At 72.5% G+C, this 55,404-nt stretch carries 55 protein-coding genes (1 of these 55 only partly in view); 31 read left to right on the forward strand and 24 right to left on the reverse strand.

The features are described from left to right. Positions 1-116: 116 nt before the first annotated feature. Positions 117-1,256 carry a PP2C family protein-serine/threonine phosphatase gene (locus ACFRU2_RS34170; RefSeq protein ID WP_382979793.1) on the forward strand — a complete coding sequence of 380 codons (1,140 nt, stop codon included), beginning with the start codon at positions 117-119 and terminating at the stop codon, positions 1,254-1,256. Positions 1,257-1,293: 37 nt separating this feature from the next. Here ACFRU2_RS34170 and ACFRU2_RS34175 read toward each other — a convergent pair whose 3' ends face one another. The 7 genes from ACFRU2_RS34175 to ACFRU2_RS34205 form a co-directional block, all read right to left on the reverse strand. Next, positions 1,294-2,862 carry a hypothetical protein gene (locus tag ACFRU2_RS34175; RefSeq protein ID WP_382979795.1) on the reverse strand — a complete coding sequence of 523 codons (1,569 nt, stop codon included), beginning with the start codon at positions 2,860-2,862 and terminating at the stop codon, positions 1,294-1,296. Positions 2,863-3,046: 184 nt separating this feature from the next. After that, the gene (locus ACFRU2_RS34180) at positions 3,047-3,241 is read right to left on the reverse strand and encodes a hypothetical protein (RefSeq protein ID WP_250740152.1); all 195 of its coding nucleotides are present in this window, start codon (positions 3,239-3,241) and stop codon (positions 3,047-3,049) included. 100 nt (positions 3,242-3,341) lie between these two features. Then, entirely contained in the window at positions 3,342-4,001 is a 660-nt protein-coding gene (locus ACFRU2_RS34185; protein WP_382979796.1) for an ABC transporter ATP-binding protein, read from the reverse strand. Continuing rightward, positions 3,994-4,890, reverse strand: a complete 897-nt coding sequence (locus ACFRU2_RS34190) for an ABC transporter ATP-binding protein (RefSeq protein ID WP_382979941.1) — start codon at positions 4,888-4,890, stop codon at positions 3,994-3,996. Before ACFRU2_RS34190 ends, ACFRU2_RS34185 begins: the two co-directional genes overlap by 8 nt. A gap of 97 nt (positions 4,891-4,987) precedes the next feature. After that, complete coding sequence (locus ACFRU2_RS34195; protein WP_382979798.1) at positions 4,988-5,902, reverse strand: ABC transporter permease; 915 nt, start codon at positions 5,900-5,902, stop codon at positions 4,988-4,990. Then, positions 5,895-6,860: an ABC transporter permease gene (locus ACFRU2_RS34200; protein ID WP_382979800.1), complete on the reverse strand. Its 966-nt coding sequence runs from the start codon at positions 6,858-6,860 to the stop codon at positions 5,895-5,897. The genes ACFRU2_RS34195 and ACFRU2_RS34200 overlap by 8 nt, the downstream gene beginning before the upstream one ends. A gap of 38 nt (positions 6,861-6,898) precedes the next feature. After that, positions 6,899-8,500 carry an ABC transporter substrate-binding protein gene (locus tag ACFRU2_RS34205; protein ID WP_382979801.1) on the reverse strand — a complete coding sequence of 534 codons (1,602 nt, stop codon included), beginning with the start codon at positions 8,498-8,500 and terminating at the stop codon, positions 6,899-6,901. Between the two features lie 219 nt (positions 8,501-8,719). On the opposite strand from ACFRU2_RS34205, the gene ACFRU2_RS34210 reads away from it, so the two are divergent. Together ACFRU2_RS34210 and ACFRU2_RS34215 are read left to right on the forward strand one after the other, a co-directional pair. Further along, positions 8,720-9,724 carry a fibronectin type III domain-containing protein gene (locus ACFRU2_RS34210; protein WP_382979803.1) on the forward strand — a complete coding sequence of 335 codons (1,005 nt, stop codon included), beginning with the start codon at positions 8,720-8,722 and terminating at the stop codon, positions 9,722-9,724. 167 nt (positions 9,725-9,891) lie between these two features. Continuing rightward, on the forward strand, positions 9,892-11,913 hold the full coding sequence (locus ACFRU2_RS34215; protein ID WP_382979805.1) for an ATP-binding protein: 2,022 nt from the start codon (positions 9,892-9,894) through the stop codon (positions 11,911-11,913). Positions 11,914-12,084: 171 nt separating this feature from the next. Here the strand turns inward: ACFRU2_RS34215 and ACFRU2_RS34220 are convergent, their stop codons facing one another. Next, on the reverse strand, positions 12,085-12,270 hold the full coding sequence (locus ACFRU2_RS34220) for a DUF5999 family protein (RefSeq protein WP_250740159.1): 186 nt from the start codon (positions 12,268-12,270) through the stop codon (positions 12,085-12,087). A gap of 155 nt (positions 12,271-12,425) precedes the next feature. Here ACFRU2_RS34220 and ACFRU2_RS34225 point away from each other — a divergent pair, with 155 nt between their 5' ends. Then, the gene (locus ACFRU2_RS34225) at positions 12,426-12,863 is read left to right on the forward strand and encodes an SRPBCC family protein (protein WP_382979807.1); all 438 of its coding nucleotides are present in this window, start codon (positions 12,426-12,428) and stop codon (positions 12,861-12,863) included. Positions 12,864-12,940: 77 nt separating this feature from the next. On the opposite strand, the gene ACFRU2_RS34230 is transcribed toward ACFRU2_RS34225, so the two are convergent. Further along, positions 12,941-14,170 (reverse strand): acyl-CoA dehydrogenase family protein, encoded by a 1,230-nt coding sequence (locus ACFRU2_RS34230; protein WP_382979809.1) that lies wholly within the window; start codon positions 14,168-14,170, stop codon positions 12,941-12,943. A gap of 196 nt (positions 14,171-14,366) precedes the next feature. Between ACFRU2_RS34230 and ACFRU2_RS34235 the strand changes: the two genes are divergently transcribed. After that, positions 14,367-15,011: a TetR family transcriptional regulator gene (locus ACFRU2_RS34235; RefSeq protein WP_382979810.1), complete on the forward strand. Its 645-nt coding sequence runs from the start codon at positions 14,367-14,369 to the stop codon at positions 15,009-15,011. Positions 15,012-15,228: 217 nt separating this feature from the next. Here the strand turns inward: ACFRU2_RS34235 and def are convergent, their stop codons facing one another. Continuing rightward, complete coding sequence (gene def / locus ACFRU2_RS34240; RefSeq protein ID WP_382979812.1) at positions 15,229-15,792, reverse strand: peptide deformylase; 564 nt, start codon at positions 15,790-15,792, stop codon at positions 15,229-15,231. A gap of 123 nt (positions 15,793-15,915) precedes the next feature. Here def and ACFRU2_RS34245 point away from each other — a divergent pair, with 123 nt between their 5' ends. From ACFRU2_RS34245 to ACFRU2_RS34270, 6 genes are all read left to right on the forward strand, one after another. Next, entirely contained in the window at positions 15,916-17,154 is a 1,239-nt protein-coding gene (locus ACFRU2_RS34245; RefSeq protein ID WP_382979814.1) for a MurT ligase domain-containing protein, read from the forward strand. A gap of 19 nt (positions 17,155-17,173) precedes the next feature. Then, positions 17,174-17,902: a type 1 glutamine amidotransferase gene (locus ACFRU2_RS34250; protein ID WP_250740166.1), complete on the forward strand. Its 729-nt coding sequence runs from the start codon at positions 17,174-17,176 to the stop codon at positions 17,900-17,902. A gap of 195 nt (positions 17,903-18,097) precedes the next feature. Then, the gene (locus ACFRU2_RS34255) at positions 18,098-19,126 is read left to right on the forward strand and encodes a 6-phosphofructokinase (protein ID WP_382979817.1); all 1,029 of its coding nucleotides are present in this window, start codon (positions 18,098-18,100) and stop codon (positions 19,124-19,126) included. A 116-nt stretch (positions 19,127-19,242) separates the two neighbouring features. After that, a complete protein-coding gene (locus ACFRU2_RS34260; RefSeq protein WP_382979942.1) occupies positions 19,243-20,187 on the forward strand; it encodes a cytochrome c oxidase assembly protein in 945 nt (314 codons plus the stop codon). 32 nt (positions 20,188-20,219) lie between these two features. Next, positions 20,220-20,378 carry a hypothetical protein gene (locus ACFRU2_RS34265; protein WP_250740168.1) on the forward strand — a complete coding sequence of 53 codons (159 nt, stop codon included), beginning with the start codon at positions 20,220-20,222 and terminating at the stop codon, positions 20,376-20,378. Between the two features lie 100 nt (positions 20,379-20,478). Continuing rightward, positions 20,479-21,189 (forward strand): lysophospholipid acyltransferase family protein, encoded by a 711-nt coding sequence (locus ACFRU2_RS34270; protein ID WP_382979819.1) that lies wholly within the window; start codon positions 20,479-20,481, stop codon positions 21,187-21,189. Between the two features lie 42 nt (positions 21,190-21,231). Here the strand turns inward: ACFRU2_RS34270 and ACFRU2_RS34275 are convergent, their stop codons facing one another. From ACFRU2_RS34275 to ACFRU2_RS34305, 7 genes are all read right to left on the reverse strand, one after another. Next, positions 21,232-22,920, reverse strand: a complete 1,689-nt coding sequence (locus ACFRU2_RS34275; RefSeq protein ID WP_382979820.1) for an alpha/beta hydrolase — start codon at positions 22,918-22,920, stop codon at positions 21,232-21,234. A 208-nt stretch (positions 22,921-23,128) separates the two neighbouring features. Continuing rightward, on the reverse strand, positions 23,129-23,932 hold the full coding sequence (locus ACFRU2_RS34280; protein WP_382979943.1) for an urease accessory protein UreD: 804 nt from the start codon (positions 23,930-23,932) through the stop codon (positions 23,129-23,131). A gap of 11 nt (positions 23,933-23,943) precedes the next feature. After that, a complete protein-coding gene (gene ureG, locus ACFRU2_RS34285; RefSeq protein WP_382979822.1) occupies positions 23,944-24,639 on the reverse strand; it encodes an urease accessory protein UreG in 696 nt (231 codons plus the stop codon). Between the two features lie 54 nt (positions 24,640-24,693). Next, positions 24,694-25,368, reverse strand: a complete 675-nt coding sequence (locus tag ACFRU2_RS34290; RefSeq protein WP_382979824.1) for an urease accessory protein UreF — start codon at positions 25,366-25,368, stop codon at positions 24,694-24,696. A 15-nt stretch (positions 25,369-25,383) separates the two neighbouring features. Next, positions 25,384-27,105, reverse strand: coding sequence for an urease subunit alpha (locus ACFRU2_RS34295; protein WP_382979826.1), 1,722 nt, complete (start codon positions 27,103-27,105; stop codon positions 25,384-25,386). Then, positions 27,098-27,409 (reverse strand): urease subunit beta, encoded by a 312-nt coding sequence (locus ACFRU2_RS34300; protein ID WP_382979828.1) that lies wholly within the window; start codon positions 27,407-27,409, stop codon positions 27,098-27,100. Before ACFRU2_RS34300 ends, ACFRU2_RS34295 begins: the two co-directional genes overlap by 8 nt. 14 nt (positions 27,410-27,423) lie before the next feature. Beyond that, a complete protein-coding gene (locus ACFRU2_RS34305; RefSeq protein ID WP_382979829.1) occupies positions 27,424-27,726 on the reverse strand; it encodes an urease subunit gamma in 303 nt (100 codons plus the stop codon). Between the two features lie 304 nt (positions 27,727-28,030). On the opposite strand from ACFRU2_RS34305, the gene ACFRU2_RS34310 reads away from it, so the two are divergent. Further along, complete coding sequence (locus ACFRU2_RS34310) at positions 28,031-28,420, forward strand: VOC family protein (protein WP_274547651.1); 390 nt, start codon at positions 28,031-28,033, stop codon at positions 28,418-28,420. Positions 28,421-28,439: 19 nt separating this feature from the next. Here the strand turns inward: ACFRU2_RS34310 and ACFRU2_RS34315 are convergent, their stop codons facing one another. Beyond that, a complete protein-coding gene (locus tag ACFRU2_RS34315; RefSeq protein WP_382979831.1) occupies positions 28,440-28,892 on the reverse strand; it encodes an ATP-binding protein in 453 nt (150 codons plus the stop codon). Positions 28,893-29,089: 197 nt separating this feature from the next. Between ACFRU2_RS34315 and ACFRU2_RS34320 the strand changes: the two genes are divergently transcribed. Together ACFRU2_RS34320 and ACFRU2_RS34325 are read left to right on the forward strand one after the other, a co-directional pair. Continuing rightward, on the forward strand, positions 29,090-29,977 hold the full coding sequence (locus ACFRU2_RS34320) for a helix-turn-helix transcriptional regulator (protein WP_250740178.1): 888 nt from the start codon (positions 29,090-29,092) through the stop codon (positions 29,975-29,977). A 13-nt stretch (positions 29,978-29,990) separates the two neighbouring features. Next, the gene (locus tag ACFRU2_RS34325; protein ID WP_250740179.1) at positions 29,991-30,212 is read left to right on the forward strand and encodes a DUF397 domain-containing protein; all 222 of its coding nucleotides are present in this window, start codon (positions 29,991-29,993) and stop codon (positions 30,210-30,212) included. A 6-nt stretch (positions 30,213-30,218) separates the two neighbouring features. Here the strand turns inward: ACFRU2_RS34325 and ACFRU2_RS34330 are convergent, their stop codons facing one another. Next, entirely contained in the window at positions 30,219-31,394 is a 1,176-nt protein-coding gene (locus tag ACFRU2_RS34330; protein ID WP_382979833.1) for an 8-amino-7-oxononanoate synthase, read from the reverse strand. 157 nt (positions 31,395-31,551) lie between these two features. Here ACFRU2_RS34330 and bioB point away from each other — a divergent pair, with 157 nt between their 5' ends. The 4 genes from bioB (at position 31,552) to ACFRU2_RS34350 (ending at position 35,784) form a co-directional block, all read left to right on the forward strand. After that, positions 31,552-32,784 (forward strand): biotin synthase BioB, encoded by a 1,233-nt coding sequence (gene bioB / locus ACFRU2_RS34335; protein ID WP_382979835.1) that lies wholly within the window; start codon positions 31,552-31,554, stop codon positions 32,782-32,784. Next, positions 32,777-34,114, forward strand: a complete 1,338-nt coding sequence (locus ACFRU2_RS34340) for an adenosylmethionine--8-amino-7-oxononanoate transaminase (RefSeq protein ID WP_382979837.1) — start codon at positions 32,777-32,779, stop codon at positions 34,112-34,114. The genes bioB and ACFRU2_RS34340 overlap by 8 nt, the downstream gene beginning before the upstream one ends. Before the next feature lies 1 nt (position 34,115). Then, positions 34,116-34,817: a dethiobiotin synthase gene (gene bioD / locus ACFRU2_RS34345; RefSeq protein ID WP_382979839.1), complete on the forward strand. Its 702-nt coding sequence runs from the start codon at positions 34,116-34,118 to the stop codon at positions 34,815-34,817. A gap of 100 nt (positions 34,818-34,917) precedes the next feature. Next, entirely contained in the window at positions 34,918-35,784 is an 867-nt protein-coding gene (locus tag ACFRU2_RS34350; protein ID WP_382979840.1) for a DMT family transporter, read from the forward strand. 49 nt (positions 35,785-35,833) lie between these two features. Here ACFRU2_RS34350 and ACFRU2_RS34355 read toward each other — a convergent pair whose 3' ends face one another. Continuing rightward, entirely contained in the window at positions 35,834-36,496 is a 663-nt protein-coding gene (locus tag ACFRU2_RS34355) for a hypothetical protein (protein ID WP_382979842.1), read from the reverse strand. Continuing rightward, positions 36,493-36,924, reverse strand: coding sequence for a GNAT family N-acetyltransferase (locus ACFRU2_RS34360; RefSeq protein ID WP_382979843.1), 432 nt, complete (start codon positions 36,922-36,924; stop codon positions 36,493-36,495). The genes ACFRU2_RS34355 and ACFRU2_RS34360 overlap by 4 nt, the downstream gene beginning before the upstream one ends. 345 nt (positions 36,925-37,269) lie before the next feature. On the opposite strand from ACFRU2_RS34360, the gene ACFRU2_RS34365 reads away from it, so the two are divergent. The 6 genes from ACFRU2_RS34365 (at position 37,270) to ACFRU2_RS34390 (ending at position 43,328) form a co-directional block, all read left to right on the forward strand. Next, on the forward strand, positions 37,270-38,610 hold the full coding sequence (locus ACFRU2_RS34365) for a hemolysin family protein (protein WP_382979844.1): 1,341 nt from the start codon (positions 37,270-37,272) through the stop codon (positions 38,608-38,610). Next, positions 38,607-39,626, forward strand: a complete 1,020-nt coding sequence (locus ACFRU2_RS34370) for a hemolysin family protein (RefSeq protein WP_382979845.1) — start codon at positions 38,607-38,609, stop codon at positions 39,624-39,626. The genes ACFRU2_RS34365 and ACFRU2_RS34370 overlap by 4 nt, the downstream gene beginning before the upstream one ends. Before the next feature lie 82 nt (positions 39,627-39,708). Continuing rightward, positions 39,709-40,500: an SGNH/GDSL hydrolase family protein gene (locus tag ACFRU2_RS34375; RefSeq protein WP_382979846.1), complete on the forward strand. Its 792-nt coding sequence runs from the start codon at positions 39,709-39,711 to the stop codon at positions 40,498-40,500. 142 nt (positions 40,501-40,642) lie between these two features. Further along, entirely contained in the window at positions 40,643-42,076 is a 1,434-nt protein-coding gene (gene purB / locus ACFRU2_RS34380; RefSeq protein ID WP_382979847.1) for an adenylosuccinate lyase, read from the forward strand. After that, a complete protein-coding gene (gene mug / locus ACFRU2_RS34385) occupies positions 42,073-42,633 on the forward strand; it encodes a G/U mismatch-specific DNA glycosylase (RefSeq protein ID WP_382979945.1) in 561 nt (186 codons plus the stop codon). Before purB ends, mug begins: the two co-directional genes overlap by 4 nt. 41 nt (positions 42,634-42,674) lie before the next feature. Then, positions 42,675-43,328 carry an HAD family hydrolase gene (locus ACFRU2_RS34390; protein WP_382979848.1) on the forward strand — a complete coding sequence of 218 codons (654 nt, stop codon included), beginning with the start codon at positions 42,675-42,677 and terminating at the stop codon, positions 43,326-43,328. Positions 43,329-43,366: 38 nt separating this feature from the next. On the opposite strand, the gene ACFRU2_RS34395 is transcribed toward ACFRU2_RS34390, so the two are convergent. Continuing rightward, complete coding sequence (locus ACFRU2_RS34395) at positions 43,367-44,116, reverse strand: ABC transporter permease subunit (RefSeq protein ID WP_382979849.1); 750 nt, start codon at positions 44,114-44,116, stop codon at positions 43,367-43,369. A gap of 26 nt (positions 44,117-44,142) precedes the next feature. Next, the gene (locus ACFRU2_RS34400) at positions 44,143-45,054 is read right to left on the reverse strand and encodes an ABC transporter ATP-binding protein (RefSeq protein ID WP_382979850.1); all 912 of its coding nucleotides are present in this window, start codon (positions 45,052-45,054) and stop codon (positions 44,143-44,145) included. A gap of 108 nt (positions 45,055-45,162) precedes the next feature. Here ACFRU2_RS34400 and ACFRU2_RS34405 point away from each other — a divergent pair, with 108 nt between their 5' ends. The 3 genes from ACFRU2_RS34405 to ACFRU2_RS34415 all read left to right on the forward strand — a co-directional run bounded on the left by ACFRU2_RS34405 (position 45,163) and on the right by ACFRU2_RS34415 (position 48,281). Beyond that, entirely contained in the window at positions 45,163-46,356 is a 1,194-nt protein-coding gene (locus tag ACFRU2_RS34405) for a sensor histidine kinase (protein WP_382979851.1), read from the forward strand. Positions 46,357-46,360: 4 nt separating this feature from the next. Next, positions 46,361-47,011 carry a response regulator transcription factor gene (locus ACFRU2_RS34410; protein ID WP_250740194.1) on the forward strand — a complete coding sequence of 217 codons (651 nt, stop codon included), beginning with the start codon at positions 46,361-46,363 and terminating at the stop codon, positions 47,009-47,011. A 112-nt stretch (positions 47,012-47,123) separates the two neighbouring features. Then, positions 47,124-48,281, forward strand: a complete 1,158-nt coding sequence (locus tag ACFRU2_RS34415; RefSeq protein WP_382979852.1) for an ROK family transcriptional regulator — start codon at positions 47,124-47,126, stop codon at positions 48,279-48,281. A 186-nt stretch (positions 48,282-48,467) separates the two neighbouring features. On the opposite strand, the gene ACFRU2_RS34420 is transcribed toward ACFRU2_RS34415, so the two are convergent. Next, complete coding sequence (locus ACFRU2_RS34420; RefSeq protein ID WP_382979854.1) at positions 48,468-49,229, reverse strand: GntR family transcriptional regulator; 762 nt, start codon at positions 49,227-49,229, stop codon at positions 48,468-48,470. 318 nt (positions 49,230-49,547) lie between these two features. Between ACFRU2_RS34420 and ACFRU2_RS34425 the strand changes: the two genes are divergently transcribed. The 4 genes from ACFRU2_RS34425 to ACFRU2_RS34440 form a co-directional block, all read left to right on the forward strand. Continuing rightward, a complete protein-coding gene (locus ACFRU2_RS34425; protein WP_382979855.1) occupies positions 49,548-50,387 on the forward strand; it encodes an alpha/beta fold hydrolase in 840 nt (279 codons plus the stop codon). 137 nt (positions 50,388-50,524) lie between these two features. Further along, positions 50,525-52,123, forward strand: coding sequence for an alkaline phosphatase D family protein (locus tag ACFRU2_RS34430; RefSeq protein WP_382979857.1), 1,599 nt, complete (start codon positions 50,525-50,527; stop codon positions 52,121-52,123). A 115-nt stretch (positions 52,124-52,238) separates the two neighbouring features. Continuing rightward, positions 52,239-53,693, forward strand: a complete 1,455-nt coding sequence (locus ACFRU2_RS34435) for a GNAT family N-acetyltransferase (RefSeq protein WP_382979859.1) — start codon at positions 52,239-52,241, stop codon at positions 53,691-53,693. 235 nt (positions 53,694-53,928) lie between these two features. Continuing rightward, a protein-coding gene (locus ACFRU2_RS34440; RefSeq protein ID WP_382979861.1) for a DUF885 domain-containing protein crosses the window boundary here: on the forward strand, positions 53,929-55,404 show its 5' portion. It continues 258 nt past the right edge of the window; only the first 1,476 of its 1,734 coding nucleotides appear in the window; its start codon is at positions 53,929-53,931; its stop codon lies off the right edge, out of view.

The raw sequence follows: 55,404 nt of genomic DNA on the forward strand, positions 1-55,404 counted from the left end.
CGCCAACCCCACGACCCCCCGCGCACCCCCCCGGAACCCCCCCGGTGGCCCCCCCCCCCCCCCCACCCCGGGGGGGGGCCCCCCCCCCCCGGCCGTGTGCGGTGTATGCAGGTGGCATGGCCCCCTCCCCGACGCACCCACCGACGCACCGACGCTCCAGCAGGTTCCGGGAATCGCGCGCGGTGCTGCTGGCGGTCCCCTTCGCGCTGATCGCCGCCGTCACGGTGGTCGACGTGCTGGCCCCGCCGGAGGTCCACCTGGGCCCCTTCCTGGTGGCCGCCCCGGCCCTCACCGCTTCCTTCGCCGGGCCGCGCACGACCGGGTTCGTCGGTGCCGTGGCGGTCCTCGCGCAGGTGTCGGTGGCGATCGCGCGGACCTCCCTGACGGACCTCAACCACTCGTTCCAGATCATCGCCCTCGTCCTGATCTCGGCCTTCGTCACCTTCTTCGCACACTTGCGCGAGGTGCACGAGCGGCAGCTCACCCAGCTGCGTTCCGTGGCGGTCGCGGCGCAGCAGGTGGTCCTACGACCGCTGCGCGACCGGATGGGCCCGCTGCGGATCGCCTCCGTGTACCTGTCGGCGGAGGCCGAGGCCCAGATCGGCGGGGACCTGTACGCGGCCGCCCGCACGGCCGACGGCACCCGGCTGATCATCGGCGACGTCCGCGGCAAGGGGCTGGAGGCGGTCGGAGAGGCCTCGGTGGTCCTCGGCGCCTTCCGGGCCGCCGCCCACCTGGAGGCCGACCTGCCGGGGCTGGTGGGCTATCTGGAGGCCGCCGTGGCCGCCGACCCGGACCGGGGCTCGGACGGCCCCGCGGGCCCCGGGCGGCCGGACGAGGGGTTCACCACCGCGGCCGTGCTCGACGTTCCCGACGGGGAGCCCTCGCTGCGGGTGGTCAGCTGCGGGCACCCGCCGCCGCTGCTGCTGCGCGGGGGCCGCGTCGTCCCCCTCCAGGTGGACCATCCGGCTCCGCCGCTGGGACTGTCCGAATTCGTGGACACCGGCTTCACCCCGCAGTCCTTCCCCTTCGAGCCCGGGGACGTGGTCCTGCTGTACACGGACGGCGTCATCGAGGCCCGTGACGCGTCGGGGGCCTTCTACCCCCTGCCGGAGCGGGCCGCCGACTGGCCCGGAGACGGCCCCGAAGCCCTCCTGCGCCACCTGTGCGCGGACCTGCTCGCCCACACTCCGAACGGCCTCCTGGGCGACGACGCGGCGATGGTGGCCATCGAGCGCGTCGGCCGGCTGCCCTGAGCGGGGACCCGTCCGGTGGACGGGCCCCCGCGGGGACTCAGCCGCCGTCGCGGACCGCGACGATGCCGTTGAAGACGCCGACGTAGGCCGTCCCGTCGGGGCCCAGCGTGATCGGGGCCCAGTTGTTGTCGTACAGCGGGCCGGTGCCCGTCAGCTGGCGCCAGCGGCGCTCACCGGTGCGGAAGTCGACGGCCGTGAGGTACCAGGCGTCGATCCCCCAGAAGTTCGGCTCCTTCTCGTAGAAGTAGAGCAGCCCGTTCGCGGTGGAGAGCTTGGGGACCACGGAGGGCGAGCGGATCGCGCTCTGCCAGACCGTGTCGCAGCCGCTGCCGTCGGCGCGGACGTCGATGCGGCTGACGCCCCCGACGACCGACTTGCCGAGGACCAGCGACGTGACGTTCTCGTAGCCGTAGTTGTTCTCGACGACGATGCTGTTGCCCCAGGTGATCAGGGAGTTGTCGGTGGTCGAGGCGCCCGATCCGAAGACCGGGACCTTGCACACCAGCCGCTGCCCTTCGGGCACGTCCAGGCCCCGCTTGAAGACCAGCACGTTCATCCGGTCGTCGGCGTTGTCGGTGATGGCGACGTAGCCGTTGCCGAAGAGGTCCGGGGTGGTGCCCGAGCCCTGGTTGACCGAGCCGGGCTTGGTTCCCGTTCCGCGGTCGTAGGTCTGGCGCCACTGCGCGACGGGGGTGCCGTCGGCGGAGGCGGTGAAGCTGTAGAGCGCGTGGTCGGTGACGATGGACACGCCGTCCTCGCCGACCGAGAAGGAGTTCTGGATCTCCTCGCCCGCCAGCCGGATCGAGCGGATCACCGAGGTCGCCGGGTCCACGGTGCCGACGCGGCCCTGCCGGGTGACCCACCAGATGCGGCCGTTCCAGTCGGGCATCACCGAGGTGACCGGGTCACAGGTGCCGGTGGGCCACAGGTTGGTCCAGTCGACGCAGTCGTGCGGGACCTGGCCGGTGAGGTCCCAGTCGTCGTCGACCTCGAACTTCCAGGATCCGTCCGGCTTCTGCACGTGAGAGAGCCTCAGGATGTGCTGGCGGGAGTCGGCCAGCACCGCCCGGTCCTGGTTGTCCAGGTAGAAGTAGGCGCCGCCCGAGGTGTCCTTGAAGATCTTCGAGAAGTCGAGCGAGGTGATCGCCTGGACCGTCGAAGAACGCTGCGGGAGCTGGTGCTCCGCGAGCGTGGCGAGCGTACGGGGCTCCAGCAGTTTGACCTTGAATCCGCCGAAGGTGCCGCACACCGTGACCAGCCGGCCGCCCGAGTCGAAGGTGGCGGTGGCGCATTCGCCGCCGAGGGCGGCGATCTTCTCGCTGGTCACCTTCGGGTTCTTGCCGAGCGGTCCCGACCAGGGCGAGGTGGCGCTGCCCGCCGCGTCGGAGTGCATGCCGCTGCGGCCGTTGGGTGCGAGGAAGGGGTGCTGCGGCGGTGCCTCGCCGGGCAGCGGCGCCGCCGCGGCCGGGGCGCCGTCGTAATGGCTGACCAGGCGGTGGCCCGGGGCCAGGGGTATCTCCTCGGCGGCTGCCGGCGAGACCCCGTACAACACCGCACATGCGGCCAGAGCGGGTGCCACGGCGCAGTTCAGCGCTCTTCGGAACATCCGGACTTCCTCCCTTGTCCTCGGCTTTATTGACATTGCGTATGACATCGCGCCGCGGCCAGACGCTAGATCGCACTGCCTGAGGAGTCCATGGAAGAGCCGGATGATTCACGAAGGCGCAACAGTTGATCAACTACCGGACGGACAGGGGCGGGTACCGGAGAAAAAGGGTTCCCGACGCACGTCAGGGCTTGAGGCCGCCGACCACGTTCGCCGTGGCCGAGACCCCGTTGTGGATGGTCTGCGCGAGGCTGCTGCTCGCGAGGTAGAAGCCGAGTAGGACGCAGACCAGCGCGTGCGACAGCTTGAGGCCGCCACCGCGCAGGAAGATCCACGCGAGGACGAGGAGCAGGACGAGGACGGAGAGGGAGATCACCATCGGAACACCTCCTTACGCGCCGCCATGGTGGCGCAGCGGGAGGGCCCTTCGGGCGAAACTCGTGTCCGCCAAACGGGTGTTGACGGTCCGTGACCGGCGCTCAGTCCTTGACGATCTCGTCCCAGTGGGCCGTTCGACCGCACCAGCGCCCGAGCAGCACGGCATCGTGCCCCACCGCCAGCAGCCCCGCGCCGGACTCCGCCCGGTACTCCTCCACTACGCCGACCAGCGCGGCGGTGGTCGACGCGTCGAGCATCGCGGTCATCTCGTCGCACACCAGCCAGCGCGGTCGCAGCACCAAGGCCCGTGCCACGCAGGCCCGTTGCAGCTGCCCGTCGCTGACCTCGTGGGGCCGCCGGCCGAGCAGGTCGGCGCCCAGGCCGACCCGGTCCGCCAACGCGGGCACGGTGGCGTCGATGTCGCCGCGCCGTCCGGTCGCCCGGAGCGGTTCGGCGACGAGCTCGCGCAGCGTCAGCCGGGGGTCCGCCGCCAGCCGGGGCTGCTGGAACACCATGCCGACCGAGGTGCGCAGGGCGCGCGGCGCGCGGTGCCGGAAGCCGGCCACGGCGCGGCCGTCGAAGGCCACGGTCCCCCGGTCGGGACGGTGCAGCAGTGCGGCCACCCTGGCCAGGGTGGACTTGCCGCAGCCGCTGGGACCGAGCAGTCCGAGGGAGGCGCCGGGGGCGAGGCTCAGGTGGGCTCCGCGGACGACGGGGGTACGGCGGTCGTAGCCGGCGGTGATGCCGGTGAGCTCAAGCATGGTGGCAGGCCACCCCTTCGGTGAACGGGGGCCGCTCGGCCCGGCAGCGGGAATCGGCGCGCGGACAGCGGGCGGCGAAGGCGCAGCCGGGCGGGAGCGCACCGAGTTCGGGCGGAACGCCCCGGACGGGGGTGAAGGCCCGCTCGGGGAGGGCGTCGAGGAGTCCGCGCGCGTAGGGGTGGCGGGGGCCCGGAGCGCCGAAGAAGGCTCCGGCGGGGGCCGTTTCCACGATGCGGCCCGCGTACATGACGGCCACGGTGTCGGCGATGCGGTGGGCGGCCGCGAGGTCGTGCGTGATCATCAGCAGCGCCCGGCCGGCCTCCCGGGTGTGGGCGCGCAGCTCGTCGACGGTGCGGTCGACGAGGTCCCGGTCGAGGCCGGTGGTCGGCTCGTCGGCGAGCAGCAGGGGTGCGTCGCCGATCAGCGCGAGTGCGGTGGCGGCGCGCTGGGCGAGCCCGCCGGAGAGTTCGTGGGGGTAGCGGTCGAGGTGGGTGGCGGGGAAGGCCGCGCGGTCGGCGGCCGCCTCCGCCGCTTCCCGCAGCCGCGCCCGTCCCCCTCCGGTCGGGGCCAGTTCGCGGACCGTTTCCTCCAGGTGGGAGCGGATGGTGCGGACCGGGGTGAGGTGCGCGGCGGGGCTCTGCGGGACCAGGGCGACGCGGCGGCCCCGTACGGTCCGGGCGAGGGTGCGCTCGTCGAGGGCGAGCAGGTCGGTCCCGTCGGCGAGCCGGGCCGCGCCGGCGGTCTCGGCGTTGCCGGGGAGCAGGCCGAGGAGGGCGGATGCGAGGACGGACTTGCCGCAGCCGCTCTCGCCGACGAGGGCGAGGCACTCGCCGGGGGCCAGGGCGAGCGTGGCGTCGCTGACGGCCGCGACGTACCGGCCGCCGCGCATGCGGAAGCGCACGGAGAGCCGGTCCAGGGCGAGCACGGGCCGGGCGGACTCCGGCTTCGGTTCCGAAGGGACGGGGGTCTTCACGGGCTGGGCTCCTTCACAGGCTGAGCTCCGAGCGGCGGCGGGGGTTGAGGCGCTCGCGCCAGGCGCCCGCGAGGCCGGCGATGGCCAGGGTCGGGACGATCAGGAGGAGCCCGGGGAAGAGCGTGGGCCACCAGTCGCCGGCGAGCAGCGAACCGCGGGCCGTCTGGACCAGATTGCCCAGGCTCGCCTGGTGCGCCGGCAGGCCGAGGCCCAGGAAGGACAGGGCCGACTCGTGCCACATGGCGTGCGGGACCATCAGCACGGCGGCGAGCCCGGCCTGCGGCAGGACTCCGGGCACGAGGTGGCGTACGGTCACCCGCCACCGCGAGGCGCCGCCCGAGACGGCCGCGTCCAGATAGGGCCGCGAGCGCAGCGAGAGCACCTCCGCGCGGACGATGCGGGCCGTGGACAGCCAGTGGGTCAGCGCCACGGAGACGACCACCGGCCACACCCCCGGCCGGAACATCGCCACGATGAAGATGCCGAGCAGCAGGTGCGGGATCGAGGACAGCGCGTCCACCACGCGCATGAGGCACCGGTCCGGCCACCCGCCGAGCGCGCCGGCGAGCGCGCCGACCGCCGTGCCGAGGACGGTGGCGACCAGCGCCGCCACCAGCCCGACGAGCAGCGAGACGCGCAGCCCGTACACGCAGCGCAGCAGCAGGTCGCGGCCCACGTCGTCGGTGCCGAAGGGATGGGCCCAGGAGGGCGGCAGCAGCTTTGCCGACAAGTCGACAGCTTGCTGGTCGAGTTGGACCAGCGGCGGCACGAGCAGCACCGCCAGCGCGATGAGGACGACGATCACCGCCGAGCTCCGCACCCGCAGGTTCCGGGTGGAGCTCCGGTCGCGGCCGTGGGAACGCCACAGCTGCGCTCCGGTCGCGTCGGTCGCGTCGGTCGCGTCGGTCACGTGAGCGGTATCAGCCATCGAAGCCCACCCTCGGGTCGGCCAGTCCGTAGAGCAGGTCGGACAGCAGGTTTCCGGCGAGCACGGCGGCCGTGGCCAGCACCGTCAGCGCGGCCAGCAGCGGGAAGTCCACCGAGGTCGCGGCCTGCACGGTGGCCGCGGCGATCCCGGGCCAGCTGAAGACGGTCTCCACCAGGAGCGCGCCGGTGATCAGCTCCGGCACCCGCGACCCGATCAGGGTCAGCATCGGGAGCATGCCCGAGCGCAGCCCGTGGCCGAGCAGCACCCGCCGCTCCCCCAGGCCCCGCGCGCGGGCGCCCCGTACGGGATCCTCCTCCAGCGCGTCGGCCACGCCCTGCCGGACGTACAGGAAGAACCAGGGCAGTTGGGAGATGCCGAGGACCAGCGCGGGCAGCACTAGGTGGCGGGCCACCTGCCCGGCGGTGACCACGTCGCTGCCCGCGTCGGTGAGGCCGCCGGACGGCAGCACGCCCAGGCGCACCGAGAAGAACCAGACGGCGAGCAGGCCCAGCCAGAAGGCCGGGGCCGCTTCGAGGGTGTACGCGAGCCCGGAGACGGCCCGGTCCAGGCGCCCGCCCTGCCGGCGTGCGGCCAGGACGCCGAGTCCGGTGCCCAGCAGGACGGCGAAGGCGAAGGCGCACACCGCGAGCAGCGCCGACCAGCCGAGCCGCTCGGCGATGACGTCGGAGACGGGCTGGCGCATCACGGCGGAGGTGCCGAGGTCGCCCGTCAGCGCCGAGGTGAGCCACTCCCACCAGCGCGCGAGGAGGGGCTGGTCCACCCCGAGGTTGACCCGCAGCTGGTCGAGTCCGGCCTGGGAGGCGGTGAGCCCGGCGGTGCCTGCGTAGGCCTTGACGGGGTCGAAGGGCGACAGCGCGGCAACCGCGAACACCCCGAAGGTCACGACGAGCAACACCGGCCCGGCGAACAGGGTCCGCCGCCCCGCCATCCGCGCCATCGGCCCCCACGGGAGACGGTGGAGACGGTGGAAGCGACTCACTTGTGCTTCGGCTTCCAGCTCTCGACGTTCCACCAGGGGCCGGTTCCGAGGCCGTGGTCGTGCGGCTCTACCTGGGTGGTGGGTCCGTCCCACTTGTCGGCCACGACGTAGAGGTGGTCGATGTGGGTGAGGTAGACGTAGCCCGGGTTCTTGACGAGCTCGCGCTGGACCGTGTCGTACGCGGCCTTGCGCACGGCCGGGTCCGCGCTGCGGCGGCCTTCGAGCAGCGCCGTGTCGACGGCCGGGTTGTCGTACCGGGCCATGTTGTTGAAGCCGTCGCCCGCGAGCGCGGAGTTCAGCGTCAGGTACTGGTCGAAGTCCGGGTCGGCCGGGGAGCCGCCGCCCGCGAGGACGGCGTCGGTCTTCATCCGGGGCTCGATGACCTCCCAGCTGCCGGACTCGGTGGTGACCTGGATGCCCGCCTTCTTGGCGTCGGAGGCGAAGGCGAGGGCGTGGTCCTGGCGGAGCTTGTCGCCGGAGGGGTACCAGAGCGGGAAGGCGGCGCGGATCCCGTCCTTGGCGCGGATGCCGTCGGGGCCGGGGATCCAGCCGGCGTCGTCGAGGATCTTCTTGGCCCTGGCGAGGTCGTACGGGCGCTCGGTGCCGGCGGCGAACCACGGGCTGCCGGTCGGGACGGGGCCGTATGCGGCCTTGCCCGCGCCTTCCAGGAGCTTGTCGGCCATTGTGTCCCGGTCCACGGCGATGTCCAGGGCCTGGCGCACGGCCGTGTCACCGGTGACGGGGTGCTCCGTCGGCAGGGTGACCTGGCGGTAGTCGTAGGTCTTGGCCGCGTGTGTCGTGAGCGACTTGTCGGCCGCGAACCCCTTGGCCAGGTTCGGCGGCAGGACGGCCCCGTCCAGCTCGCCGGAGCGCAGCCGGGTGGCGCGCACGTCGTCGTCCTTGATGACCGCCATGGTGAACTTCTTCACCGCGGGCTCGCCGCCCCAGTAGGCGGGGTTGGCCTTGAAGCTCAGCTTCTCGCCCTTGGACCAGGCGGTGAGCACGTACGGTCCGGTGCCGACGGGCTTGGTGGTGAACTCGCCGCTGTTGACGTCCTGTCCGCCCGCGAGGTGCTCGGGGGCGATGGGCAGGACGGTCCGCTCGGCGAAGGGGGCGTAGGGGTACTTCAGGGTGAAGACGACGGCGTCGTCACCCCGCGCCGTGACGTCCGCGATCGCGTCGAGCTCGGACTTGGACGCGTTGTTCGTCTTCGCGTCGAGGATCGCCTTGTAGGTGAAGACGACGTCCTTGGAGCCGAAGGGCTGCCCGTCGCTGAACCGCACGCCCGGGCGGAGCGCGTAGGTGTACGTGAGCCCGTCCGCGGAGACCTCCGGGAGCGCACGGGCCAGCGCGGGCTTCAGCTTCATGTCCGCGCCGCGGGCCAGCAGTCCGTCGAAGATCTTCGAGTTGCCGTCCTTGCCGTAGCCCAGCAGCGGGCTGAGGCTCTCGGGCTCGGTGGCTATGCCGACCACAGCGGAGTCGGCCGCCCCGGCGCCCGCCGCGGCACCTCCCCCGGGGTTCGAGCAGGCCGCCGCCCCCGTGACGATCACCGCGGCCGCGGTCGCCCCGGCCATTCCCCGTACGGTCCGGGCCTTCATCTGATGCACATCCTCCGTTATTGCAAAGAGCTCGCAATAATGCCAGACGGGGGCGGGAGAACACGAACCGGGCGCCGTCGGCGGGATGGGGCCGCGCAGGGGTCTTGCCCGGCCGCCGCGGAGCGTGCCATATATGTCTAGACCTTTCCGAGGGGCCGGGAGAACCGGAAGACCCGAAGCACCGGAAGACCCACGTACCGGAAGAAGAGGGCGCCCGCCGTGCACGACCCCGCACCCAGCACCGCGCCGCACCCCCCGCGCCCCTGCCGGCGGCCGTCCGTACGCGGAACAACTCCCGCCCTCACCCTGGCCCTTGCGGCCGTGCTGTCGGCGTGCGGAGCCTCCGACACCACGCCCCCGGCGGCCCCGGCCGGACTCACGGCCCAGGCCGGCAGCGCCACCACCGTGCACGTCATGTGGCAGTCGCCCGCGCCCTCCGAGGGGGTGACCTCCTTCCTCGTCTTCCAGGCGGACCGCCTGGTCCGGGAACTGCCCGCCGACAAGACGATGACGGACATCACCGGCCTGGCCCCGCAGACGGCCTACGCGTTCACGGTCCGCGCCCGGGACGCCGCGGGGAACACCTCCCCGGCCGGTGCGACGGCCTCGGCCACCACTCCCGCCGCCAAGGCCGAGGACCGGACGCCCCCGACCGCACCGCCCCGTACGGAAGGCCAGGCCCTCGGGCCCACCTCCGCCCGGCTGACCTGGGCCGCGGCCACCGACGACACGGGCGTCACCGCGTACGACGTCTACCAGGGCGACGCCCGCATCCACACGGTCGGCCCCGGCGTCACCACGACGGTCCTGGAGGACCTCCGGCCCGACAGCGTGTACACCTTCACCGTCAAGGCCCGCGACGGTGCCGACAACTCCTCCCCCGCCGGCCCCGCCGCCGACGTGACCACCCCGCCCGGGCCCGGGCAGCGGACCGGCACCGCCCCGGCCGATTTCACCGCGGCCGCCTCACCGGGTGCGGTGACCCTCGCCTGGACCGCCCCGGCGACCGGCCGGGAGACCAGCGAGTACGAGCTCTACGTCAACGGCCGCCCCACCACCGTCATCCAGTTCGGCGCGGGCGCCGTCCCGTCCGGCCGGGCGGAGCACCGCCTCACGGTGGCCGAACCGCCCGGCACGGTATGGACCGTGAAGCTCCGGGCGCGTCTCCCCGACGGCACCTGGGGGGCCTTCTCCGCCGAACGGCGGGTCGTACTGGCCTCCTGAACCCCGCGCGGCGGAGCAGGTACTGACAACCCGTTCGTTCCGATCTGGCCCGAACGACACTACGGGGAAAGAAGATCGCGCAGAATACTCCCGTGTTCGGTGAGTACTCGGTCAACAACAATCAGGCAGATTCCGCGGACGGCGATCCTGCGCCAGACTCTGGCGCCGTGCCGGGAAACCTGCCGCCGGAAACGGCGAGCTTCGTGGGCCGTGAGCGTGAACTCGGCCTCCTGTCCGACCTGCTGCGCGAGAGGCGGCTCGTGACGCTCACGGGCGTCGGCGGCGTCGGCAAGTCCAGGCTGGCCCTGCGGGCCGCCGCCGACCCCCGCCAGCGCAGGCCCGACGGGGTGTGGTGGGTGGAGCTCTCCCCGCTGCGCGACGTCGACCTGCTCACCGCCACCGTCGCGCACACCATCGGCCTCGCCCACCAGTCCCCGCGCCCCCTGGACGAGGAACTGTGCGCGTGGATGGCCGACAAGGAACTGCTGATCGTCCTCGACACCTGCGAGCACCTGGTGGCCGCCTGCCGGCACCTCGTGGGCGAACTCCTGCAGTCCGCACCGGGCCTGACGGTGCTGATCACCACCCGCGAGCCCCTGCGCACCCCCGGGGAGCACCTCGTCGAGGTCAGCCCGCTGCCCAGCGACGGACCCGAGAGCGACGCCCTCGCCCTGTTCCGGGCCCGCGCCCTCGCCGCCACCCCGCACGCCGCGGCGGCCTTCGCCGACCCGGACCGGGTGGCCCTCGCCGCGGACATCTGCCGCCGCCTGGACGGGATCCCCCTCGCCCTCGAACTGGCGGGCGCCCGGATGCGGCTCTGGACCCTGGAGCAGATGACGCAGCGCCTCGAAGGCCGCTTCGACCTGCTCTCCGGCACCACCACCGCCCGGCTCCCCCGGCACCAGACGATGCGCACCGCCATCGGCTGGAGCCACGAACTGTGCGAACCGGTCGAGCGGTTGCTGTGGGCCCGGCTCTCGGTCTTCACCGGGGACTTCGACGTCGCCGCGGCGCGCGCGGTGTGCTCGGGCGGCCCCCTGCCCGCCGCGCGGGTGGAGCGGGTACTGGCGGGCCTGGTGGCGAAGTCGGTGGTCCGGTGCAGCCGGGAACGGGGCGCGGGCGCCCGCTACCGGCTGCTGGACACGATCCGCGAGTACGGACAGGACTGGCTGGCGGAACTCGGCGAGGAACGGGTCGTCGCCGACCGGCACGCCCACTGGTACGCCGCGCTCTCGAAGGCCGCCGATCCGGGGTGGATGGGTCCCGGCCAGGTGGACTGGTACCGCAGGATGACCGCCGAGCACGCGCAGCTGCGCACGGCCCTGGAACACCTGCTCCGCTCGGATCCGACGGCGGCGCTGGAGACGGCGGGCGCGCTCTGGTTCTTCTGGTTCTCCTGCGGCCACGTCAACGAGGGCCGGTCCTTCCTGGAACGGGCCCTGAGCAGGGGCCCGCGCACGGGGGCCGCGTACGTCCAGGCCCTGTGGGCCCTGGGGCTCACCACCCTGCTCCAGGGCGACCTGGCCACGGCCGAGGAGCTGGGCAAGGCGTGCACCGCCGCCGCGGCCGCGCTGGCCGATCCGGAGCCGGAGCTGCGCGCCGCGTACCTGCTCGCGGTGTCGGTGCTGATGCCGGGCGATCCCGTACGGGCCCTGGCGCTCGCCGGCCCCCGGGCCCGCGGGGGCCACGGCGGGAGACCCACCGGCGTGGGCTGGCTGCTGTGCCGGCTGGCCACCGGCTACGCGCTGTGCGACCTCGGGCGCTTCGAGGAGGCCGAGCGGGAGGCACGGGGCCTGCGCGAGGCCTGCGCGGAGCTGGGCGAGCGCTGGCTGCGGGCGTACGCGGACTACATCCTGGCCGTGGCGGCGTTCGGGCTCGGCCACCACGGGGAGGCGGCCCGGCACGCGCGGGCGATGCTGTCGGGCAAACGGCTGCTGGGCGATCGCTTCGGGATCGCGCTCGGTCTCGACCTGCTGGCGGCGGCGGTGGCGGCCATGGGAGACGGCGAGCTGGCGGCCCGGCTGCTGGGCACGGGGCACGCCTGGTGGCGCACGGTGGGACGGCCGCAGATGGGCTCCCCGTCGCTCACGGCCGTGCGCGACCAGGGCGAGCGGCAGGCCAGGGCGGCGATCGGCGACGAGGCGTACGAGAGCGCCTTCCTGGGCGGGGCTGCGGCGTCCACCGGCTGAGGCCCACCCCGCGCAAGGGGGTCGGGCCGGGCCGGTGGCGCCGTGACGTAACTCCTGGGCTCCCGTCAGTACGGGAGGGGTCTGCCCGACGGTGTGCGCAGATCCAGGTCTCGGGGTGCGGGCTTGGGAACGGGCTTTCGGATCAGCTGCTGGCGCATGCTGCCTCCTCGCTCAGACCAGGGCCGGGCGGCGGGGTTCCACCGTGCGGCCGTCGGGGAGCAGTTCACCTGTGTCGTCGAATACCACGGCGCCGTTGCAGAGCAGGTTCCAGCCCTGTTCGGGGTGGAAGGCCACGGTGCGTGCGGCGTCATGATCGACGCTGTCGGCGGACGGGCAGGGGGGCTGGTGGGAGCACATGGCGCACCTCCTCGCAGAGTGGGGCGGGAAGGCCGGTGGTCACCCGGTCGAATCCGCGATCCACGGTGGCGGTGAGTATTACTGATCGCCACCCCCGGGCGGAACCCATATTCGCCGCCCAGTTCAGGGTGTGTATGCCCGCTTACGATGCGCTCATGCCCGCTATCCGGATCATTCGCCACACACTTCTCGGCCCCGAGGAGGCGTGGGAGAGGCTGACGGACTGGGAACGCCACGGCGCCGCCGTCCCGCTCACCCGGGCGATCATCGAAACGCCGCCTCCCACGCACACCGGAACCCGTTTCACCATGCGTACGGGCGTGGGGAGCATCACGTTCGACGACCCCATGGAAGTCACCCTCTGGCGGCCCCCTCGGGACGGCTCGGCGGGACTGGTCCGGCTCGTCAAACACGGGCGCGTGGTGCGGGGCCGGGCGGAGATCGAGCTCCGCCCCTCACCCCGGGGCGGCTGCGAGGCCGAATGGCGCGAGGAACTGCGCGTACGCGGCCTGGGCCGCCCCTTCGACCCCCTGGTGGCGGCGGCCGCCCGGATCTTCTTCACGCGCGCCCTGGAAGCCCTCCTGCGCCCCTGAGGCCGGCCACCGGCACACGAAAAGGCCCGGAGCCGCCGTGAGGCGGCTCCGGGCCCCTTCCCCGTCCGAGTCCCGCGCTAGCGGATCGGCATGCCCGAGAGCGTGCGGGCGATCACCAGCCGCTGGATCTCGCTGGTTCCCTCGAAGATCGTGTAAATCGCGCTGTCACGGTGCATGCGCTCCACCGGGTACTCGCGGGTGAAGCCGTTGCCGCCGAGGATCTGAATCGCCTGGGCGGTGACCTTCTTGGCGGTCTCGCTCGCGAACAGCTTGGACATCGAGCCCTCGGCCGAGGTGAAGGGCTTGCCCGCGACCGCCATCCAAGAGGCCCGCCACACCAGCAGCCGGGCCGCGTCGATGGAGGTCCGCATGTCCGCGAGCTGGAAGGCGACGCCCTGGTTGTCGATGATGGGCCGGCCGAACTGCGTACGGGTCTTCGCGTAGTCCAGCGCCACCTCGTACGCGGCGCGCGCCGTCCCGACCGCCATGGCGCCCACCGCGGGGCGGGAGGCCTCGAAGGTGGCCATGGCCGCGTTCTTCACGCGCTCACCGCCCCCCGCCTTGGCCCGCTCGTGGGCCCGCGCGAGCCGCTCGTCCAGCTTCTCCTTGCCGCCGAGCAGGCAGGAACCGGGGATCCGTACGTCCTCCAGCACCACCTCGGCGGTGTGCGAGGCGCGGATGCCGTGCTTCTTGAACTTCTGCCCCTGGGAGAGGCCCGGGGTGTTCGGCGGCACGATGAAGGAGGCGTGCCCCTTGGTCCCCAGCTCCGGGTCGACGACCGCCACGACGATGTGGACGTTGGCGATGCCGCCGTTGGTCGCCCAGGTCTTGGTGCCGTTGAGCACCCATTCGTCGGCGGCCTGGTCGTACACGGCGCGGGTGCGCATCGCGCCGACGTCGGAGCCGGCGTCGGGCTCGGAGGAGCAGAAGGCGGCGACCTTCACGTCGTCGGGGGTGCCGTACATCTGCGGGATCCAGGTGCCGATCTGCTCCTCGGTGCCGTTGGCGACGACGCCGATGGCGGCGAGTCCGGTGCCGACGATCGACAGCGCGATGCCCGCGTCGCCCCAGAACAGCTCCTCCATGGCCATCGGGATGCCGAGGCCGGTGGGGTCGAAGAACTGCTGGGCGTAGAAGTCGAGGGAGTAGATGCCGACCTTGGCGGCCTCCTGGATGACGGGCCACGGAGTCTCTTCGCGCTCGTCCCATTCCGCGGCCGCGGGGCGGATCACGTCGGCGGCGAAGCCGTGGATCCAGTCCCGCACCTGCTTCTGGTCGTCGTTCAGCTCCATGGTGAACTCCGCCATGTCCCCTCCATCTTTCGTCTCGCCTGCCACACAAGAGGTTACCTGCGGTAACCCTTACGTCGACTCCAGTCTGTTACCGGCTGGTAAGCACTGTCAAGCAGCCTCGATGACGGACCGCCGATGAGATCACCAGGGTGTGCGGGGTGTTACGTTGCGTGGGCCTGAAGGACATCGCAAGGGCGGGGAGTGACAGGGCATGGAGACCACACGGCAGTCCGGCGAGCCGGGAGCGGGCGAGCGCCGGCGGCGGGAGCTGCTGGAGGCCGCCGACCGGGTCGTCCTCAGGGACGGCCCCAAGGCGTCCATGAACGCCATCGCGGCGGAGGCGGGAATCACCAAACCGATCCTCTACCGCCACTTCGGCGACAAGGCGGGCCTCTACCAGGCCCTGGCCGTCCGGCACACGGACGCCCTGCTCGACTCGCTGCGCGCGGCCCTCGACGCCCCCGCCGAACGGCGCAGCCGGGTGGAGGCCACCCTGGACACCTATCTCGCCGCGATCGAGGCACGCCCCCAGGTCTACCGCTTCCTCATGCACCCGGCCGAGGACTCCCAGACCCCGGAGCGCGGCTTCGACGTCGGTTTGCACTCGGCCCCGCTGCTGCGCCGCCTCGGCGAGGAACTGGCCCAGGTGATCGGCGAACGCGTGGACCTCGGCCCCGGCGGCGAACGCCTGGCCCGGGTCTGGGGCCACGGCATCGTCGGCATGATGCACGCGGCGGGCGACTGGTGGCTCGGCGAACGCCCCTGCGCCCGCAAGGAACTCGTCAGCGCCCTGACCGACCTCCTATGGGGCCGCCTCGCCACGGCAGGCAACCGCGCAGACGGCCCGGGCTTCTGAGCCCAACCGGGCACATCCCGTACCGCCGCGGGCACATCCGGCGCCGCCGGGGGCAAATCCGGCCCCGCCGGCGTTTGAGGCGCGGGGTCCGGGGCGGAGCCCCGGGAGCTCGGCCCCGCCGGGCGAAACCGGTGCCGCCGGGCAAAAATCAGCCCCGCCGGCGTTTGAGGCGCGGGGTCCGGGGCGGAGCCCCAGGGTCCCCGGCCCCGCCGGGCTTTCACTCACCCAGCGCGTGAATCCCGGCCTGACCCCAGTCGGTCTTCCGGATCTGCCGCCGCAGCTTGCGCGCACGCAGCCCCGTAACCCGCTCCGCGTACACGGTCCCACCGAGGTGATCACATTCGTGCTGCAGGCAGCGCGCGAAGAACCCGCTCCCGGAGACCCGCACCGGCGCCCCGTCCGAGGTGACGCCCTCGACGACCGCCTCGTCGAAGCGAACCGTGGACGCTTCCAGCCCCGGCAGGGACAGGCACCCCTCGGGACCGGCGAACTCGTCCCCCTCGGCGGACACCAGCCGCGGGTTGACGATGTGCCCGACGTGGCGGACGTCCTCGTCGTCGGGGCAGTCGTATACGAACACCCGCTGCCCGACGCCGATCTGGTTCGCGGCGAGGCCGACGCCCTGGGCGGCGTACATCGTGGCGAACATGTCCTCGATGAGCCGGTCGAGGGCCGGACCGAACTCGGTGACCTCCGCGCAAGCGGAATGGAGCACCGGGTCGCCCAGCAGGCTCATGGTGCGGACGATGCCGGAGGTACCGGGGAGGGGGCGCTGTCGCATGGCCGTAAGGGTACGACGGGCGACTATATGAGGAGATCTTCGGCAGACCGGGGGCGCCGCGGTCGGGGCGCGGGCAGGTCATGGATAGGCTGGGGGCGACCGACGCAAGGAGGACAAGGGACGATGGCAGGCAACACAGAGCCGCTTTCGCCGCGGGCCAAGCTGGCCGTGACGGCGGGCAAGGCCGCGGCGGCGGTGTCGCGGGCCGCGGGACGCGGAAGCGGATCGGTGATCGGTGGCAAGGTCGCACTCAAACTCGACCCCGATCTTCTCGGAGCGCTCGCGCAGCATCTCGACGTCGTCCTCGTCTCGGCGACGAACGGCAAGACCACGACGACCCGACTGATCGCCGAGGCCCTGCGGGCCAGCGGCCCGGTCGTCTCCAACGCGCTGGGCGCGAACATGCCCGCGGGCATCACCTCCGCCCTCGCGGGCGGCTCGGACGCCAAGTACGGCGTCATCGAGGTGGACGAGAAGTACCTGGCCGGAGTGGCCCGGGACGTCACCCCCAAGGTGATCGCCCTGCTGAACCTCTCCCGCGACCAGCTGGACCGCGCCGCCGAGACCCGCATGCTCGCGGAGAAGTGGCGCGAGGGCCTCTCGGGTTCCAAGGCGGTCGTCGTCGCGAACGCGGACGACCCGCTGATCGTGTGGGCCGCCTCCTCCTCGCAGAACGTGGTGTGGGTCGCGGCCGGCCAGGAGTGGAAGGACGACGCCTGGTCGTGCCCCTCCTGCGGTGGCGTCATGCAGCGCCCGGGCGACGACTGGTTCTGCGGCGAGTGCGGTTTCCGGCGTCCCACCCCGAGCTGGGTGCTCTCCGGTGACCACGTGCTCGACCCGCACGGCAGCGCCTGGCCGATCAGCCTCCAGCTCCCGGGCCGCGCCAACAAGGCCAACGCCGCCACCTCGGCCGCCGTGGCAGCCGTCTTCGGCGTTCCGCCGCAGGTGGCGCTGGAGCGGATGTACCAGGTGCAGGCCGTCGCCGGACGCTACGACGTGGTGAGCTTCCAGGGGCGCGAACTGCGGCTGCTGCTCGCGAAGAACCCGGCCGGCTGGCTGGAGACGTTCTCCCTCATCGACCCGCCGCCGACCCCGGTGATCCTGTCGGTCAACGCGCGCGGTGCGGACGGTACCGACACCTCGTGGCTGTGGGACGTGGACTACCCGCGCCTGGCCGGCCACCCCATCTTCGTGATCGGCGACCGCAAGCTGGACCTCGCGGTCCGCCTGGAAGTCGCCGGCCTGGACTTCCGGGTGTGCGAGACCCTCGACGAGGCCGTGCAGCTGGCGCCGCCCGGACAGATCGAGCTGATCGCCAACTACACCGCCTTCCAGGACGTGCGCCGCCGCGTCGGCAACTAGTACCCATAAGGACAAGAGCATGAGCGACAACAGCCTGCGTCTGGTGTGGGTCTACCCCGACCTGCTCAGCACGTACGGAGACCAGGGCAACGCCCTGGTCGTCGAGCGCCGCGCCCGCCGGCGCGGCCTGGACGTGCAGCGCGTGGACGTGCGCAGCGACCAGCCGATCCCGACCTCGGGCGACATCTACCTGATCGGCGGCGGCGAGGACCGCCCGCAGCGGCTGGCCGCGGAGCGGCTGCTGCGCGACGGCGGTCTGGAGCGCGCCGTCTCGAACGGGGCGATCGTCTTCTCGGTCTGCGCCGGGTACCAGATCCTGGGGCAGGAGTTCGTCAACGACGTCGGCCAGCGCCAGGAGGGCCTCGGCCTGCTGGACGTGGTGACCGTGCGCGGCGAGGGCGAGCGGTGCGTCGGCGACGTGCTGGGCGACATCGACCCGCGGCTCGGACTGCCGCAGCTGACCGGCTTCGAGAACCACCAGGGCGTCACGCACCTCGGCCCGACGGCCAAGCCCTTCGCCCGGGTCACCATGGGCCGGGGCAACGGCACCGGTGACGGCACCGAAGGCGCGTACAACGACACGGTGTTCGGCACGTACATGCACGGTCCCGTGCTGGCGCGCAACCCGCAGATCGCGGACCTGCTGCTGAAGCTGGCCCTCGACGTGAACGCGCTGCCGCCCATCGACGACCGCTGGTACGAGGCGCTGCGCGCCGAGCGGATCGCGGCCGCCACGCAGCCCGCGTAGCGGTCCCCTCGCGACACCTGCCGTTCGGCCCGGATTCCCCTGGGGGGATCCGGGCCGACGTGCGTTCGTACGACTTATCTGACCAGCATGTGGAGGATGGTTCAGTCCACCCTCGATCCGCTTGTAGGGTGCTGGGTAGTTCCAACCGGACGACGTGGTCCGGTCGTCGGCCCACGTTGCAAAGGTCCTCCTGCCATGCGCATTGGTGTGCTCACTTCCGGAGGCGACTGCCCCGGGCTCAATGCCGTCATCCGCTCCGTCGTGCACCGCGCCGTCGTCGACCACGGGGACGAGGTCATCGGTTTCCACGACGGCTGGCGCGGCCTGCTGGAGTGCGACTACCGCAAGCTCGACCTGGACGCCGTGAGCGGCATCCTGGCCCGTGGCGGAACGATTCTGGGCTCCTCCCGGGTCCAGCCCGCCCATCTGCGCGACGGCGTGGAGCGGGCCCGCGGCCACGTCGCCGATCTCGGCCTGGACGCCATCATCCCGATCGGCGGCGAGGGCACCCTGAAGGCCGCGAACCTGCTCTCGCAGGGCGGTCTGCCCATCGTCGGCGTCCCGAAGACGATCGACAACGACATCGCCTCCACCGACGTCACCTTCGGCTTCGACACCGCCGTCGGCGTCGCCACCGAGGCGCTGGACCGGCTGAAGACCACCGCCGAGTCCCACCAGCGCGTCATGGTCGTGGAGGTCATGGGCCGCCACACCGGCTGGATCGCCCTGCACTCGGGCATGGCGGCCGGCGCGCACGCCATCGTCGTTCCGGAGCGCCCGTTCGACATCGAGGAGCTGACGGCGATCGTCGGCGAACGCTTCGAGCAGGGCAAGCGCTTCGCGATCGTCGTGGTGGCCGAGGGCGCCAAGCCCGCCGAGGGCAGCTCGATGGCCCTGGAGAGCGGCGGCACCGACATGTACGGCCACGAGCGGTTCGCCGGCATCGGCAACCGCCTCGCCGTCGAGCTGGAGGACCGTCTCGGCAAGGAGGCCCGGCCGGTCATCCTGGGCCACGTCCAGCGCGGCGGCACGCCCACCGCGTACGACCGCGTCCTGGCGACCCGCTTCGGCTGGCACGCGGTGGAGGCGGCCCACCGGGGCGAGTTCGGGATGCTGACGGCGCTGCGCGGCACGGACATCGTCATGGTCCCCCTCGACGAGGCCGTGCAGACGCTGAAGACGGTTCCGGCCGAGCGGTACGACGAGGCGCAGAACGTTCTGTGATCTTTCCCCCCTTCTGACACCGCCCCCGAACGATTTCCCGTCCGGGGGCGGCATTACTGTGGTGGGGCACCGCAGTCAAGGGAGTGAAGAGATTGAGTTACCTCGCGCACGGCACCATGGACATGCACGACATGAACATGGACCTGCCGCCCTTCACTCTCGGGCGCGGCCTCGAGTTCTCCTTCGACGCCTTCTTCCTGATCGGCTCGATCCTCGGCCTCGCCCTGTACGGGTGGGGCGTGGTGCGGCTGCGCCGGCGCGGGGACGCCTGGCCGGTCGGCCGGACGGTCGCCTTCGCCATCGGCGTGCTGAGCGTGGCCCTGGTGATGTGCACCAAGCTGAACGACTACGGCATGGTCATGTTCAGCGTGCACATGGTCCAGCACATGGTGATCAGCATGCTCAGCCCGATCCTGCTGCTGCTGGGCGCGCCCGTGACGCTGGCGCTGCGCGCGCTGCCGCCGGCGGCCCGCGGCCACAAGGGGCCGCGCGAGCTGCTGCTGATGCTCCTGCACAGCCGGTACATGAAGGTGATCACCCATCCGGTGTTCACCATCCCGATGTTCATCGCCAGCCTCTACGGCCTGTACTTCACCCCGCTCTTCGACTTCCTGATGGGGTCGAAGACCGGTCACATCGCGATGATGGTGCACTTCCTCGCCGTCGGCCTCGTCTTCTTCTGGCCGATCATGGGCGTGGACCCGGGCCCGCACCGCCCCGGCTACGTGATGCGGATGCTGGAGCTGTTCGCCGGAATGCCCTTCCACGCCTTCTTCGGCATCGCGCTGATGATGGCCAGCGAGCCGATGATCAAGACGTACGCGAACCCGCCGGCCTCCCTGGGCATCGACCCCCTGCTCGACCAGCAGTGGGGCGGCGGCATCGCCTGGGCCTTCAGCGAGATCCCCTCGGTGCTGGTGCTGATCGCGCTGGTCTACCAGTGGTACCACTCGGAACAGCGGGCGGCGAAGCGCTCCGACCGGTCCGAGGACCGCAACGGGGACCAGGAGCTGGCGGCCTACAACTCGTATCTCGCCTCGCTCCAAGCGCGTGGCCAGTAGCGCGGGACCACCTTCAGGCGCCACCATGGGGCATGACCGGATCCGTGAAGGCGATGGCAGTGATGACCTTCGCCTCTCTGGTGGCGATCGCCACGTATTCCGTGGCCCTCGGAAGCAACGGCTGGCTGTGGTTCGGCTGGGTCGTGCTGGGGCTGCTCACCGCGGGCATGGCAGCCTCGGGCGGTACCTGAGTAGGTAGCTGAGTAGGCACCTGAGTAGCCGGGCCCTCCACCGCCTGACGAGCCGTCCGTAGGATGTCCCTGACCACGGGACGTCGACGGGAGCCGCCTGGTGTTCTACCACTTGCTCAAGCACGTGATCCTGGGGCCGCTGCTGCGGCTCCTGTTCCGGCCCCGCATCGAAGGACTGGAGAACATTCCGGAGGACGGGGCCGCGATCATCGCGGGCAACCACCTCTCCTTCTCCGACCACTTCCTGATGCCCGCGATCCTCAAGCGGCGCATCACCTTCCTCGCCAAGGCCGAGTACTTCACCGGACCGGGAATGAAGGGACGGCTCACGGCCGCCTTCTTCCGCAGCGCCGGCCAGATCCCGGTGGACCGCTCCGGCAAGGACGCCGGTCAGGCGGCCCTCCGCGAGGGGCTCGGGGTGCTGTCCAAGGGCGAGCTGCTCGGCATCTACCCGGAGGGCACCCGCTCGCACGACGGGCGGCTGTACAAGGGCAAGGTCGGTGTCGCCGCGATGGCGCTGGGCGCCGCGGTGCCCGTCGTCCCGTGCGCGATGGTCGGGACCTTCGAGATCCAGCCGCCCGGGCAGAAGATCCCCAAGATTCGCCGGGTCACGATCCGCTTCGGCCGGCCGCTGGACTTCTCCCGGTACGAGGGGATGGAGGGCGAGCGGGCCGTGCTGCGGGCCATCACCGACGAGATCATGTACGAGGTCCTCGCCCTGTCCGGCCAGGAGTACGTGGACCGGTACGCCGCCGAGGTCAAGGCGGAGGAGGAGGAAGCACGGAAGAAGGCCCGGCGCAGGACGCGCTGAGCCTTCTCCCGTGCGGTGCGGAACCGTTCCCGCCCGGTCCTGCTAGCGGATGGCCGGGAGCTCGTCGATCGCCTGCTCATCGGCGGCCGGGGCCGGGGCGAGGAGCTTGGCGGCGACGGGGGCCGGGGCCACCGGAGTGGCGTGCGGGCCGCACGTCACGTTCTGGGCGTCGACCTGACCGGTGAGCAGGTAGGTGTCGACCCGGGTGTTGATGCAGGGGTTCACCAGGTTGGTGACACCGTGCGAGCCGGCGTCCTTCTCGGTGATCAGACGCGAGCCGGCGAGCCGCTTGTGCAGGGAGACCCCGCCCTTGTACGGCGTGGCGGCGTCCCGCTCGGACTGGACGACCAGCACCGGCGGCAGGCCGCGGTGGGCGCCGACCCCGACCTCGATCGCGTTGTGCTGCTTGGACTTCCAGGTCGCGCAGGGCAGGTTCATCCACGCGTTGGCCCAGGTCATGAACGGGTACTGGGCGTGCAGCTTGGTGTTGTCCCGATCCCACTTGGACCAGCTGGTGGGCCACTTGGCGTCGGCGCACTCCACGGCGGTGTAGACAGCGTTGCCGTTCTCCGCCGAGGCGTTGCCCGCGGTGTCGCTCATGTCGGGGGCGATGGCGTCGATCAGCGCCTGCTCGTCGCCCGCCTCGTACGCGGCCCAGGTCTGGGCGACGGGCACCCAGGAGGAGTCGTAGTACGGGGCGCTCTGGAAGAAGCCGATGAGCTCCGCCGGGCCGACGATCCCGCCGAGCGGGTTGGCCTTGGCCTTGGCGCGCAGCGCCAGCCACTTGGCCTCGACCGCGGCGCGGGTGGTGCCGAGGTGGAAGGAGGCGTCGTTCTTGGCGACCCAGTCCTGCCAGTCGTTCCAGCGCATCTGGAAGGCGACGTCCTGGCCGAGGTTGGCCTCGTACCAGATGTTGTCGCGGGACGGGTCCACCACGCTGTCGACGATCATGCGGCGCACGTGCGTCGGGAACAGGGTGGCGTAGACCCCGCCGATGTAGGTGCCGTAGGAGACGCCGATGAAGTTCAGCTTCTTCTCGCCGAGGGCGGCGCGGATGACGTCCAGGTCACGCGCGATGTTCGGCGTGGTCATGAACGGCAGCATCTCGCCGCTGCGCTCCTTGCACCCGTCCGCGTACTCCTCGGCGAGCTTGCGCTGGGCGCTCTTGTCGGCCTTGCTGTCCGGCACCGGGTCGGCCTTGGGCGCCTTGACGTACTCCTGCGGGTCAATGCAGGAGATCGGCGCGGAGTGGCCGACGCCGCGCGGGTCGAAGCCCACGAAGTCGTACGCCTTCGCGGTGTTGACCCACAGCGGGCTGTTGGTGGTGATCCGGCGCGGGAAGCGCATGCCGGAGGCGCCCGGGCCGCCCGGGTTGTAGAGGAGCGCGCCCTGGCGCTCGTCCTTGGTGCCGGTGCTGACGGCACGGTCGACCGCGATGTCGATCGTCTTGCCGAAGGGCTTGCTGTAGTCCAGCGGGACCTTCACATAGCCGCACTGGATGGGCGCCGCGAAGCCCCAGTCGGGCGGACAGTCCTTCCAGTCGATCCCGGCGCGTGCCGCGCGGGCGGCGGCGATCTGGGTGCCGAACGCCTCGGCGAGCCCGCTGTCGCGGCCGGACGGGCCGGACGGGAAGGCCTGGGTGGCCGACGCGGACGGGGCGAGCAGCAGGCTCGCCGCCAGCGTGCCGGTGATCAGGGTGGCGGCGCTCCCCAGCGCCGCGTTGCGTATCACGTGGTTGTTCCCCCTGCGTCATCTGCCGCCGTGGGCAGTGTGGTTCGTGCCGGTGTGGACGTACGTCGGCATGTGCAGGGGATACTTCCGCCTGACCGGGAGCGGGCGACAGAGCACGGGGCGGTTCTTTGCCAACCCGATATCCGGAAATGCGTGTACCGCTGAGCGGTGTCGGGTTCGTCCCGGGATCGGAGGCCCCCGCCCGGGTTCACCAACCGTAGGCGGCGCAGGCGGAGTCGAGCAGTTCGCGGAGCCGCAGGGCGTCCGGGGCCAGGGCCGTGACCAGGACGGCAGGTCCCGCCAGCGGGGTGAGCGCCGCGAACTCCCCCAGCATCCGGGCCTGCGGCGGGGCCTTGGCGAACTCCGGGTCCACCACCAGCAGCTGGCCCAGCGCCCGGTGGCCCGCGAGGCCCGCCGGACCGTCCCAGCCGCCGGGCGCGCCGGGCCCGCAGGCCAGCTCCTGGTCCAGCAGCGGTTTCCCGTCCCGGGTCACGGTGAGCCGGGCGCGCAGCAGGCCCGGGTCCTCCCCGGTGCGGCCGAGCACCTGCTCCTCGCGCAGCAGGAGCCGGGCGGTGGGGGCCAGTTCCGCGCGGGTGCGGACCCGCAGGTCGCTGCCGCGCACCGAGACGAGGGGCTCCGGGAGCCAGCGCACCGCCGCCCCGTCCCCGAGCCGGAGCCGTACGTCGTACCGGGCGGGTTCCCCGCGCCGGCCGGGCAGCGCCAGGGTGGCCGCCGCGGAGCGGAGCACCAGCCGGGCGCCCGGTCCGGCGGTGGCCTCGACCCTGAGGTGGTCGCCGCCCAGGGGGGCGCTCATGGCGCCGACCAGCATGACACCGGCCTCGCCGGGCCCGCCCCGGGTGCGGCGCAGGGCGAGCGGCCCTTCCCCGGCCAGCAGCGGCAGGACGGTGGAGCCCCGCCCGTCGGCGGCGGCGCCGATCCGGGCGGTGGCGCGCAGGCCGGCCCCGGCGGGGGCCGCAGCGGGGGCCGGGGGCGCGGACACCGCGGCCGGGATCGCCGTAGGGCTCACCGGGCGGTCCAGGCGGCGATCCGTTCCCGCACCCAGGCGGCCACCGGGCCCACTCCCTCCTCGCCCCGCAAGGACTGGAAGGCCACGGGCAGTTCTCCGCGCTGCTCGGCGGCGTCGCGGGCCATCCGGCCCAGGTCGGAGCCGACGTGGGGGGCGAGGTCGGTCTTGTTGACGACGAGCAGGTCGGCGGTGGTGACGCCGGGGCCGCCCTTGCGCGGGATGTCGTCGCCGCCGGCCACGTCGATGACGAAGATCTGGGCGTCGACGAGGCCCCGGGAGAAGGTGGCGGTGAGGTTGTCCCCGCCGGACTCGACGAGGATCAGGTCGAGCCGTCCGAGCCCGTGGAAGGCCTCCTCCAGTTCCTCCACGGCCTCCAGGTTGGCGGAGATGTCGTCGCGGATGGCGGTGTGCGGGCACGCACCGGTCTCCACGGCGCTGATCCGCTCGGGCGGCAGGACGGCTTCGCGGAGCAGGAACTCCGCGTCCTCGCGGGTGTAGATGTCGTTGGTGATCACGGCCATGGACAGTTCCGCGCGCAGGGCCCGGCAGAGGGCGGCGACGGTGGCGGTCTTGCCGGAGCCGACGGGCCCGCCGAGGCCGATGCGCAGGGCCCGGCGGGTCCCGTCGGCCCGCAGCGGCTCGGCGCTGTGGGTGTGGCGGTGCGGGAAGGTCACTGCGTGATCGAGGTGCATGGGGGGTCTCCTTGTGCTGAAGCAGGGGATGCGGGGCCTGCGGGGCCCCGGGAGTCAGGAGGCGAACAGCCGTACCGGCCAGTCGGCATGGGCCTGTGCCGCGATGTCCAGCAGCGGCGAGGAGGCCGCGGGCAGGGTGTGCGTTCCGTCGGTGCGGGCCCGCAGCGCGGCCCGCTCCGCCTGCCGGGACACGGAGTCCAGTTCGGGGGCGAGCCCGGCCAGGACCCGGCTCGCCTCGAAGGGGTCCAGGCCGAGCAGCCGTACGGTGGCGGTGGCCGGCCCGCTCACGCTCTCGTACGCCGCCACGTGCGCGGCGTCGAGCGGCCCGAGCCCCGCCGACCGGGCGGTGACGCCGAGCACCACGGGCTGGTGCGCCCCGCGCGGGAACGCGGCCGCCAGCGCGTCCAGTTCCGCGCCGGGCCAGGTGGCGCGGGCGGCCCGCATCAGCTGGCGCCCGAGCCGCCGCCCGGCGGCGCGCAGCGCGGGTGACGGGGTGCGTGCGTCGGCGGCTTCGTCGAGGGAGGCCGGGTCGATCCCGAGGGCGGCCGCCGCGGCGAGACCGGCCGCGACGAGCCCGGCGGTGTGCAGCCGGCCCCGGCAGAACTCCGCGAGGGTGGCGGCGTCGTGGATCCGGCCCGCCTTGCAGGCGGCCTCGGCCCCGCCGGAGTGGGCGTGCCCTCCGGCGGGGAAGCGGCCGTCCGCGAGGACGAGCAGGGTGGCGAGGCTCATTGGTGGGCCCCGCTCTCAGAAGAGGAAATAGCGTTGGGCCATGGGGAGTTCCGCCGCCGGGGCCGGTTCCACCACCTCGCCGTCGATGGTGACGGTGAAGGTGTCGGCGTCGACCTCCACCCTCGGCATGGCGTCGTTGTTGCGCATGTCCGCCTTGGTGACCTTGCGGGTGCTCTCGATGGCGACGAACTCCTTGCCGAGTCCGAGCCGTTCGGGCAGTCCGTCGTCGAGGGCCGCCTGGGCCGTGAAGTTCACCGAGTTGAGCCCGGGGGCCCGCCCGTACGCGCCGAACATCGGGCGCGGCAGGACCGGCTGCGGGGTCGGGATGGAGGCGTTGGCATCGCCCATCTGGGCGTAGGCGATCTGGCCGCCCTTGATGACCAGTTCGGGCTTGACCCCGAAGAAGGCGGGCTTCCACAGCACCAGGTCGGCGAGTTTGCCGGTCTCGACGGAGCCGATCTCGCGGGCCAGGCCCTGGGCGACGGCGGGGTTGATCGTGTACTTGGCGACGTAGCGCCGGGCCCGGTGGTTGTCGGCGGGTCCGTCGCCGGGAAGGAAGCCGCGCCGCTTCTTCATCACGTGGGCGGTCTGCCAGGTGCGCAGGATCACCTCGCCGACGCGGCCCATGGCCTGGGCGTCGGAGGAGATGATCGAGATGGCTCCGAGGTCGTGCAGGACGTCCTCGGCGGCGATGGTGGAGGGCCGGATCCGGGACTCGGCGAAGGCCAGGTCCTCGGGGACGGCGGGGTTGAGGTGGTGGCAGACCATCAGCATGTCGAGGTGCTCCTCGACGGTGTTGACGGTGTGCGGCCGGGTCGGATTGGTGGAGCTGGGCAGGATGTTCGGCTCGGAGACCACGGTGATGATGTCGGGGGCGTGGCCGCCTCCCGCGCCTTCGGTGTGGTACGAGTGGATGGTCCGTCCGCCGATGGCGGCGAGGGTGTCGGCGACGAACCCGGCCTCGTTGAGGGTGTCGGTGTGGATGGCGGCCTGGGCGCCGGTCTCCTCGCAGACGGTGAGGCAGGCGTCGATGACGGCGGGGGTCGATCCCCAGTCCTCGTGGAGCTTGAAGCCGAGTGCTCCGCCGCGCAGCTGGGAGTACATGCCCTCGCGGGACATGGTGTTGCCCTTGCCGAGCAGGCCGATGTTGACGGGGTGGGCCTCCAGCGCGGCGAACATCCGGGCCAGGTGCCAGGGTCCGGGGGTGACGGTGGTGGCCTTGGTGCCCTCCGCGGGGCCGGTGCCGCCGCCGACGAGGGTGGTGATGCCGGAGGCGAGGGCCTCCTCGATCACGGTCGGGGAGATGAAGTGCACGTGGGCGTCGACGGCGCCGGCGGTGAGGATCTTCCCGTTGCCCGCGATGATCTCGGTCTCGGGGCCGATCACGAGCGCACGGTCGACGCCGTCCATGGTGTCGGGGTTGCCCGCCTTGCCGATGCCGCAGATCCGGCCGTCCCGGATGCCCACGTCGGCCTTGACGATGCCCCAGTGGTCGAGGATCACCACTCCGGTGATGACGGTGTCGGCGGCTCCTTCGGCGCGGGTGGTGCGGGCCTGGCCCATGGATTCGCGGATGACCTTGCCGCCGCCGAAGACGGCCTCGTCGCCGGCCCGGCCGGGGCCGCCGCCGAGGTCCTGCTCGATCTCGACGAAGAGGTCGGTGTCGGCGAGGCGGATCCGGTCGCCCGTGGTGGGCCCGAACAGGTCGGCGTAGACCTGGCGCGATATCTCAGCCATCGAGCGGCCCTCCGGTCTGCCCGCGCAGTCCGGGCACGGTGCGCAGCCCGGCCAGCGGTACGAGGGCCACGGCGACCGGGATGCCCGGTTCGAAGCGGACCGCGGTGCCGGCGGCGATGTCGAGGCGCAGTCCGTGGGCGGCCGTACGGTCGAACTCGAGGCCGGGGTTGGCCTCGGCGAAGTGGTAGTGCGAGCCGACCTGGACGGGCCGGTCGGCGGCGTTGAGCACGGTGAGTCGGGTGACGGGCCGGCCTTCGTTGAGGCGCACCGGGCCGTCCCCGTAGGCGATTTCGCCGGGGATCATGCGGGTACTCGCTCTCAGACGATGGGGTCGTGGACGGTGACGAGCTTGGTGCCGTCCGGGAAGGTCGCCTCGACCTGGACGTCGTGGATCATCTCGGGTATCCCCTCCATGACCTGCTCGCGGGAGAGCACGGTCCGTCCGGAGGCCATCAGCTCGGCCACCGTCCGCCCGTCGCGGGCCCCTTCGAGAATGTGTGCCGTGATCAGGGCTATCACCTCGGGATGGTTGAGGAGCACGCCCCGCGCCTTGCGTCTCTCGGCCACGTCCGCGGCCACGTGGATGAGCAGTCTCTCCTGCTCGTGGGGGGTCAGCTGCACAGCAATCACCAAGCTTCCGGGACATGATCAACATCGCGCCGAGCCGACCCTATGGGCCGTCAACACTTTGTTGACCTGCGCATATCCAAGCCAAGCGTGTCTTGCCCAACACAGGGAAAGGCTTTCCGTCCCGCCCACCGCCGCTTTGCCGGCGCATGGGTGACCATTGACGGAAGGAACGTGGCCGTCACGCTAGGGGCCGCGCTTTTCCGCTGAGTTAACCCACGTTTCGAGCAGGTACCCGGTTCAACTCCGGGCATCGCACAGCCCGGTTCCGTATACGGAACCGCCCAAGAGGAGATGCATGTTCGTCAACCCCGTCCACCACATCACCTTCGACGCACAGGAGCCTTACGCGCTGGCGCAGTTCTGGTCCGAGGTCACCGGCTGGCCCATTCACCCGGACGACCTGGCCGACGACCCCGAGATCTCGCTCGTGCCGGGGCAGCCGGGGGTACCCGGGCTGCTGTTCATCCGGGTTCCCGAGGGCAAGTCCGTGAAGAACCGCGTCCACTTGGACATCCAGCCGACCACCGGCACCCGCGACGAGAACGTGGAGCGGCTGCTCGGGCTCGGCGCGAAGCTCCAGGGCGACCACCGCCGGGAGGACGGCACCGGCTGGGTCACGCTGACCGACCCCGAGGGCAACGAGCTGTGCATAGAGCGCAGCGCCGCGGAGCGCGCGGGATCCTGATGCCGTGAGGCCCGGCCGGTCAACAGCCGGTCGCGGTCCTCGCGGGTGCGCCGGCGGCCGTCCAGGGCAGGGCGATCCACACGGTCTTGCCCCCGTCCTCGGTCGGGCTGACCGAGAGCCGGCCGCCCGCCTCCGCGGCGAGCCAGCGGATGATGACCATCCCCCGGCCGTTGTCCTGCTGGACGGCGGCCGGGAGCCGCTTGGGCCAGCGCGGGTGGCTGTCGGTGACCCCGATGCGGAGCCACTCCTCGCGCTCCAGGCGGATGTGCACGGTGAAGGTCGGCGACTGGCCGAAGGTGTGCAGTACGGAGTTGGTGGCCAGTTCCGAGACGATGAGCCGGATGCCGTCGGCGGCTTCGGTCCCCTCGGACAGTCCCCACTCGCTCAGCACCTCCGCGACGTAGCGGCGGGCGGCCGCGACCGAGGCGGGATCGCTCGGCAGAGTGACGGATGCTTCCTGGTGATCTGCCATGGCGACGGTCCCTTTCCCACCGGGGCGAAGCCGCCCCGGATCTGTGCTGGACGCCAGAGTGCCACCCATCGTCCCGTCGTTTCCGCCGATCCCTCAAGATATGCATATATCTGTCGCTCAATGCGGTGAACTCTGCTACGGAAGAGCGTATTTGGACGGCAGACTGGTGCGACCTGTGCCGGTGGAAGGAGGCGGATGTGCAGCACGGTCCCGCGGTGCGCCGGCGCAAGCTCGGCGAGGAACTGCGTGCCCTTCGCGACCGGTCCGGACTCACCAGCGGTGAGGCGGCCCGGCTCGCGGGATGGCACCAGTCGAAGATCAGCCGTATCGAGACGGGGCGCAGCGGCGTCAAGGTGGAGGACATCCGGCTGCTGCTCGACGTCTACGGAGAAGACGTCGTGAGCGCACAGCAGCGCGCCCTGCTGGAAGCCCTCTCGGCCTCGGCGGCGGGACCGGCCCCGGACGAGGACACCGGGCGCGGGCGCCAGTGGTGGCACGACTACCGGGGGCTGCTGCCGCAGGAGTACCGGGACTTCATCAGCCTGGAGGCGGGCGCCCGGTCGGCCCGCACCGTCGAACTGTCGGTGGTGCCCGGACTGCTGCAGACCCCCGAGTACGCGCGGGCCGTGACCCGGGCCGCGCTGGGCGGGCTGCCGGAGCCGAAGGTGGAGGCGCTCGTCGACGTACGGCTGGCGCGTCAGTCCGTCCTGCGGGCGGATCCGCCGCTGGAGCTGAGCGCCGTCCTGGACGAGGCGGTGCTGCGGCGCGCGATCGGCGGTGCGGGGGTGATGGAGGAACAGCTGAGGCACCTGGTGGAGGTGGCGCGTTTGCCCCAAGTGCGGCTTCAGGTACTGCCGTTCAGCGTGGGGGGACATCTCGGCCTGACCGGACCGTTCGTCATCTTCTCATTTCCGAACATCGCCGATCTGGATGTGGTGGTACTCGACCATTTGACGAGTAGCCTCTATCTGGAGCGGAAGGAAGACCTTGAGGCGTACAGCGCCGCGTTCCGCACCATCCAGGCGCACGCCCTCCCGCCCCGCGATTCGTCGGATCTCATCAGCGCCCTCGCTGACGACGCGTAAGGAGGCACCTCTCGTGTCCGCAACCCCCTTATCCACAGGCGGACTTCTGAACAGCGCGCGGTGGCGGCGAAGCAGCCGCAGCACCGGAATGAACAACTGCGTGGAAACGGCCGTCCTCGGCGGCGGCCTGCTCGCCGTCCGCGACTCCAAGCGGGCGGCCGGCCCGGCCGTGCTCTTCACCGGGCCGGCCTGGCACGGCTTCCTCGTCTCCGTCCGTGCGGATCTCGGGACGTAGGAAGGCTCAGCGGTCCGTGGCTCCGGCCGGAGCGGTCCCCAGGATCGTCTCCACCGCACGGCTGATCTCGTCCCCCGTGAGATCCGCCCGCGCGGTCAGTCGCAGCCGGGAGATGCCGTCCGGCACGGACGGCGGCCGGAAGCACCCCACGGACAGACCTGCCTCGCGGCAGTCGGCGGCCCAGCGCAGTGCCGCCGAAGCCGACGGGGCCCGTACCGACACCACGGCCGCGTCCGGCCGGGCCGCGGTCAGGCCGGACGCGGTGAGCCGCCCGTACAGTTCGGCGGCCACCGCTCGGGCCCGGTCCGCGCGCTCCGGTTCCCGCTGGAGCAGGCGCAGGGCCGCCAGTGCGGCGCCCGTCGCGGACGGGGCCAGTCCGGTGTCGAAGATGAAGGTCCGCGCCGTGTTGACCAGGTGCCGGATCACCTTGGCCGGGCCGAGCACCGCACCGCCCTGGCTGCCCAGGGACTTCGAGAGGGTCAGCGTCGCGACCACCCCGGGAGCCCCCGCGAGCCCGGCGGCGTGCAGCGCCCCGCGGCCCCCCTCGCCCAGGACCCCGAGGCCGTGCGCATCGTCCACGAGCAGCGCCGCACCCTCCGCCCGGCAGGCCTCGGCGTGGGCCGCCAGCGGGGCGGCGTCCCCGTCGACCGAGAACACCGAGTCGGTGACCAGCAGCGCCCGCCCCCGGTGGGCGGCGAGCGTCTTGCGGGCGGCCTCCGGGTCGCAGTGCGGGACGACGGCGGTCTCGGCGCGCGACAGTCGGCAGCCGTCCACGATCGAGGCGTGGTTGCCCGCGTCCGAGGCCACCAGGGTGCCCCGGTCGCTGAGCGCGGTGACGGCGGCCAGATTGGCCGCGTACCCGGAGGAGAGGACCAGCGCCGCCTCGAACCCGCAGAAGGCGGCGAGCTCCCGCTCCAGCTCGGCGTGCAGTTCGGTGGTGCCGGTGACGAGGCGCGATCCGGTGGCTCCCGCGCCCCAGCGCTCGGCGGCCTCGCGCGCGCCCCGTACGGTCTCCGGGTGCCGGGACAGCCCGAGGTAGTCGTTGCTCGCGAGATCGAGGAGCGGCGAGTGCGCCGGCCGCGGACGCAGCGTCCGGACGAGTCCGGCCTGCTCCCTGGCCCGCTCCGCGTCGTCGATCCAGGAGAAGACGTCCACGGGGGCGGGGGTGTGCTGGTGCGGCATCGACGGTCCTCGAGTTTTTGTCGGCAGTCCACAGACCTGCCCGACCCTAACCGCCCGTGACCCCTGCGTCAGGTGTGGCGATACACACACTCTCTTCCGGCCATGTTGTTCGATCTCTCCTTGGCCGGGAGTGCCCGTGTGGGACAGGATCGGCATCATGGACCTGCTGAACACCCTCGTGGACAAGGGGCTGCGGCGTGAGCTGCCGACCCGCGAAGAGGCACTCGCCGTGCTGGCGACCTCTGACGACGAACTGCTCGACGTGGTGGCCGCGGCCGGCAAGGTGCGCCGACAGTGGTTCGGACGCCGGGTCAAGCTGAACTACCTGGTCAACCTGAAGTCGGGGCTCTGCCCCGAGGACTGCTCGTACTGCTCCCAGCGACTGGGATCGAAGGCCGAGATCCTCAAGTACACGTGGCTGAAGCCCGACGAGGCCTCCCAGGCCGCGGCCGCCGGCGTCGCCGGCGGGGCGAAGCGGGTGTGCCTGGTGGCGAGCGGGCGCGGCCCGACGGACCGCGACGTGGACCGTGTCGGCAAGACGATCGCGGCCATCAAGGAGCAGAACGAGGGCGTCGAGGTGTGCGCCTGCCTCGGCCTGCTCTCGGACGGCCAGGCCGAGCGCCTGAAGGACGCGGGCGCGGATGCCTACAACCACAACCTCAACACCTCCGAGGCCACGTACGGCCAGATCACCAAGACCCACACCTACGCGGACCGGGTCGACACGGTGCAGAAGGCGCACGCCGCCGGCCTGTCGGCCTGCTCGGGCCTGATCGCGGGCATGGGCGAGAGCGACGAGGACCTCGTCGACGTCGTCTACGCGCTGCGCGAGCTCGACAGCGACTCGGTGCCGGTCAACTTCCTGATCCCCTTCGAGGGAACCCCGCTGGCCCAGGAGTGGAACCTCACCCCGCAGCGCGCCCTGCGCATCCTCGCGATGGTCCGCTTCGTCTGCCCCGACGTCGAGGTCCGGATCGCGGGCGGCCGCGAGGTGCACCTGCGCACCCTGCAGCCGCTGGCGCTGCACATCGCGAACTCGATCTTCCTGGGCGACTACCTGACCAGCGAGGGCCAGGCCGGACAGGCCGACCTCGACATGATCGCGGACGCCGGTTTCGAGGTGGAGGGCGCCGGTACGACGACCCTGCCCGCGCACCGCTCCGAGGTCGCGGCGGCCACCGGGGGCTGCGGCTCGCAGGGCGGCGCCTCGGTCTGCGGCTCCTCCGCCACTGCGGACGAGGCCGGCTGCGGTTCGGCGTGCGGCGGCTGCTCGGGGCACGCCGGGCACGAGGCCCCCGTACCGGTCCAGGCGGAGGCGGGCGACGTCCGCTCCGACCTGGTGGCGGTACGCCGCCGCGGCGCGGGAACGGATCTCGCTCCCAATGCCTGATCAGGCGGGATCCCCGGAGACGGGCTCGCCCGACGCGCTGCCGGCCGCCGAACTGCTCGCGCTGGACCGGCAGCACGTCTGGCACCCGTACGGCCCGATGCCCGGGCGGCAGGAGCCGCTCGTCGTCGCCTCCGCCTCGGGGGTACGCCTGCGGCTGGCCGAGCCGTCGCAGGGGCACGACGAACTGGTCGACGGCATGTCCTCCTGGTGGTCGGCGATCCACGGGTACAACCACCCGGCGCTGAACGAGGCGGTCACCGGCCAGCTCGGCCGGATGTCGCACGTGATGTTCGGCGGGCTCACCCACGAGCCCGCCGTCCGGCTGGCCGCGAAGCTCGTCGAGCTCACCCCGGCCGGCCTGGAGCACGTCTTCCTCGCCGACTCGGGCTCGGTCTCGGTCGAGGTCGCGGTGAAGATGTGCCTGCAGTACTGGCGTTCGGTGGGGCGCCCCGAGAAGAGCCGCCTGCTCACCTGGCGGGGCGGCTACCACGGGGACACCTGGCAGCCGATGGCCGTCTGCGATCCCGAGGGCGGCATGCACGAGCTGTGGTCGGGCATCCTCCCGCGCCAGCTCTTCGCGGACGCCCCGCCGAGCGGGTTCTCCGCTCCGCTGGACGAGTCCTACGTCGCCCACCTGCGCTCCCTGTTCTCCGCGCACGCGGACGAACTGGCGGCCGTGATCGTGGAGCCCGTGGTCCAGGGCGCGGGCGGCATGCGCTTCCACAACCCGGGCTACCTCCGGGTGCTGCGGGAGCTGTGCGACGAGTTCGGCGTGCTGCTGATCCTCGACGAGATCGCCACGGGCTTCGGCCGCACGGGCGCGCTGTTCGCGGCCGACCACGCCGGGATCACCCCGGACGTGATGTGCCTCGGCAAGGCGCTGACCGGCGGTTACCTCACCCTCGCCGCCACGCTGTGCACGGAGCGGGTCGCGGACGGCATCTCGCAGGGCGAGGTCCCCGTCCTGGCCCACGGGCCGACCTTCATGGGCAACCCGCTGGCCACCTCGGTGGCCCTGGCCTCCATCGACCTGCTGCTGGGTCAGGACTGGCAGGGCGAGGTCAAGCGCATCGAGGCGGGCCTGCTGGAGGGCCTGGCCCCGGCCGCGGACCTGCCGGGCGTCCGGGAGGTACGGGTCCTCGGCGCGATCGGCGTCATCCAGCTCGACCACCCGGTCGACATGGCCCGCGCCACGGCGGCGGCGGTCCGGGAGGGCGTCTGGCTGCGCCCGTTCCGGGACCTGATCTACACGATGCCGCCGTTCGTGACGGCCGACGCCGACGTGGCCCGCATCTGCCGGGCCGTGGTCACCGCCGCGAAGGAGGCCTGACATGACGGTACTGATGGTCTCGGGCACGGGAACCGAGATCGGCAAGACGGTCGTCACCTCGGCCGTCGCCGCGGCCGCGCTCGCGGCGAACCTCTCGGTGGCCGTACTGAAGCCGGCCCAGACGGGCGTCGGCCCGGACGAGCCCGGAGACGCGGCGGAGGTCGGCCGGCTGGCCGGCTCCGCCGTCACCTCGGTGGAGCTGGCCCGCTATCCGGAGCCGCTGGCCCCGGACACGGCGGCCCGGCGCTCGGGTCTCCCGACGGTCTCCCCGGAGCGGATCGCCGAGGCGGCCCGCGAGCTCGCCCTCTCCCACGACCTTGTCCTGGTCGAGGGCGCGGGAGGCCTCCTGGTCCGCTTCGACGAGTCCGGCCACACCCTGGCGGACGCGGCCCGCCTGCTCGGCGCCCCGGTGCTGATCGTGGCTCCGGCGGGCCTCGGCACCCTCAACTCCACCGCCCTCACGGCGGAAGCCCTCCGGGCCCGCGGCCTGACCTCCCCGGGCGTGGTGATCGGCAGCTGGCCGGCCGAACCCGACCTGGCGTCCCGCTGCAACCTGGCCGACCTGCCCTCGGTCTCCGCCCTCCCCCTCCTGGGCATGGTCCCGGCCGGTGCGGGCACCCTCCCCCCGGCCGCCTTCCGCGCCTGGGCGCCCGGCTGGCTCGCCGCCGCGCTCCACGGCACCTGGTCGGCGCCCACCGGCTGAACCCGCCCCCGCGGGGCCGGACGGGGGAACGGGCCGCCCCGCGCGGCCTCCCCGCGGTGTCGTGGTGGGGAGTCGCGGCGGGGCGGATGAGTATCGGCAGGTGGGCTTCCTCGTGCCGGTCCTCTTCGCGCTGTTCGCGGCGCTCTGCAACGCGCTCGCGACCGTGCTCCAGCGGCGGGCCTCGCTCACCGTGCCGCAGAGCGACGGATTCCGCTTCGGGCTGGTGCTCGACCTGCTGCGCCGGCCGCTCTGGATCGGCGGCATCCTGGCCGTGATCGCGGCCGGTGTCGGGCAGGCCGTGGCGCTCGCCACCGGCGCGCTGGCCCTCGTACAGCCCCTGTTCGTGCTGGAGCTGCCGCTCGCGCTGCTGATCGCCTCGCTGGTGACGCGGACCCGGATGCCGGGGCCGTTGTGGCTCGCCGTGGGAGGCGTGGTGGCCGGGCTCGGGATCGTCCTGGTGGCCGCCTCGCCGGCGGGGAACCGTACCGACGTTCCCGCCGACCGGTGGGTCCTGGCCCTGGTGGCGTGTGCGGGGGCGGTGGCGGTGCTCGCCGTGGCCGGCCTGCGGCGGCGGCCCGGCCGGATGCGGGCCGGCTGCCTCGGCGCGGCCACCGCCGTCTGCTACGCACTGACCGCCGCGCTGATGAAGTCGGCCATGCACGTGCTGGACGGGGGCGGAGTCGGCGCCTTCCTGCGCACCTGGGAGACGTACGCCTTCGCCGCGACGGGCATCTGCGCCCTCCTGCTCCTCGAACACGCCATGCAGGGCGGCCCGCTGGTCGCCTCGCAGCCCGCGCTGACGCTCGGGGACGCGGGCGTCAGCGTCGCACTGGGCGTGCTGCTGTACGAGGAACACCTGCGGACCCACTGGTGGTTGCTCCCGCAGCTCCTTGGCCTTTCCCTGATCTGCGCCGGCGTACTCGCCCTGGCCAGGGACGGCTCGGGGGCCGGTGCCGACGCGACGTGAGCCGACGGCTCCGGCCCCGGCGGGGTCCGTGGAGCGGTCACCGGCGGGGTCAGTGGCCTCCGCGGGGCTCCAGGCAGCCGCCCTCGACGTACATCCCGTGGGCCTCCACGGTCAGCGGAGGGTCGAGACGGCCCGTCACGCAGGGGCCGCTCTCGGGGACCGACAGGACGAAGGAGACGTTCACCGCCCCGGATCCGTACACGCCCCCGGCGTCGAATCCGTACCCCAGCCCGGTCAGGACCGCGCGGACCTCGTCCACCGTGTGCGGCGCACCCTTCCCGCCGGATCCGCCGGCCACCGCCGCCTTGATCCGTGCGGCGTGCGCGTCGCCCCGGCAGCGGGCCCCGGGGGTGAGCTGCGCCTGCTGCTTGTAGGCGTGGTTCTCCGCGTACTTGCGTGCCTCGGGATCCGCGGGCAGCTCGCCCGCCGTGGCCCCGGGGCTCGCGCCGCCCGCCGCCACGTCGGCGCACCGTGCCGCGATCGCGGGGAACAGCGCGTCGTGGCGCGCGACCGCCGCGGCCTCCAGGGCCGCGTAGTCCACGGAGGGGGTCACGGACGGCGCCGGGGGCTCCGCCGCGTCCCCGGCCCCCGCGGTCCGCGTGCCGCAGCCGGTCAGCGCGATCGCTCCGGCGGCGAGGAGCAGGGCCCCGACCCGGCGGGTGCGGACGCCGGTCGCAGCAGTGCCGGTGGCGGTGGCGGTGCGAGGCGTCACGCCGTCTCCACCAGCGGCTTGACCCAGCGCCGCCAGCGATCCTCGCGGTGGTAGCCGGCCGCGGCCCACGCCCGCTGCGCGCGCTCGTTCGTTTCCAGGACCATCGCGTCACCGCGGCGGCCCCCGACGGCGACGAAGCGCCGCTCGGCCGCCTCGAGGAGCGCCGTGGCGATCCCCTGGCGGCGAAGGGACGGCAGTACGGCGAGCCGGTACAGGGACGCCCGCCAGCCGTCCCAGCCGGCGATCACGGACCCGACGAGGACCCCGTCGAGTTCGGCGAGGATCAGCGCCTCGGGATCACGGGTGACGAGCCGGGTCACGCCGTCCGCGTCGTCCGTGATCGACGTGCCCTCCGCCGCTTCCTTCCAGAAGGCGAGCACGGTCTCGGCGTCGGCCGGCACGGCGGCCCGTATCTGCAGATCGGTCATGTCCCGGAGCCAAGCACGCCCGCCCGGGGCCCCGCCACCGACTTCCGCCTGGCGAGACGTACGGCGGGCCCGCCCGGGCCCATCTCCCGGACGCCGACGCGGGCGGGATGCGAAGATCGTTCACATCCGGCCCCGTCGGGCCGTCGGGGCCGGGTGGGCCCTCCGAAGGAATGACCCGCCCACTTTGCGCTTCCTTTACCCTGTAGGGAGCTGTTCCTCTCCTCCCCCGAACGAAAGGTGTGAGCGTCCGTCCATGGGCGAGCCTCCCAGTCCCCTCCCTTCCCGTCCGCGACAGCGCGCGACACCCCTCCTCCTGGCTGATCATGGGACGGAGGTGAAGGACCGATGACCGAAGTGCTCCTGCTCGTCGTGGCGCTGCTGCTCTGCCTTGCCTGCGGAGTCTTCGTCGCGGCCGAGTTCTCGCTGACCACCATCGAGCGCAGCGAACTGGAACGGGCCGTCGAGCGCGGCGAGCGCGGCGCCGACAGCGCCCTGGCCGCCGTCCGCAGCCTGACGTTCCAGCTCTCCGGCGCCCAGCTCGGCATCACCGTGACCGGCCTGGTCATCGGCATGATCTCCAAGCCCTCGATCGCCGCCCTCCTCAAGGGCCCCTTCGAGGCCATGGGACTGTCCGCCGGCGCCGCGTCCTCCACCGCCCTGATCCTCGGCACCGTCCTGTCGACCGTAGTCCTGATGGTCGTGGGCGAGCTCGTGCCCAAGAACTGGGCGATCTCCTCCCCGCTGGCCGTCGCCAAGCGGGTCGCCACCTTCCAGCGGGTCTTCAGCCGTGCCTTCAGGCCCCTCATCAGCCATCTGAACACCACGGCGAACCACATGGTCCGCCGGTTCGGCATGGAGCCCGCCGAGGAGCTCGCCTCCGCGCGCACCCCGCAGGAGCTGGCGGCCCTGGCCCGGCACTCCGCGAGGGCCGGCGCCCTGGAGAAGGACACCGCCGAACTGTTCATGCGGACCTTGAACCTCGCCGACCTGACCGCGGAGAACGTCATGACCCCGCGGGTCCAGGTCACCGCCCTCGACCTGCAGACCACCGCCGAGGACGTGGCGAACGCGACGCTCGCCACCGGCCTCTCCCGGTTCCCCGTCTACCGGGGCAGCCTCGACAGCGTCGTCGGCACCGTCCACATCAAGGACGTACTGGCCCTGCCGGCGGAGGAGCGGCACCGCACCCCGGTGTCGCAGCTGCTGCGCGAGCCGCTCCTCGTACCGGAGTCGCTGACCGTGGACCGGCTGCTGGACCGGCTGTCCGGCAAGCAGACGATGGCCGTGGTCATCGACGAGTACGGCGGCACGGCCGGTGTGGCCACGCTGGAGGACATCGTCGAAGAGGTCGTCGGCGAGGTCCGCGACGAGCACGACCCGCACGAGACCCCCGACCTGGCCCCGGCCGGTGAGGACGGCTCCGGGCGCGCCCTGTTCTCCGCGGACGGCTCCGCGCGCACCGACCAGCTCCAGCGGATCGGACTGCGCGTGCCGGACGGCCCGTACGAGACGCTGGCCGGTCTGATAGCGACCGAGCTGGGCCGGATCCCGATGGTCGGCGACAGCCTGGAGCTCGACGGCTGGCGGCTGGACGTGGTGGACGCGAGTGGGCGGCGGGCCGCGCGGGTGCTGTTGCACGTGCCGGTCGAACCGACCCCCGGTGATGGTGTGGAGGAGGCCCGATGACCGCCGTCCAGTTGCTGATCGGCCTGGCGACCCTGGTCGTCAACGCCTTCTTCGTCGGCGCGGAGTTCGCCATGATCTCCGTGCGGCGCAGCCAGATCGAGACGTACGCCGAGCAGGGTGACCGCAGGGCGCGCGCCGTGCTGTGGGGCCTGGAGCACGTGTCGGCGCTCATGGCGGCCGCCCAGCTGGGCATCACGCTGTGCACCCTGGTGCTGGGCGTGGTGGCCGAGCCGGCCATCGCCCACCTGCTGACCCCGGCGTTCGACTTCTTCGGGGTGCCGTCCGGGCTGACCCACGCGATCTCCTTCGTGGTGGCGCTGGCCCTGGCCACGTACCTGCACATGCTCTTCGGCGAGATGCTGCCGAAGAACGTCGCACTGGCCGAGCCGGTGCGGACCGCCCTGCTGCTGGGTCCGCCGCTGGTGACCCTCACCCGGGGGCTGAGGCCGGTGATCTTCGCGATCAACGCCTTCGCCAACACCCTGCTGCGCCTGCTCCGGGTGGAGGTCAAGGACGAGGTCGCGGCGACCTTCTCGGACGACGAGCTGGCCCGGATCGTCAAGGACTCCAGCGACGCGGGACTCATCGACGACCGTGCGAGCGAGCGGCTGCACGACGCCCTGGAACTGGGGCGGCGGCCGGTGACCGATGTGGTGCTGCCGGCGGACCGGGTGGTTCCGGCCCGCGAGGGCATCACACCGGCCGGACTGGAGCGGTTGTCGGCCGAGTCGGGGTACTCCCGGTTCCCGATGATCGACGCACAGGGCCGGATCCTGGGATACCTGCACGTCAAGGACGCACTGGACGCGACGGAACGGGACGAGCCCTTCCCCGTCACCGCACTACGGCCGATCGCGCAGGTCCGGGCGGAGACTCCGCTGGACGACGCGCTGACCGCGATGCGGCGCAGCCGTACGCACCTGGCGGCGGTGCTCGCTCCGGACGGGGTCATGACGGGCCTGGTCACGATGGAGGACGTGCTGCGGGAGCTGTTCGGCCGGCCGGCTTCGACGTAGCGGCAGGAGCGCCGCGCGCGTGCCGCGGTACCCCCGGCCCGTCTGCGGGACGGGGGTACCGCGCGGTAGCATCGCTCCCGCCATGGAGATGAATGCGCGGTACACCAGTTTCGTCGCGGTCGGCGACTCCTTCACCGAGGGCATGTCGGACCTGCTCCCCGACGGCTCCTACCGGGGCTGGGCCGATCTGCTCGCCGACCGCCTCGCCGCCCGCGAGCCGGGCTTCCGCTACGCGAACCTCGCGGTCCGCGGCAAGCTGATCGGGCAGATCGCCGGGGAGCAGGCACCCGCGGCCGCCGAGATGGGCGCCGACGTGGTGACCCTGGTCGGCGGGCTGAACGACACCCTGCGCCCGAAGGTCGACATGGGCCGGGTGCGCGGGCACCTGGAGGAGGCCGTCGGCCTGCTGGCGCCCTCCTGCGGGACGCTGCTCCTGATGCGCTCGCCGGGCCGCAACGGCCCCGTGATGGAACGTTTCCGCCCGCGCATGGAGGAGCTCTTCGTCATCATCGAGGAGCTCGCCGCGCGGCACGGCGCCCTCGTGGTCGACCTGTACGGGTCCGCCGCGCTCGGCGATCCGCGGATGTGGGACGTGGACCGGCTGCACCTGACGGCCGAAGGCCACCGCAGGGTCGCCGAGGCGGTCTGGCAGACCCTGGGCCTGCCGCCCGAGGCGGACTGGAGCGCCGAACTGCCGCCCGCGGTGCCCCCCGGCTGGACCGCGCGCCGCTCGCAGGACCTCAGCTTCGCCCGGCAGCACCTGATCCCCTGGGTGGGCCGCCGTCTGACGGGCCGCTCCAGCGGGGACGGCCGCCCCGCCAAGCGCCCGGAACTCCTGCCGTACGAGGCTCCGGCGGGCGACCGGCTCGTCTAGCCCGCGGGTAGCCCGCGGGGCGGCCGCCCGCCCCGCGCCCGCCCCTGTCGACCCCTCACTCGCTCTCGTAGCAAGGCACAATCGCGGCCGGGTCCCCTACCTGCGTAAACGCACAGCCGAGGCCCAAGTAGAATCCCTACACGTGACTGCCAAGCCCCGCATCCCCAATGTCCTGGCCGGCCGCTACGCCTCCGCGGAGCTCGCCGTCCTGTGGTCCCCCGAGTACAAGGTGACGCTGGAGCGGCGGCTGTGGCTCGCCGTGCTCCGCGCCCAGAAGGATCTCGGCATCGAGGTCCCCGACGAGGCCCTCGCCGACTACGAGCGCGTCCTGGAGACCGTCGACCTCGCCTCCATCGCCGAGCGCGAGAAGATCACCCGGCACGACGTGAAGGCCCGCATCGAGGAGTTCAACGCCCTCGCCGGCCACGAGCACGTCCACAAGGGCATGACCTCCCGCGACCTGACCGAGAACGTCGAGCAGCTCCAGATCCGGCTCTCGCTGGAACTGGTCCGGGACCGCACGGTCGCCGTGCTCGCCCGCCTCGGCAAGCTGGCCGGCGAGCACGCCGAGCTGGTCATGGCCGGCCGCTCCCACAACGTCGCCGCTCAGGCGACCACCCTGGGCAAGCGCTTCGCCACCGCGGCCGACGAGCTGCTGGTCGCGTACGGCCGCCTGGACGACCTGCTGACCCGCTACCCGCTGCGCGGCATCAAGGGCCCGGTCGGCACCTCGCAGGACATGCTCGACCTGCTGGGCGGCGACGCCGCGAAGCTGGCCGACCTGGAGCAGCGGATCGCGGCCCACCTCGGCTTCGGCCAGGCCTTCACCTCGGTCGGCCAGGTCTACCCGCGCTCGCTCGACTACGACGTGGTCACCGCCCTGGTACAGCTGGCCGCGGCGCCTTCCTCGATCGCCAAGACGATCCGCCTGATGGCCGGCCACGAGCTGGTCACCGAGGGCTTCAAGCCCGGCCAGGTCGGCTCCTCCGCGATGCCGCACAAGATGAACACCCGCTCCTGCGAGCGCGTGAACGGCCTGATGGTCATCCTGCGCGGTTACGCGTCGATGACCGGCGAGCTCGCCGGCGACCAGTGGAACGAGGGCGACGTCTCCTGCTCCGTGGTCCGCCGGGTCGCGCTGCCCGACGCGTTCTTCGCTCTCGACGGCCTGATGGAGACCTTCCTGACGGTCCTCGACGAGTTCGGCGCCTTCCCGGCCGTCGTGGCCCGCGAGCTGGACCGCTACCTCCCCTTCCTCGCCACCACGAAGGTCCTGATGGGCGCCGTGCGGGCCGGGGTGGGCCGCGAGTCCGCCCACGAGGTCATCAAGGAGCACGCGGTGGCCTCCGCGCTCGCCATGCGCGAGCAGGGTGCCGAGCGCAACGAGCTGCTGGAGAAGCTGGCCGCCGACGAGCGCATGCCGCTCGACCGGGCCCAGCTGGACGCCCTGATGGCCGACAAGCTCTCCTTCACCGGCGCGGCGGGCGACCAGGTCGCCGCGGTCGTCGCGCGCATCGAGGAGATCGCCAAGGAGCACCCCGAGGCCGCCGGCTACACCCCCGGGTCGATCCTCTGACCCCCGAAGAGCTGAACGCCGCCCGTGACCGCGTCCTCCCGGACGTGGTCACGGGCGGTCTTCGTGTCCTCTTCTGCGGCATCAACCCGGGCCTCCTCTCCGCCGCGACGGGCCACCACTTCGCCCGCCCCGGCAACCGCTTCTGGCCGGTCCTGCACATGTCGGGCTTCACCCCGCGACTCCTCTCCCCCGCCGAGCAGGAGGAACTGCCGACCTACCGCCTCGGCATCACGAACGTCGTGGCCCGCGCCACGGCCCGCGCCGACGAGCTGAGCGCCGAGGAGTTCCGCGAGGGAGGCCGCATCCTGACGGCCAAGGTGGAGCTCCTGCGCCCCCAATGGCTGGCCGTGGTCGGAGTCACCGCCTACCGCACCGCCTTCGGCGACCGGAAGGCCCGGATCGGCCCCCAGGAGCGGACCATCGGGGCCACCCGGATCTGGGCCCTGCCCAACCCCAGCGGCCTCAACGCCCGCTGGACCGCCGCCGCCATGGCCCAGGAGTACGCCCGCCTCCGCGCGGCCGCCGAGTCCGCCGATCCCGCCGAGGTCGATCCGTAGACCGCCTCGGCCGCCCTGCGACGGGCATCTATCATCCGGGGATGATCATCAAGGCGATCGAACTCGTGATATTCGACTGCGACGGGGTGCTCGTCGACAGCGAACGCACAGCCGTCCGTGTCCAGGTCGCTCTGGGCGCGGAGCTCGGCTGGCCGCTCACCGAGGCCGAGGTCATCGACCGGTTCATCGGACGCTCCTCCGTCTCCATCCGCGAGCAGATCACCGGCCGGCTCGGCCCCGAGGTGGCCGCCCACTGGTGGGACCGGTTCGAGCAACTCCACCGGGAGGCGGTGGACTCGGGGCTGTCCCCCGTGGAGGGTCTGCCTCAAGCACTCGACGCGATCACCCTGCCGACGTGCGTCGCCTCCAGCGGCTCGCACGAGAAGATGCGGCACACCCTCGGCCGTACGGGCCTCTACGCACGCTTCGAAGGCCGCATCCACAGTGCCACCGAGGTCTCCCACGGCAAGCCCGCCCCGGACCTCTTCCTGTACGCCGCCCGGCGGATGGGCGTCGATCCCGCCGCCTGTGCGGTCGTCGAGGACAGCCGCCCCGGCGTCCAGGCGGCCCGCGCCGCCGGGATGCGGGCCTTCGGCTACGCGGGCGGGCTGACCCCCGCCGAGCAGCTCGAAGGCCCCGGAACCGTCGTCTTCGACGACATGCGCCAACTCCCCGACCTCCTCACCACCCGCTGACCCCGCCGGGCGGCGGGGTCAGGGCAGCCGCTCCGGCGTCAGGCGTCCCGCCGCCGCACCGACAGCCATCCACCGGCGAGCGCGGCCAGCGCCCACAGGGCGAGCACCCCGAGCCCGGTCCAGGGGGCGAGGCCCACCGAGGTGTCCAGCCGCATCATCATCTGCCCCGCGCGGTCCGGCAGGTACCCGGCGACGCCTTCGGTGGCCTGGCCGATGACGAACGACAGGATCAGCACGAAGGGTATGAGCAGGCTCAGGACGGCCGAAGCACTGCGCAGCACGGCCGTCAGTCCGGCCGCCAGCAGGGCCATCAGCGCGAGGTACGCTCCGCAGCCGAAGATCGCGCGGTAGGTGCCCGGGCTGCCCAGCTCCAGGGTGTAGGGACCCATGAACGCCTGTCCGCCGACGAAGGCGGCCAGTCCGGTCAACTGTCCGACCACGAAGGCCAACCCGCCCACCATGGCCATCTTCGACAGGTAGAGCCGCGTACGGTCCGGCACCGCGGTCAGGGACGTGCGCAGGGCGCCGTTGTGGAATTCCGAGGACAGCGCGGTCGCACCGAAGGCGAAGGCCGCTATCTGGCCGAAGTTGAGACCGTAGAAGGCCGCGAGGAGCGGATCCTCTCCCATGCTGCCGGCTTCCTCCGTGCCGATCATCGCAGCTGTCAGCATCTGGATGCCCACCGTGGCGACGAAGACGGCTATCAGCGCCCCGAAGGTGCCGCGCAGGGACCGTATCTTGATCCATTCCGAGTGCAGGACGGGGACGGTGGGCAGAGCGGTGCTCATGGGGAGGCCTCCTTGGAAGGGGTGGGTCAGCGGGTGGCGGCGAACTGGGCGCTGTCCGCGGTGAGATCGAGGTAGGCCTGCTCCAGGGAGGCCCGCTCGTCGATCAGTTCCAGCATCGGGATGCCTTCGCGGGCGGCGATGACGCCGAGCTGCTCGGCCTGCATGCCGTCCACGGTCCACCGCCCGCCCTCGGCGGTGACCAGCTCGAAGTCGTCCCGGGCCAGGGTGGCCCGGAGCCGGACGGGGTCCGTGGTGCGCAGCCGCACCCTCGGGGTGCTGCGGGAGTCGATGAACTCCTCTATGGACGTGTCGGCCAGCAGCCGGCCCCGCCCGAGCACGATCAGGTGGTCGACGAGGGCCGCCGTCTCGGTCATCAGGTGGCTGGAGACGAGGACCGTGCGCCCCTCGGCGGCCAGGCCGCGCATCAGCTCGCGGATCCAGATGATGCCTTCGGGGTCGAGGCCGTTGGTGGGCTCGTCCAGGAGGAGCACTTCCGGGTCTCCGAGCAGCGCGGCCGCTATGCCGAGGCGCTGGCGCATCCCCAGGGAGAAGGTCTTGATCCGCCGCTTGGCCGCCGAGGCTATTCCCGACTGCTCCAGGACCGCTTCCACCCGGCTCATCGGGATGCGGTTGGCCGCGGCGAGGAAGCGCAGGTGGTCCCGTGCCGTACGGCCGCCGTGCGCCGACTGCGCGTCCAGCAGGGCCCCGACCCGGTGGAGGGGATCGGGGAGTTCGGTGAACCGCCGGCCGCCGATGGTGGCCGTCCCGGAGGTGATCCGGTCCAGGCCCAGCAACAGCCTCATCGTGGTCGACTTCCCTGCCCCGTTGGGTCCGAGGAAGCCGGTGACGCGGCCGGGCATGACATCGAAGGTGAGGTGGTCCACGGCCCGGGTCCGGCCGAATTCCTTGGTCAGTTCTCGGATCTCGATGCTGTTCATGTCTCAAGGTTCGCCGTCGGCCCCACCCCTCTTCCTCCCCCATGCGAGGGTTCCTTCTCCCCCACGTGGGGGAGGAGCCGCACCGCCCCGAACTGCGACGATGTGGGGATGCACCGACTGTTCCGCGCCGCGCTGCGCCCCGTGACCTACTCGCGCTGGGTGCATCTGTGCGTGCCCATCCTGATGTTGGCCGTCTGGATGTTCATCGAGCCCGCGGCTCCGTGGGTACCGCTCGTCCTCGTGATACCGCTGGGACTGCTGCCCTGGATGCGGGTGGCCGAAGGACTCCAGGCGCAGTTCCTCCTCACCCCCTCCGAGCGCAACGCCCGGGGTACGCGGGAGGCCGAGGAGAGCAGCTTCAGCACCGTCGGGTCCCGGACGTGGACCGACCGTTGGAGGACCCTGTTGTGGCTGGAGATACGACTCGTCGTCTCCCTCGCCACGATGATGGCCACGGTGTGGCTGCCGATGCTGACGGTCCAACTGGTCACGGTCGGACTGGGCAGCAAGGTCAGCACCGACAACCTGATACCCGCGGGATGTCCGGTCTGGGCTGCGTGGGCGCTGGCTCCGGTGCCGCCGGTCCTCCTGATCGTCGTCGTGGTCCTGTTCGGCGACATGATCACGGCCATCGCCCGCCGCCTGCTGGGACCCTCGGCCGCGGAGCGGCTCACCGCCCTGGAGGTGCGCACCGAGCAGCTGTTGGAGCGCACCCGCATCGCGCGGGAACTGCACGACTCCATCGGCCACGCCCTGACCGTGGCCGTCGTCCAGGCGGGGGCCGCGCGGGCGGCGGGCGATCCGGAGTTCACGGACCGCGCGCTGAGTGCGATCGAGGAGACGGGCCGGGCCGCGCTGGAGGATCTGGACCGGGTGCTGCGCGTCCTGCGCGAGTCCGGCCAGCGGCCGTCCCAGCGGCCCACTCTGGTGGAGGCCGACCGGCTGTTCGAGTCCGCGCGCGCCTCCGGCGCCACCGTCGACGCGCAACTGATCGGCCCGCTGGACCAGTTGCCCGATCCGGTGAGCCAGGAGGGGTACCGGATCCTGCAGGAGGCGCTGACCAATGTGCTGCGGCACTGCGGCCCCGTACCGGTACGGGTGCGGATCGGCATGGTCGCCGACCGGCTGGACCTGGAGGTGACCAATCCGCTGCCGGACCGGCCCTCCGTCATGGCCGGCGGCGGCACCGGACTGCGCGGGATGCGGGAGCGGGCCGCCCTGCTCGGCGGGGACACCGAGACCGGGCCGTACAAGGGGGGTTGGAGGGTGCGCACGCGGCTGCCGCTGGAGCGAATACGCTGACCGGATGCCGGTTACCGTACTGCTCGTCGACGACGAACCCCTGGTCCGCGCGGGTCTGCGCGCCGTCCTGGACGCCCAGCCCGACATCGAGGTGATCGGCGAGGCCGCCGACGGCGCCGCTGTGGTCCCGCTCGTGCGGCAACTGCGCCCCGACGTCGTGGCGATGGACGTGCGGATGCCGCTGCTCGACGGGATCGAGGCGACCCGGGCGGTCCTGCGGAGCGTGGACTCTCCGCCGAAGATCCTCGTGGTCACCACCTTCGAGAACGACGAGTACGTCTACCAGGCGCTGCGGGCCGGCGCGGACGGTTTCCTGCTGAAGCGGGCCCGGCCGTCGGAGATCGTGCACGCGGTCCGGCTGGTGGCGGAGGGCGAGACGCTGCTCTTCCCCTCGGCGGTCCGCTCGCTGGCCGCCGAGTACGGGAACCGGCAGGCGCGGACGGTACTGGAGCGGGCGGCGCTGACCGAGCGCGAGGAGGCCGTGCTCCGGCTGATGGCCAAGGGGCTGACCAACATCGAGATCGCCCGCGAGCTGATCGTGGGCACCGAGACGGTGAAGTCCCACGTCAGTGCGATCCTGGCGAAGCTGGGGGCGCGCGACCGGACCCAGGCCGTCATCACCGCGTACGAGTCCGGGTTCGTCGCTCCCGCATGACCGACCCACGAGGGGAAGGGCTGATTCCGGCCGATGGGGGGCCGCTTCTCGCCGCCGCGGCCGGTGCGCAGTACGATCCGGCTGACACGCTCGCTAGCTGGGAGGACACACGTTGGGGCAGCTGACCGGCGGGGACCCCTCTCTGCTGCGGCGGATCAACTCCGCCGTGGTGCTGCGGGCCCTGCGTGCGGCCGAATCGCCGACGCTCACTGACCTCACCCGGGTCACCGGGCTCTCGCGGCCCACCGTCGAGGGGGTCGTCGAAGGGCTCATCGGGACGGGCCTGGTCGTCGAGGCGGGCGCGGAGGAAGGTGCACGGCGCCAGGGACGCCCGGCCAGACGGTTCCGCTTCCGCGCGGAGGCGGGGCACCTGCTCGGCGTGGAGATCGGCGCGCACCGGATCGCGGTGCTGCTGTCCGGACTGGACGGCCGGGTGATCGGCGCCGGCACCAAGGAGGTCGCCGAGACGGCTTCCGCCGACGAACGGCTCGAACGGGTCCGCGGTGCGGTGGCCGACCTGCTGCGTCGCGCCGGGGTCCCCCGGGACTCCCTGCGGGCGGTCGGCGTCGGCAGCCCCGGGATCGTGGAGGCCGACGGCACCGTCCGTCTCGGCACGGCCCTGCCCGGCTGGACCGGGCTGCCGCTCGGGGAACGGCTCCGCCGCTCGTTCCGCTGCCCGGTGCAGGTGGAGAACGACGCCAACGCCGCGGCGGTCGCCGAGCACTGGAAGGGCGCCGCGACCGACACGGACGACATGGTCTTCGTGATGGCCGGGCTCAGCCCCGGAGCGGGTTCCCTGATCGGGGGCCGGCTGCACCGCGGCTTCGGCGGGGCGGCCGGGGAGATCGGCGCACTGCACCTGCTCGGACGTGAGGTCACGCCCGAGAAGCTGCTGTCGACGACCGGCGAACCCCTGCACCCGCTGGACGAACGGGCGGTGGCGGAGGTCTTCGCGATGGCCAGGCGCGGGGACGTGGGCGCGGTGGCCGCGGTGGAGCGGTTCATCCAGCGGCTGGTCCACGACGTGGCCGCGCTGGTCCTGGCGATGGATCCGGAGCTCGTCGTGGTCGGCGGCTGGGCGGCGGGGCTGGACGGGGTACTGGATCCCCTCCGCCGGGAGCTGGAGCGCTACTGCCTGCGCCCGCCGCGCGTGGCGCTGTCCCTGCTGGGCGAGGCGGCGGTGGCCACGGGAGCGTTGCGGTTGGCGCTGGACCACGTGGAGGAAGAACTGTTCGCGGTGGAGAAGACGGTCACCGCCCGGCGCCGCTGATCCCCTCCCGGCTGATCCCCTCCCGGAGCCGCCGATCCCCTCCGGGGCCGGTGGATCCCCTCCGGGGGCGGCCCGGATACCGGTCCGGGGCGCCGGCGGCGCGCCTCCGGGACACCAGACCCCGCACACGCCCGAGCGGGGCCCCCACCATGTGGCGGCCTCGCTCGGCAGGTGGTCAGTACGCGGTCAGGAAGCGACCCGCGTGTCGTGGGTGATCTGCACGTCGCCCGAGTCGCCGAAGGTCAGCCGGCAGGTGTCCGCCCGGTAGGTGGCCACCGAGACGGCCGCCGTGCCCGCCACAGTGAAGTAGCGGGTGGTGACCAGCAGGACCGGGGCGCCGGGCAGGCGGTCCAGCTCCTTCGCGTCCTCGGGACGGGCGGAGCCGAGCTCCACCGAGCGGTCCTGCCCGTCGAGGACCAGCTTCTGCAGCTCGCGCATGACGGCGCGGGCACGCGCAGGACCGGCCGGGGCGTCGATCGCGGAGAGGCCGGGCACCGAGGAGGCCGGAACGTACAGCAGCTCGGCGGCGAGGACCTGGCCGTGCTCGACGCGGCTGCGGCGCACCGCGAGCACCATCTCGCCGGGGGCGGTCCCGAGGAGCTTCAGGAGGGCGGGGGACACCACGGCTTCTTCCGCCGCGTCCACGGGCTCCCACCCGTCGACGCTCTCGCCGGGCCAGCTGTGCTGCGCACCGCCGACGTCGACGCCGACGCGCGGCGGGGCGACGGTGGTGCCGACGCCCCGGCGGCGCTGGAGGCGGCCTTCGAGCTCGAGCTGCTCCAGGGCCTGGCGCAGGGTCGCCCGGGCGACACCGAAGCGGGCGGCGAGCTCGCGCTCGTTCGGCAGGATCTCGCCCACGGCGAAGTCCTGGTCGAGCGCCTCACTGAGGACGGTCTTGAGGTGCAAGTACTTCGGCTCCGGCACCGATTCGAGCTGCATGGTCCCCACCCTGACTCCTCCTGCAATCGCCGCACTCGCCGTGTTCCAGCGTGAGTTCCGCGCCTTTGTTTATTAAAGGTTCCTGCACTATGCCTGCGACGATAGGACGGCGCACCCCCTTGGTCAAGACCAATGCTCACCGCTTTACCGGGCAGATCGGGCATATGCATCAAGCTGTTCACGGGATGTTCGCGAGGGCCGCAAAGGAGGCTGCGAAAGTCGAAGTCCTGCCCCCTGGGGCTACCGGTCGGTAACCGGTCGGGAGACACTACTGACAAGCCGTCTCACACGGCCGCCGTAGCCGCCCGACCCCCGACGAGGAGCAGCATGACCGCCACGGTCTCCTTCACGATCGATTCGCCGCTGGGCCCCCGCACCATCACCGCCGCATACGAGCGCAAGGGCGCGGGCGAGCCGCTCCTGCTGCTCCACGGCATCGGCCACCACCTCCAGGCGTGGCGTCCGGTGACCGACGTGCTGGCAGCCGAGTACGACGTGATCGCCGTCGACCTGCCCGGCTTCGGCACCTCGGAGCCGCTGCCGCACGGGGTTCCGTACGATCTGGGCACCATCGCCCCGGCGCTCGGCGCGCTCTGCACGGCGCTCAGGATCGAGCGGCCGCACGTCGCGGGCAACTCCCTCGGCGGGCTCCTCGCCCTGGAGATGGGGCGCGTCGGCCTGGCGCGCTCGGTCACCGCCCTCTCCCCCGCCGGGTTCTGGTCGGAGGGGGAACGCCGCTACGCCTTCACCGCACTGCGCGCGATGCGCGCCGGCGCCGGCGCACTCCCCCACTCGGCCGTGGAACGGCTCTCCCGCAGCTCCGCCGGACGCGCCGCGCTCACCGGCAGCATCTACGCGCGACCGGGACGGCGTTCGCCCGACTCCGTGGTCGCCGAGACCGTCGCCCTGCGCGAGGCCACCGGGTTCGAGCAGACCCTGGCCGCGGGCGGCTCCGTACGGTTCACCGCGGATGTGCCCGGTCTGCCGGTCACCATCGCCTGGGGCAGTCGCGACCGGCTGCTCCTGCGCCGCCAAGGCGTCCGCGCCAAGCACACCATCCCCGGCGCGCGCCTCGTCAGGCTCCCCGGCTGCGGCCACGTGCCCATGAACGACGACCCGGCCCTGGTCGCCCGCGTCATCCTGGACACAACCAAACTCGCCCGATGAGGTGTTGACGGGGCGTCGGCCGTGCGCACCAGTGTTCACGCATGGTTCGCGTGCACGACGCGGGCGGTCCGGTGTGCGGCCGGTGTACGGCGGCACACTGGTCCGGCCCGTCCCCGCCGGCCTCTGGAGACGCACCGATGGCACCTCTGCCGCACACCCGACGCTCCCTGCTCGGCGGTTCCCTCGCCGTTCCGGTGGGCCTCGCCCTGTCCAGCGCCCTCACGGGCTCCCTCGCCACGCCCGCCCACGCGGCGGTGCCCGCCTTCGTCCGCTCGGACCGCCCGAACGCCTTCTGGGGGGTCCAGTCCGGCGAGATCACCGCCCACTCGGCCACCGTCTGGACGCGTTCCGACCGGCCCGCGCGGATGTACGTCGAGACCTCCCCGAGCGAATCGTTCCGCTACGCCGTCCGCCGCCACCGCGGCCCGCTGCTCGGCCCGGACACCGATTTCACCGGCACCACCACCCTGCGCGAGCTCCCGCCCGGACAGCAGATCCACTACCGGGTGCTCCTCGCCGACCCCGACGATCCGCGCCGCAGCGGCGAGCCGGTCCACGGCACCTTCCGGACCGCCCCCGCCTCCCGCCGCCGCGACGTGCGCTTCCTGTGGTCCGGGGACCTGGCCGGCCAGGGCTGGGGGATCAACCCGGAGCTCGGCGGCTACCGCGTCTTCGACGAAATGCGGCTGCGGGACCCCGACTTCTTCCTCTTCAGCGGGGACACCATCTACGCCGACGGGCCGATCCAGGCCTCCGTACCGCTGCGCGACGGAACCCTGTGGCACAACGTGACCACGGAGGAGAAGGCCAAGGTCGCCGAGACCCTCGCCGAGTTCCGGGGCAACTTCCGCTACAACCTGCTCGACCGCAACCTGCGCGATTTCAACGCCCAGGTGCCGGTCCTCGCCCAGTGGGACGACCACGAGGTGCGCAACAACTGGTACCCCGGCCAGATCCTCGACGATCCCCGCTACACCGTGAAGGACGTCGACACCCTCGCCGGCCGGGCCCGCCGGGCCTTCGGCGAGTACTTCCCGGTCACCGACCTGCGCGGAGGCCGCGCCGAGGGGCGGATGTACCGGGTGATGCGCCACGGGCCGCTGCTCGACGTGTTCGTCCTCGACATGCGCACCTACCGCGACGCGAACTCCCCCGGCCGCCAGACCGACGACCCCATCGGCATCCTCGGCCCCGAGCAGCTGGCCTGGATCAAGCGCGAGCTGTCGCGCTCCCGCGCCACCTGGAAGGTGATCGCCGCCGACATGCCGCTGGGCATCGTGGTGGCCGACGGGGCCGCGAACTTCGAGGCCGTCGCCCAGGGCGACCCCGGCCCGCCGCTCGGGCGCGAACTGCAGATCGCCGAGCTGCTGCGCCACATCAAGCACCAGCGCATCACCGGAACCCTCTGGCTCACCGCCGACGTCCACTACACGGCCGCGAACCACTACGCGCCCGAGCGGGCCGCCTTCAGTGACTTCGCGCCCTTCTGGGAGTTCGTCTCGGGCCCCATCGGCGCGGGCGGGTTCCCCTCCGGCCGGCTGGATGCCACCTTCGGCCCGGAGACGGCGTACGTCCAGTCCGCGCCCTTCGCCAACATGTCCCCGTCCGAGAACCCCCCGTACTACGGGGAGGTCGAGATCGACGGGGAGGGCGGCGAGCTCACCGTGCGGCTGCGCCGTCAGGGAGGCGGCGTACTGTTCACGCGGACCCTGCAGCCCGGGCGGGTGGGACAGTAGGGTCCGATACCTGAAATCGGCCGGAAAACAGGGCGAAATCGGCCAGATGGATCCTTAACCAGTCGGTCACAGATCGTTCGTGATCACGCAACACCCCTGCGTCACAGTGGTCTGCATGACTGAGCGTATTCCTGCCTCTGCCCACCGTCCCCACCGCCACCACTGGCGCCGCGACGTCGTCGAACTCGCCGCTCTCTTCTGCGCCGTCGCGGTCGCCGACGCCATCGCCAATCTCGTCGTGCACGGTCCCCGCGGCCCGGTGCTGCTCGTCGCCTCGGCCGTCGCACTCCTGGTCACGGCGGCGTTCCACACCTGGTGGGCACGCCGCCACAGCCATGCGCCGCCTCCCACGGACACCGCGCTCCCGGACCCGGCCACGGGTACGGGTACCGGTTCCGGGGCGGTCGCGGAGGCGGACCGCACGGCCGGTACGGACGCCCCGCCGGCCTCCGCCCTGTGGCGGATGCGGACGACCGTGCGCGACGAGCCCGGCAGCCTCGCCGCGCTCTGCACCGCCCTCGCCCGCAGCGGGGTCGACATCCTGACCCTGCAGACGCACCCCCTCCCCGAGGGCGGCACGGTGGACGAGTTCCTGCTGCGCGCCCCGCAGCAGCTTCCCTCCGCCGAGCTCACCCGGTCCGTCGCCGGCGCCGGCGGCCACAGCACCTGGATCGAGCGCGCCGACGCCCACGACCTGGTCGACACCCCGACCCGCGTCCTGGGGCTGGCCACCCGCACCGCACTGGACGCCGCCGAGCTGCCGCTCGCCCTGCGCCAGCTGCTCGGCCGCTGCACCATCCACTCGATCCCGGCGACCACCCTCTCCGGGCGCCCCAACGCCGGCGCCGACGCGCCCGTCGAAGGCGTCCTGGAGGCCACGGTCATGCGGCTGCGCGATCCGTCCGGCGGTGCCATCACCATCGAGCGGCCCTACCTGCCCTTCACCCCGACCGAGTTCGCCCGCGCCCGCGCGCTCGTGGAGCTGGACGCCCGGCTCGGGCCGCGGGTCCCGCGCAGCCGGGACGTACTGACCCTCCCCGAGGGCAACGAGATCACCGTCCGCCGCGCCGACGGCTCCGACCTGCCCGCGGCCCGCGCCATGCACGACCGCTGCTCGGAGCGCACCCTCGGCCTGCGCTACCACGGCCCCGTCGCCGACGCCGACCGCTACCTCGGCCACCTGCTGAGCCCGCGCTTCGGCCGCACCCTCGCGGCGACCACCGCCTCCGGCAAGCTCGTGGCCCTCGGCCACCTGCTCTGGGACGGCGACGAGACCGAGGTGGCACTGCTCATCGAGGACGACTGGCAGCGCCGCGGCATCGGCTCCGAGCTGCTGGGCCGGCTGATCGGGATGGCCGTCGAGGCCGGATGCGACAGCGTGTACGCCGTCACCCAGGCCCAGAACACCGGCATGGTCGCCGCCATGCGCGGCCTCGGCCTCCCCCTCGACTACCAGATCGAGGAGGGCACCCTGGTGATCACGGCCCGGCTGGACGCGACCCCGGTCAGCTCCCGGCTGCCGTACGAGCTCCCGGGCGAATCCCGCGGCCTGCCCCGCGGCCGGCAGTGACCCGGAGCCACGCGATCCGGCCAAGCCCGGCGCGGGCCGCAGGCGCTGCTCCTCGCGCGGGTGAGCCCGTACCGCCGTGAGCTTGCGGGCCGCCCCCGCCCCTGCGCCGGCCTGCCGACGATCTCCACGTCAGCAGGCCGGCGATCTTCACGTCAGCAGGCCGGCGATCTTCGTGTCAGCAGGCTGGCGATCTTTGGTGATGACGCGGACCCGTCCCGCATACGAAGATGTCCACATGTCAGACATCATCACCAGTGACAGCGCCGCACGGCTGCCCCGACAGGTCGCCGATGCCTACGTCGACGACCTCATCGCCATCGACCCGATCACGGGCACCTATCTCGGTGTCGCCGCGAGCTCCGGCAAGCTCCCGGACCTCTCCCCCGCGGGCCGCGCGGCGGCCGCCGAACTCTCCCGCGCCACCCTCGCGAAGCTCGACGCCGCCGAGCTCCTGCCCGGCGCCGACAGCGACGTCGAGCGCCGCTGCGCCCGGCTGCTGCGCGAGCGGCTCACCGCAGAACTCGCCGTTCACGAAGCCGACGAGGACCTGCGCGCGGTCAGCAACATCCACTCCCCCGCGCACTCGGTCCGCGAGGTCTTCTCCCTGACCCCGGCCGAGACCGACGAGGACTGGGCCGCGATCGCCGAGCGGCTGCGCGCCGTACCCGTCGCGTACGCGGGCTACCGCGAGTGCCTCGCGCTCGGCCTGGACCGCGGCCTGTTCGGCAGCCCGCGCCCCACCGCCACCTTCATCGAGCAGCTCACCGCCTGGGCCGGCCAGGGCGAGGGCGAGACCGAAGGCGCCGCCGGGACCGAGGGCAAGGACGGCTTCTTCGCCGAGTTCGCCTCCGCCGGCCCCCAGGCGCTGCGCGCCGAACTCGACGAGGCCGCCGCCGCCGCGACCGCCGCCGTCGTGGAACTGCGCGACTGGATGCGGGACGTGTACGCCCCCGCGGTCGAGGGCAAGCCCGACCCGGTGGGCCGCGAGCGCTACGCCCGCTGGTCGCGCTACTTCAACGGCACCGACCTGGACCTCGACGAGGCGTACGCCTACGGCTGGTCCGAGTACCACCGACTGCTGGCGGAGATGAAGGCGGAAGCCGCCAAGATCCTGCCGGACGCCGGTCCCTGGGAGGTGCTCAAGCACCTGGACGAGCACGGCACGCACATCGAGGGCGTGGACGAGGTCCAGGCCTGGCTGCAGGGCCTGATGGACGAGGCCATCGAGAACCTCGACGGCACGCACTTCGAACTCGCCGAGCGGGTCAAGCGGGTGGAGTCGCGGATCGCCCCTCCGGGCGGCGCCGCGGCCCCGTACTACACGAACCCGTCCGAGGACTTCTCCCGTCCGGGCCGCACCTGGCTGCCGACGATGGGGCAGACCCGTTTCCCCGTCTACGACCTGGTCTCCACCTGGTACCACGAGGGCGTTCCGGGCCACCACCTCCAGCTGGCGCAGTGGACGCACGTGGCGGACCAGCTCTCCCGCTACCAGGCCAGCGTCGGTCTCGTCAGCGCCAACGCCGAGGGCTGGGCGCTGTACGCGGAGCGGCTCATGGACGAGCTGGGCTACCTCAAGGACGCCGAGCAGCGCCTCGGCTACCTGGACTGCCAGATGATGCGCGCCGCGCGGGTCATCGTGGACATCGGCATGCACCTGGGTCTGGCGATCCCGGCGGATTCGCCGTTCCACCCGGGCGAGCGCTGGACG

Origin of the sequence: Streptomyces sp. NPDC056883, from assembly GCF_042788835.1 — a bacterium.
Taxonomy (GTDB): domain Bacteria; phylum Actinomycetota; class Actinomycetes; order Streptomycetales; family Streptomycetaceae; genus Streptomyces; species Streptomyces stoeckheimensis.

Excerpts from the sequence above, each read along its gene's own strand:
- ACFRU2_RS34330 (WP_382979833.1), bottom strand. The coding sequence starts at position 31,394 with ATGCCGCACCAGCACACCCCCGCCCCCGTGGACGTCTTCTCCTGGATC.
- ACFRU2_RS34245 (WP_382979814.1), top strand. The coding sequence starts at position 15,916 with ATGGCAGGCAACACAGAGCCGCTTTCGCCGCGGGCCAAGCTGGCCGTG.
- ACFRU2_RS34340 (WP_382979837.1), top strand. The coding sequence starts at position 32,777 with ATGCCTGATCAGGCGGGATCCCCGGAGACGGGCTCGCCCGACGCGCTG.
- ACFRU2_RS34315 (WP_382979831.1), bottom strand. The coding sequence starts at position 28,892 with ATGGCAGATCACCAGGAAGCATCCGTCACTCTGCCGAGCGATCCCGCC.
- ACFRU2_RS34410 (WP_250740194.1), top strand. The coding sequence starts at position 46,361 with ATGCCGGTTACCGTACTGCTCGTCGACGACGAACCCCTGGTCCGCGCG.
- ACFRU2_RS34235 (WP_382979810.1), top strand. The coding sequence starts at position 14,367 with ATGGAGACCACACGGCAGTCCGGCGAGCCGGGAGCGGGCGAGCGCCGG.
- ACFRU2_RS34225 (WP_382979807.1), top strand. The coding sequence starts at position 12,426 with ATGCCCGCTATCCGGATCATTCGCCACACACTTCTCGGCCCCGAGGAG.
- ACFRU2_RS34180 (WP_250740152.1), bottom strand. The coding sequence starts at position 3,241 with ATGGTGATCTCCCTCTCCGTCCTCGTCCTGCTCCTCGTCCTCGCGTGG.
- ACFRU2_RS34400 (WP_382979850.1), bottom strand. The coding sequence starts at position 45,054 with ATGAACAGCATCGAGATCCGAGAACTGACCAAGGAATTCGGCCGGACC.
- def (WP_382979812.1), bottom strand. The coding sequence starts at position 15,792 with ATGCGACAGCGCCCCCTCCCCGGTACCTCCGGCATCGTCCGCACCATG.
- ACFRU2_RS34295 (WP_382979826.1), bottom strand. The coding sequence starts at position 27,105 with ATGGCTGAGATATCGCGCCAGGTCTACGCCGACCTGTTCGGGCCCACC.
- ACFRU2_RS34390 (WP_382979848.1), top strand. The coding sequence starts at position 42,675 with ATGATCATCAAGGCGATCGAACTCGTGATATTCGACTGCGACGGGGTG.
- ACFRU2_RS34310 (WP_274547651.1), top strand. The coding sequence starts at position 28,031 with ATGTTCGTCAACCCCGTCCACCACATCACCTTCGACGCACAGGAGCCT.
- ACFRU2_RS34425 (WP_382979855.1), top strand. The coding sequence starts at position 49,548 with ATGACCGCCACGGTCTCCTTCACGATCGATTCGCCGCTGGGCCCCCGC.
- ACFRU2_RS34405 (WP_382979851.1), top strand. The coding sequence starts at position 45,163 with ATGCACCGACTGTTCCGCGCCGCGCTGCGCCCCGTGACCTACTCGCGC.
- ACFRU2_RS34375 (WP_382979846.1), top strand. The coding sequence starts at position 39,709 with ATGGAGATGAATGCGCGGTACACCAGTTTCGTCGCGGTCGGCGACTCC.
- bioD (WP_382979839.1), top strand. The coding sequence starts at position 34,116 with ATGACGGTACTGATGGTCTCGGGCACGGGAACCGAGATCGGCAAGACG.
- ACFRU2_RS34175 (WP_382979795.1), bottom strand. The coding sequence starts at position 2,862 with ATGTTCCGAAGAGCGCTGAACTGCGCCGTGGCACCCGCTCTGGCCGCA.
- ACFRU2_RS34365 (WP_382979844.1), top strand. The coding sequence starts at position 37,270 with ATGACCGAAGTGCTCCTGCTCGTCGTGGCGCTGCTGCTCTGCCTTGCC.
- ACFRU2_RS34430 (WP_382979857.1), top strand. The coding sequence starts at position 50,525 with ATGGCACCTCTGCCGCACACCCGACGCTCCCTGCTCGGCGGTTCCCTC.
- bioB (WP_382979835.1), top strand. The coding sequence starts at position 31,552 with ATGGACCTGCTGAACACCCTCGTGGACAAGGGGCTGCGGCGTGAGCTG.
- ACFRU2_RS34185 (WP_382979796.1), bottom strand. The coding sequence starts at position 4,001 with ATGCTTGAGCTCACCGGCATCACCGCCGGCTACGACCGCCGTACCCCC.
- ACFRU2_RS34205 (WP_382979801.1), bottom strand. The coding sequence starts at position 8,500 with ATGAAGGCCCGGACCGTACGGGGAATGGCCGGGGCGACCGCGGCCGCG.
- ACFRU2_RS34170 (WP_382979793.1), top strand. The coding sequence starts at position 117 with ATGGCCCCCTCCCCGACGCACCCACCGACGCACCGACGCTCCAGCAGG.
- ACFRU2_RS34195 (WP_382979798.1), bottom strand. The coding sequence starts at position 5,902 with ATGGCTGATACCGCTCACGTGACCGACGCGACCGACGCGACCGACGCG.
- ACFRU2_RS34190 (WP_382979941.1), bottom strand. The coding sequence starts at position 4,890 with ATGCGCGGCGGCCGGTACGTCGCGGCCGTCAGCGACGCCACGCTCGCC.
- ureG (WP_382979822.1), bottom strand. The coding sequence starts at position 24,639 with ATGCACCTCGATCACGCAGTGACCTTCCCGCACCGCCACACCCACAGC.
- ACFRU2_RS34220 (WP_250740159.1), bottom strand. The coding sequence starts at position 12,270 with ATGTGCTCCCACCAGCCCCCCTGCCCGTCCGCCGACAGCGTCGATCAT.
- ACFRU2_RS34370 (WP_382979845.1), top strand. The coding sequence starts at position 38,607 with ATGACCGCCGTCCAGTTGCTGATCGGCCTGGCGACCCTGGTCGTCAAC.
- ACFRU2_RS34230 (WP_382979809.1), bottom strand. The coding sequence starts at position 14,170 with ATGGCGGAGTTCACCATGGAGCTGAACGACGACCAGAAGCAGGTGCGG.
- ACFRU2_RS34200 (WP_382979800.1), bottom strand. The coding sequence starts at position 6,860 with ATGGCGCGGATGGCGGGGCGGCGGACCCTGTTCGCCGGGCCGGTGTTG.
- ACFRU2_RS34265 (WP_250740168.1), top strand. The coding sequence starts at position 20,220 with ATGACCGGATCCGTGAAGGCGATGGCAGTGATGACCTTCGCCTCTCTG.
- ACFRU2_RS34250 (WP_250740166.1), top strand. The coding sequence starts at position 17,174 with ATGAGCGACAACAGCCTGCGTCTGGTGTGGGTCTACCCCGACCTGCTC.
- ACFRU2_RS34435 (WP_382979859.1), top strand. The coding sequence starts at position 52,239 with ATGACTGAGCGTATTCCTGCCTCTGCCCACCGTCCCCACCGCCACCAC.
- ACFRU2_RS34360 (WP_382979843.1), bottom strand. The coding sequence starts at position 36,924 with ATGACCGATCTGCAGATACGGGCCGCCGTGCCGGCCGACGCCGAGACC.
- ACFRU2_RS34290 (WP_382979824.1), bottom strand. The coding sequence starts at position 25,368 with ATGAGCCTCGCCACCCTGCTCGTCCTCGCGGACGGCCGCTTCCCCGCC.
- ACFRU2_RS34255 (WP_382979817.1), top strand. The coding sequence starts at position 18,098 with ATGCGCATTGGTGTGCTCACTTCCGGAGGCGACTGCCCCGGGCTCAAT.
- ACFRU2_RS34395 (WP_382979849.1), bottom strand. The coding sequence starts at position 44,116 with ATGAGCACCGCTCTGCCCACCGTCCCCGTCCTGCACTCGGAATGGATC.
- ACFRU2_RS34260 (WP_382979942.1), top strand. The coding sequence starts at position 19,243 with ATGGACATGCACGACATGAACATGGACCTGCCGCCCTTCACTCTCGGG.
- ACFRU2_RS34300 (WP_382979828.1), bottom strand. The coding sequence starts at position 27,409 with ATGATCCCCGGCGAAATCGCCTACGGGGACGGCCCGGTGCGCCTCAAC.